Source organism: Asanoa sp. NPDC050611 (assembly GCF_040654855.1).
Classification (GTDB): domain Bacteria; phylum Actinomycetota; class Actinomycetes; order Mycobacteriales; family Micromonosporaceae; genus Asanoa.
Genome location: NZ_JBFAIU010000014.1, coordinates 1 through 52,732, shown reverse-complemented (window position 1 = coordinate 52,732; position 52,732 = coordinate 1). Strand labels below are relative to the sequence as shown.

The window sequence follows — 52,732 nt, the reverse complement described above, 5'->3', positions numbered from 1 at the left end:
ATCTTCGTGCGCGCGGCGGCCAGGTAGTCCGGCGTCGGGCTCGGCGTCGGTGACTGGCTGGGTCGGGCCGCGGTCGGCGACGTGCTGTCGTCGTCGGTCAGGCGCCACACGGCGCACGCCTCGACCGCGCCGGCGCCCGTGAGGGCCAGCACGGACGCGGCCAGCACGTTGCGCCGGGACAGCCCGCGCCGGCTCATGCGGCCGGACCCGGGTCGAGGACGGGTGACTGCCGGTTTCGAGGGGTGATCATCAAGGTCCTAATCGCGTCCGCCACGGTTGGCACGGTTAAGACGGACCCGCGATGGCCTGGCGTTGCACGTAGTGAGAAAGATTCGGTGACCGACCCGCCCCGGGGCGAAGCACCGCCGGTGGGGCAAAACCGCAGGTCAGCAGCCAGATCATGACACGGTACGAGCCCGGCGGAGAATCAGATGTGCGCCGAGCAACCCGACTGGTGGTGCATTCCGTCCCTTGGACATGACGTGGTGCGAAGGCCCGGAGCGGTGAACCGGGATGCGGAGGACGAATACCGCGAGTTCGTGGCAAGCCGACTGAGCCCGTTGCGGCGGATGGCCTACCTGCTGTGCCGGGACTGGCACACGGCCGACGATCTGGTTTCCATCACCATCGGCAAGCTCTACCGGAACTGGGGGCGAGTAGGCGACGCGACGAACGTCGACGCGTACGTCCGGAAGGTGTTGACCCACGCCTGGCTCGACGAGCGCCGCCGACCGTGGCGGCGCGAGCACGCCGTGGACGAGCTGCCCGACCGAGCGGAACGGGGGGTCGGGGAGCCGTCGGTGATCGACCGGAGCGAGCTCCTGCAGCTGCTCGGCCAGCTTCCGCCGCGGCGGAAGGCGGTCGTCGTGCTCCGCTACTACTGCGACCTGTCGGTGGCGGAGACCGCCGAGATCCTGGGCATCACGACCGGCTCGGTCAAGAGCCAGGCGGCGCGTGCGCTGGAGACGCTGCGCCTGATGGCGACGGAACCTGTGGGAGGGAAGAAGCGGTGACGTACCGGCAGCTTTTCGACGAGGCGATCGGCGAGGCGCCGCCGTCGTCGGTCGACGTCGATCGGGTGGTGGCGCGCGAGGTCCGGCGGTTTCGGGCACGCCGGACACGTGCGGCCGGGATCGCGGCCGTGGCGGTCCTCGCCGCCACGTTCGGCATCGGCGCGCTGCGGGACGACGCGCGCCCGATGTCCGGTGCCACGACGACCATCGCGGTGACGGACCAGGAACGGCTCACCAAGGCGATGCTCGCCGCCCTCGACCGGGAGGCCCCCAGGTTGGGCTGGGTGACCGGCGCGACCGGGAAGACCGACACGTGGAACGGCCCGGTCACCACGCGGTCGACCTGGCAGGTCAACGAGGTATCGGGGTCGTCGTACGCCGGTTGGTTCGGCTGGGCGGTGGTCGTCCGCGGCGATGTGCGCGCCCGGGTCTCGATCCAGGTCGTCACCCCGAATGCCCGGGCGACCGACAAGGGGGCCTGCGCCAGATCGACGCCGAACTGCACCGTTTCCCAGGGCCCGAACGGCGAACGCGTCCGTGCTGAGACGTCCGAGGCGTACCGGGGCCAGCCCACCGGCGGCGAGTTCGACGTGATGACGGATGTGAACGTCACCGTCTTCCGGCCCGACGGCACGGAGGTGAAGGCGACGGCCAGAACGGCCAAGGGCGAAACCCTGCTGACCCCGGACCAGCTGACCAGGATCGCCCTGGACCCGGCGGTGGCCATCGACTGAGGGGGCCTTCTACCGGTTGGGTTCGGGCCGGCGGGCGAGCGGGGCGAGGGCCAGCCACAGGCACACCGCACCAACGCCCTCGAGGAGGCGGAGCGCGCCGTCGGCCGGCCGGCCCACGACCATCAACGCGATCCCCAGCAGGACCAGCAACGCCTGCCACGCGTTGGCGGTACGCCGCAGCGCGGCCAGGATCATCAGCGCCAGCAGACCCACGAAGAGCAGGATCGGGCCGACCGTGAAGAAGACCAGCTCCACGCCCGGGGCGGCGAAGACCTTGTCGTAGAGGTCGTCCATGGCGGGCTTGTCCACGGCACACAGGCCGACGACCAGGTCGATGACCATCTGCACGACCAGCGTGGCCGCCCCGATCAGCGCGACGACAAGAGCGACCCGCCCCACGAGCGAACGGCCGACGAGGCGGGACAGGGCGTACGCGGCGGCTCCGAAGAGCGCGAAGCCCACGATCCAGAGCGCGTGTGCGACATCCCAACCGGCGTTGGGGCCGGAAGCGCCGCCGAGGCGCATGATCACCCAGCCGCTCAGCCAGACGAGAGGTGCCGCCACCAGGCCGGCGTCGGGCAGTCCGGCGAGCCGCGACGACCCGAGTTCGATCATTCTCGATGTCATAAGTGGACGGTAGGCGGCGCCGACGGCGGTGCACATCGGTGGTGCCCCGGACCGCGCCCGGACACTTTTGCCCGTAGGGCGACCCATGAAGCCGACGTGAAACCGGGGTACGCGAGTCTTTACCCGTGCAGCTGACCACCATCACGAACGTCTCTCTCGACGGGGTGACGCAGGGGCATCGACGGATCGACGACCCCGAGCAGGGCAGCGGATTCGACCGCTTCGGCTGGGGCCCGCCGCTGCTCGACGACGAGGCGTCGGCGTTCATCGGCAACGCTTTCCAGCGCGCCGACGCGTTCCTCCTGGGGCGGCGGACCTACGAGATCTTCGCGGGGTCCTGGGGAGCGGGCATGGATCCCGGCAACCCGGTCGGGGAGGCGTTGAACACGCGCCCCAAATATGTGGTGTCGACATCGCTCGAAGACCCGCGGTGGGCGAACACGACGGTCCTGTCCGGGGACCTGGCGGCCGCGATCGCCGAGTTGCGCGCCGGGCCGGGCGGTGAGCTGCAGGTGTGGGGCAGCGGCACCCTGATCCGCTGGCTGCTCGAGCATCGGTTGGTCGACGAGATCGTCCTGCTCACCTATCCCGTGATCGTCGGGCAGGGCACCCGGCTCTTCCCATCGGCCGGCCCGGACATCGGACTCGCGTTGGTCGACCTGCGGTCCACCCCCAAGGGCATGGCGATCCAGACCTACCGGACGACGGGTCGCCCACAGTACGAGGCGGCCACTGACTCGGAACGGTGACTCTGTGTGTCGCTACGTACACTCGCCGGATTGTCTTGGAAACTCAGCGGGTGGAGTGGTCGAAGGTAAGCAGGCGCAACGTCATCGTCGGTGCGACGGCGGGGGTGGCCGCCCTCGTCGCGGCTGGAGCGGCGGGCGCCGCGCGGGGCAGGGCGAGCGCCGAGCCCGCGGCCGCGCCGGCCAGGGAGCCCGCCGCCACGCCCGCGACCGGGCATCAGGGGCATGGTGGGCAGGTGCGGCACCGGTCGGGTCCGGCGGTCGAGCCCTTCAGCGTCCGCATGCCTCTTCCGCCCGTGCTGCGGCCGGAGTCCACCAAGGGCGACACCGACCGCTACGTCGTGACCGCCCGGAAGGCGCGCGTCGAGATCCTGCCCGGCACGCGCACCGAGGTGCTCACGTACGCCGGGGCGTTCCCCGGGCCGACGTTGCGGGCCCGCGTCGGGCGAAAGGTGATCGTCCGGCACACCAACGACCTCGACATGGGCACGTCGGTGCACGTGCACGGTGGCCGCATGCCGGCGGCCAGCGACGGGTTCCCGACCGACACGCTCGCGCCGGGCCGGAGCCGCGACTACACCTATCCGAACCAGCAGCGCGCCGCAACGCTGTGGTACCACGACCACGCCCACCACATGGAGGCCGAGCACGTGTTCCGCGGGCTCGCCGGCTGCTACCTGATCGAGGATCCGGCCGAGGCCGGCCTGCGCCTGCCCAGCGGTACCCACGACATCCCGATCATGCTGCGGGACGCCCGCTTCGACGACCGGGCCCGGCTGGTCTTCGAGCCGAACGACTTCCAGGAGCGCACCACGATCCTCGCGAACGGCAAGCCCTGGCCGTACTTTCCGGTCGCCGCGCGGCGGTACCGGTTGCGGTTCGTCAACGCCTCGAACCTGCGGACCTTCGCGCTGCGGCTCGGCAGGAACACCGAGGTCGCCCAGATCGCCAGCGACTGCGGTCTGCTCACGGCGCCGGCGGCCGTCCGGTCGTGGCGGCTGACGCCGGGGGAGCGCGTCGAGGTCGTCGTCGACTTCAGCCGGTTCAAGGTCGGCAGCCAGGTCTTCCTCGAGGACGAGGACGCCGGGCCGGTGATGCGCTTCGACGTCAGCCGGGGCGGCAAGGACACGAGCCGCGTGCCGGACCGGCTCAGCACGATCCCGGCGCTGCCGGCCGCCACGGCCAAGCGGAAGTTCGTTCTCAGCTTCGACCGGGCCACCGGCCGGTTCCTCATCAACGGGCGACAGTTCGACCCGAAGCGCGTCGACACCCGGATCAAGCGCGGCACCACCGAGGTGTGGACCGTGACGAACGACAGGTCCGGCTTCGCCGTGCCGCACAACTTCCACCCGCACCTGGTGCAGTTCCGGGTGCTCGACCGCAACGGGCGGCCCCCGGCGCCGGGCGAGGCCGGCTTGAAGGACACGATCGGCGTCGCACCCGGTGAGACCGTCCGACTGCAGGCGACCTTCGGGCCGTACACCGGGCGGTATGTGTATCACTGCCAGATGATCGACCACTCGTCCACCGGCATGATGGCGCAGATGAAGATCGTCGACTGACTCCTCAGTTCAGAACGTCAGCGGCGGTGGCGGGCCGTTCGGGTCGTCACCGGGCCGGATCTCCGCCGTACCGGCCGCGACCGTCACCCGGTAGCCCTGCACCCGCGCCCAATCCAGCACCTGCTGGTCGGGCGGGGTGAGGACGATGTCCGTCTTGCCGTCGTTCATCGCGATCAGTGCCTTCAGCAACCCGAGGTCGGGTGTCCACGTCAGCATGGCTCGATGATGCCGAGCGGGTCCCGTGGACGGGATCGGCCAGGGAGATCGTCCCGCCGTCCCGGCGGCTGACGCCCTGACCGTCAGCCGCCAGGACGGTCGGCGCCGCCAAACGTCTCCCAGTGACCGGCCACCCGGTCGGGGCGGGTCAGGTCTCCAGGTCGGTGGGCACGCCGATCGGCACCCACGCGATGCGTTCGCGCACCTCGTCGGGCGCGTTCCCGAACTCCCGCTCCATGGCGGTCCGCGACTCCTGGAAGTGTTTCCAGCCCTCGTAGTGCACGGGCACGGCGGTTCGGGGCCGCACGGCGTCGAGCAGCTTGACGGCGGCCCGCGCGGTCATGCTGTAACGCAGCGGCCCGGTCACGGGAAACCGGACGCCGCCCAGGTGCACGAGCGCGAGCCCGATCGGCAGGCGGCCGACGATCTCGCGTACGCCCGGATAGAGAACGGTGTCGCCGGACACCCAGAGACGTCCGTGCCGCTGTCCGTCCCAGCCGAGGGCGAAGCCGACCACGTCGCCGACGATGGGACGGCTCAACGGCGGGCCGTGCCGGCACGGCGTGGCGGTGATCTCGACGGTGGGACGCTCACCGTCCCGCAATGTGGTCGACTCCCACGGCGCCAGCCCGCGGGCGTTGCCGCCGAGCCGGCCGGCGCCCGGCCTGGTGGTGATGACGGCGCCCGCCGACGGCAGCAGCTCGCGGCCCGCGTCGTCGAGGTTGTCGCCGTGGTGGTCGTGGGTCAGCAGGACGGCGTCGATGGGACCCAGCGCGTCGGCGGAGAGCGCGGGCCCGACGAGCTTGCGGGAGGAGGTGCCCCAGCCGAACGCGTACGTGCGTCCGGCCGGGTCGAACGTCGGGTCGGTCAGCAACCGCCAGCCCGCGAACTCGATGAGCGCCGTCGGCCCGCCGATGTGGGTGACGCGGACGGTGGTCATGACCGTGCGTGCTCGAGGGCCCAGTCGAGAACCTCGTCGGCGATCCGCTCCCAGCCCTCCTGGGCCGGCAGGAGGTGCGCGTAGCCCTCGTACTCGCGGATCTCGGTGATCGTGTTCGACTTGTAGTGCTTGCGGTTGGACTGCTGGATCGCCGGCGGCATGATGTGGTCCTCGCTGCCGGAGACGAACAGCAGCGGCGCGCGGTCGTCGTTGTGGTAGTCGACCCAGGTCTCCTGCGGGCCGGGCTGGAAGTTGGCGAGCACGCTGCCCCACAGGATGCCGCCGTTGGCGGGGATGTGGTAGCGCTCGTAGAGGGCGCGGGCCTCGTCCTCGGTGAACGTGTTGGTGAACGCGTACCGCCACTGCTCGAACGTCAGACCCACTGCCTTGTGCCGGTTGGCCGGGCTCTTCAGCACCGGGAAGGTCGACTTCACCTGCGAGAGCGGCACGACCCGCACGCCCTCCGTCGGTGCCGAGTTCAGCGCCACGCCGGCCGCGCCGAAGCCGTGGTCGAGCAGGATCTGGGTGAACGCGCCGCCGGCCGAGTGGCCGATGATGATCGGCGGGCTGTCCAGCTCCTTGATCTCTCCCTCGATCTTGGCGATGATCTCCGGCACGGTCACGTCGACGATGATCTGCGGGTTCTCCCGCAGCGCCTCGACCTCGACCTCGAAGCCCGGGTAGCCCGGCGCCAGCACCCGGTAGCCCTTGGCCTCGTAGTGGCGGACCCAGTTCTCCCAGCTGCGCGGGGTGACCCAGAAGCCGTGAACGAGGACGATGGTGTCCGGTTTGGTCATGAAGTGCCTCCTAGCAAGAGCGGACGAGCGCGAGCAGATCCTCGGAGAGCGTCCGCTCCCTGAGCACGATCCCCCCTGAGCTGCGCGTCCATGAGAGCCTTTGGAGCAGCGTGCACTACCGGGCCAGGCCGTGAGTGCACCGTTGTCGGCTCTCCGTGCACACCAGGCGGCTCACATGGGTTTCGTGTTGGATACCGCGGACATTCCGCGTCAAGATCGCATCGACACCGTCTACTCGGCGATGATGCAGGCGTCCGCGCCGTCGTACGTCGTCCACGAGGACGCGGACGGCGAGGTGCACACCCGCATCGAGTTCTGGGAGCTCGGCGACGCCAGCGTCTTCACCGTCCGGTCGACGGGCATCCGGTTGCTGCGCACGCCGAAGCTGGCCAAGGAGGACGCCGCACCGGTGGTCGCCCTCTCCGTCCAGCGGCTCGCCGCGGGCCGACACGAGCAACTGGGCCACCGCCAGGTCGTGCGGCCGGGAGCGCTGATGATGGTCGACCTGTCCGCGCCGTACGACTTCTCCTGGTCGGGCACGGGTGCGGCGGGTTGCCTGCAGATACCCATCGACGACGTCGGCCTGCCGATCGACGTCATCCGCCGGGCCGCCGTCAACCTCCGGGCGAGTCCGTTGTACGGCGCCGTGACCAGCCACGTCGCGCAGCTGGTGCGGGAACCTCGGCGGTTGAGCACACACAGCGCGGCCGACATGTTCGGTCGGGCCAGCACCGAGCTCGCCCGCGCCCTGCTCGCCTCGGCGGCGCCCGCCGAGCCGCACGCACGCGCCGTGCTCGCCGAGACACTTCTCGCCCGGGTGCGCCTCTATGTCCGCCAACACCTGGCCGACCCCGAGCTGAGCCCGGCCGCGATCGCCGCGGCCCACCACATATCGGTGCGGTACCTCTATCGGATCTGCGCCGACGCCGATCTCCGCCTCGAGCAGTGGATCATCAGCGAACGCCTGCGCCGGGCGAGGGAAGAGCTGCTCCGCCCGGAAAGCCAGCAGCTGACGATCGCGAACATCGCCCGCCGGTGGGGTTTCCGGGATCCCAGCCACTTCGCCCGCCGGTTCCACCGGATGTACGGCGTCACCCCGACCGAGCTTCGTCGGGACCGCGCCACCGCATCGAAGTGAACCGTCAGTCGCCGGCCGTGGCGAGTCCGTTCGCGTAGGCGAAGATCACCAGTTGCACCCGGTCGCGGGCGCCGACCTTCGCCAGCAAGCGGCCGACGTGGCTCTTCACGGTCGCCTCGGTCACCACCAGCTGCTCGCCGATCTCTCCGTTGGTCAGCCCGCGGGCGACGAGGACGAGCACCTCGCGTTCGCGTGGGGTCAGCGCGTCGAGCAGCGGGGACGGGCGTCCGGCGACCGCGGGGCGAGCGGCGAACTCCTGGACGAGCCGGCGGGTGACCGTGGGCGAGAGCAACGCGTCGCCCGCGTGGACCACGCGGATGGCCTCCAGAAGCCGGTGGCGCGGCGCGTCCTTGAGCAGGAAACCCGCCGCGCCCGCGCGCAGCGCCCCGTAGACGTACTCGTCGAGATCGAACGTGGTGAGGATCAGGACCCCCGGCGTGTGGTCGCGCCCAGGTGCGGTCAGGCGCGCCGTCGCCGCGACGCCGTCCAGGACCGGCATCCGGATGTCCATGACGACGACGTCCGGTCGCAGTTCGGCTGCCCGCGCCACCGCCTCCGCGCCGTCCTGCGCCTCCCCGACGACCTCGATTCCCTCCTGGGTCTCGAGAAAGAGCCGGAGACCGATGCGGATCAACTCCTGGTCGTCCGCCAGGAGAACGCGGATGCTCACGGGCACGCCGCGATCGGCACGTGCGCGGCGACGCGGAAGCCGCCGTCGGGGCCCGGTCCCGCCGCGAAGTTCCCGCCGAGGAGCCGGACGCGTTCCCGCATGCCGACGAGCCCGTGTCCGCCGGAAGGGTGCTGACCCGACGGCCCCACTCCACGATCGGACACCTCGAGGTCGAGGTGTCCCTGCCGGGCCTTGAGCCGGACGAGCGCGTGGTCCGTCCCGGCATGCCGCAGCACGTTGGTGAGGGCTTCCTCGACGATCCGATAGACCGACAGGGCGACCCCTTCGTCGAGGACCGGCGGTTCGTCGTCGATGTCGAGGCTGACCGAGAGGCCGACGGCGCGGAAGGTGGCCACCAGTTCCGTCAGTTCGGCCACGCCCGGCAGGGGCCGGTGCGGTGCCGCTGAGGCGGGCATCCCGGAGCGGAGCAGGGTCAGCAGCCGGCGCAGTTCCGCGACGCTCTGCTCACCGCTGGACTCGACGCGGCGCAGCACGTCGGCGGCGACGTCGGGTTTCGTGGCAAGGACATCCCGCGCACCGCGTACGCCGACCAGCATCACCGTGACCGAGTGCGCGACGATGTCGTGGAGCTCCCGCGTGATCGCGGCCCGCTCCTCGTGCGCGGCGATCGCCGCCTGCTGCTCACGTTCGGCGCGCGCGGCGGCGGCCCGCTCGCGCAGGTCGGCGTGGTGCCGGCGGCGACCCCGGAGGGCGGCGCCGATCGCCCACACGGCCACCGGCGGGGGCACCGAGGTCACCGAGAGCGCCACGAGCACGATCGTGGCGCCGATCAGTGCCACCACCGAAACTCGCGCCCGACAGCGTTCGGCGACGGTGAACAGCGCGACACAGACCAACGCGCCACCCGGGTGCTCGCCCAGGGCGAAGAGAAAACCGGTGACGGCGAGCATTTCCGCCAGCAACAGCAGCGGATACCGGCGTCGACCGAGCAGCGCCGCGCCGGCGGCAACCGTCAGGAGCACCGTCGTCGGGCGCACCGGGGAACCGTCGTCATAGAGCAGAGACAGTTCGCCCGCGATGCCCACCACGACCGCGAGGACGTCGACGAGCCTCCGCTCGGCACTGGGGCTCAGCCACCGCCCGCCCCCCAGCCGGGCACGCAGCCGAGGGGCGGAGAGCCAGGTCATGGCCGTTATCCTAGATCGCGGCGGCGTTCGGCGAACACGGCCAAGATCGCCAACCCGGCGGCCCAGGCGGCAAGGGCCAGGGCGGAGGCAGGCACGGAATGCGCCGCGCCGTGCACCCCCCGGGTGAGCACCTGCACGCTGCCGAACGGTGTGTAGTCGACCGCCGAGGTGTTGATCATCCCGATCAGCGACGGCGCGACGAAATAGACGACGATGCCGGCCACCAGCGCGGCGATCTGGTTGCGGACCAGACCACCAAGGGCGGCGCCGACCAGCACCGAGAGGAACCCGGCGAGGACGCAGCCACCGGCCAACGGGATCAGTTGTGCCGCCGTGAGGTCGGGGCCCGGATGGTGCGCGGCGAGGATCGGCACCCCCAGGGCGAACGACGCCCCCGTCGTGACCACGGCCAGGCCCAGTCCGACGACCACCGTCGCGACCAGGCGGGCAGCGACCACGGCGCCCGGGTCCCGGCCGGACATGAGCACCGCGGGCGCCGCGGTGTGGTGCCGGTACTCGGCCGTGACGGCGACCAGGCCGAAGAACAGCAGCAGCAGCGGCATCCCGCCGAGCGCCTCCTCCTTCTCGCTGACCTCGTCGAGCGTTCCGGACGCGAGCGAGACGATGACGACGTTGAGGACCGCGAGCGCGACCGAAGCGAGGCCGAACCACAACGCGGTCCGGATCGTGAGGAGCTTGCGCACCTCGCCGACGACCAGGGTCATGACCGCGCTCCCATCAGCTCGAGGAAGACGTCCTCCAGCGAGGTGGACTGCGGCGTCAGCTCGTGCAGATCCACCTCCGCCCGGCGGGCCACCTCGGCGACCGTGGGCGCGTCCAGGCCGTCGATCAGGTGCCGCCCACTGGTCACGTCCGGCGTGAGCTGGCCGCCCGCGCGTACGACCGCCTCCGTGAGCCGCCCGGGATCGTCGGTCCGGACCCAGACCCCGCCGGCCGGAGTCAGGTCCGCGATCGCGCCGGCGTGAACCATACGGCCCTGCCGCACCACGACGATCTCGTCGACGGTGTGCGCCGCCTCGCTGAGCAGGTGGCTGGACACGAGCACCGCCCGGCCCCGCTTGGCGCGTTCACGCAGCAGCGTGCGAAGCCAGCGGATCCCTTCGGGGTCGAGCCCGTTCGCCGGTTCGTCGAGGACCAGCACCTCGGGATCGCCCAGCAGGGCCGCGGCCAGCCCCAGCCGCTGGCGCATGCCGAGCGAGAAGGTCCCGACCCGTCGGCCGGCGACGTCGGTCAGCCCGGAGAGCTCCAGCACCTCCTCGACCCGGGCCCGGGGCAGCCGCGCGAAACCGGCCAGGATCCGCAGGTGTTGGCGGGCGGAGCGGCCCGGATGAGCGCCGCAGGAGTCGATCGCCACGCCGATCGTGCGGGCCTCGGGCGAGCGTTCCTGAAGGGGCTTGCCGGCGAGCAGCACGCGGCCCGAGGTCGGGCGCACGAGGCCGGCCAACATCGCCAGCATCGTGGTCTTGCCGGCGCCGTTGGGTCCGAGGAACCCGGTCACGACGCCGGGCCGGACGTCGAAGGAGACGTCGTCGACCGCGGTCAGCCGGCGGTACCGCTTGGTGAGCCGCTCCGCGGTGAGCACCGCGTGGGGATGGGTTGGTTCTGCCATGTCCACAACGGTCCCGCTCAGGGCCGGTCCCGGTCATCAGTCCACGGACGAGACTTCGTCTCCGACCCAGGTCGGAGACTCGACGACCGTGATCATCTTCATCTCGCCCGGGGCGGGACAAACGTGCGAGCGGGCTTAGCATGAGCAAGTGGATCATCATGATCCATCCCCGCCGATACCCCTCGGTGAGCCCCTCTCGAACGGAGACGTTCATGCGCAGACCACCAAGTCTGGCACTGCTCGGCGTCGCGATTTCCGGCACGCTGATCGCGGCGGCTACCGCCTCGCCCGCGGCGGCCCAACCGACCGGAACCCCGTCCCCTCAGATCGTCGTCGCTGACGGGATGACCCAGCCGGTCTTCTCGTTCGCCGACGCGATCGAGGAGCGGGTCTACGTGCAGACCCCTGTGGACACCGACCACGACGGCAATCTCGACCGGGTCGCGATCGACATCTCCCGCCCCCGGGAGACCGCCACCGAGGGCTTCAAGGTGCCGGTGATCTTCGAGCACAGCCCGTACCGCAAGGACACCTGGGACGATGTGCCGTACCCCAGCGTCCTGGTTGACGATCTGCCGCAGAACGGCCTGTCGAGCCGATCGCGTCTGGCCGCCGGGCCGACCGCGAACGCCGCGGCCAAGGCCAACCTGCCGGGCTCGCTCGACGACTACTACGTCCCGCGCGGCTACGCCGTGGTGCTCGGCCAGAGCGTCGGCACCGCCGACTCGGACGGCTGCCCGACCAGCGGCGACCAGGCGGAGACGCTCGGCACGAAGGCGGTCATCGACTGGCTGAACGGCCGGGCGAAGGCGTACGACGCCGCGGGTGCGCCGGTCGAGGCCACCTGGACCACCGGTGCGGTGGGCATGACCGGCGTCTCCTACAACGGGACGCTGCCCAACCAGGTCGCCACGACCGGGGTCAAGGGGCTCAAGACGATCGTCCCGGTCTCCGCGATCAGCAGCTGGTACGACTACTACCGGGCCAACGGTCTCGTCGTCGCCCCGGGCACGTTCCAGGGCGAGGACCTCGACATCCTGGCCCAGTACACCGCCGGGCAGACCCGGGCCCAGGGCACGTGCGTCGACGAGCTCGCGCAGATCACCGAGCAGCAGGACCGGATCACCGGTGACTACTCCAAGTTCTGGGCCGACCGCGACTACCGCGACGCGAGTGACGTGCGGGCCAGCGTCTTCGTGGTGCACGGCCTGAACGACTGGAACGTCAAGACCGAGAACTTCGCCGGCTGGTGGGACGAGCTCGCCCGGCACGACGTGCCGCGCAAGATCTGGCTGCACCAGGGCGGCCACGGCGGTCCGGGCAGCAGCGCGTCGGTGACCCTGCCGAGCGGTCAGACGTGGACCTACAAGCAGACCGAGAACCGCTGGTTCGACTACTGGCTGTGGAACGTCCGCAACGGCATCATGGACGAGCCGACGGCCGTCGTGCAGCGCGAGAACCGCAACTACACGACGTACGCCAACTGGCCCGACGACGCGGCCAAGGACGTCGCGCTGCGGCTCGCCGCGACCAGCGCAACCGAGACCGGCACGCTGACGACCGGCAAGGCGCCGAAGGGCAAGATCGAGCAGGGCTTCGTCGACGAGGGCCGCACGATCCGCCCGGCCACGCTGGTGGCGGGCCCGGAGACGGCCAGCCCGAACCGGCTCGCCTACCTCACCCCGGCGCTCGGCCAGGACGTCCGGATCTCCGGCCGGCCGGAGATGCGGCTGCGGATGGCCATCGAGAACCGGCCGGACGCGAACCTGACCACGTACCTGGTGGACTACGGCCCGGCCGGCTCGACCGCCGCGCCGACCGTGGTGACCCGGGGCTGGATGGACCCGCAGAACCGCAAGGACGCGTCGAAGACCGAGAAGCTCAAGCAGGGCAAGATGTACGACTTCCGCTGGACGCTCGAGCCCAAGGACTACATCTTCCAGGCCGGGCACCGGATCGGCGTGGTGGTGTTCTCCAGTGACCAGGACTACACCCTGCTCCCGCTCGGCGGCACCGAGCTGCGGGTGGCGCCGAACGACAGCGAACTGCGCCTGCCGGTGGTCGGCGGGCGGGCCGTGCTCGGCTTCTGACAACGCCCACGGGTGCCCGGGTCGTAGCGACCCGGGCACCCGCTCCCGCCACCGTTCGCGCGAGCGGATCTTGCGTTCTAGGGTGTCCCCATGGCTTCCACCCCTTTGCCGGAGCGGGTCGTCGAGCTGTTGCGGCTGCCGAACCCGGCGGTCATGGCGACGGTCGCCGCGGACGGCCGCCCCGTGACCGTGGCCACCTGGTACCTGCTCGAGGACGACGGCCGTGTGCTGCTCGGCCTGGACGCGGAGCGGGCGCGGCTCAAGCATCTGCACGCCGATCCGCGCGTCTCGTTGACCGTGCTGGCCCGCGACGACTGGTACACCCACGTCAGCCTGCAGGGCCGGGTGCTGTCCATCACCGACGACGTCGGCCTGCGGGAGATCGACCGCCTGGCGCGGCACTACACCGGTGACGCGTACGCGAACCGGGAACGCCCCCGGGTCGCCGCTCGGGTCGAGATCGAGCGGTGGCACGTGTGGGGCAAGCTCCGCGAGGGCGGCGCTTAGCGGTTCAGGTAGGCCAGGACCGCGAGGACGCGGCGGTTGTCGTCGTTCGAGATCGGCAGGTCCAGCTTCGTGAAGATGTTGGCGGTGTGCTTGGTGACGGCGCTCTCGCTGACGTGCAGGCGTTGGCTGATGGCCTGGTTGGATCGGCCCTCGGCCATCAGGGCGAGCACCTCGCGCTCCCGGTCGGTGAGCGCGGTGACCGTGCCGCGGGCCGTGCCGCGCACGAGCAGCCGCGAGATGACGTGGGGATCGAGGACCGTGCCGCCCTCGGCCACCCGGCGGACCGCGTCGACGAACTGGCCGCCGTTGGAGACGCGATCCTTCAGCAGGTAGCCGATGGCGCCGGCCTGGTCGGCCAGGAGCTCGCGGGCGTACAGCTGCTCGACGTACTGCGAGAGCAGCAGGATCGGCAGGCCGGGACGCCGGCGTCGGGCGGCCAGCGCGGCCTGCAGTCCCTCGTCGGTGTGCGACGGCGGGAGCCGGATGTCGACCACCGCCACGTCGGGCTCCGCGGTGAGCAGCGCCTGCTGCAGGGCGGGACCGTTGTCGACGGCCGCGACCACGTCGAAGCCGTGCTCGCGCAGCAGCTTCGTCAGACCGTCCCGGAGGAGGAAGAGGTCTTCGGCGATGACAACGCGCACGGGATCTCCATGAGAACGGTGGTGGGACCGCCGGGCGGGCTGTCCACGGCGATGGTGCCGTCGAAGGCGGCGAGCCGGCGGCCGATCCCACGCAGGCCGGTCCCGTCGGCGGGGTCCGCGCCGCCGTCGCCGTCGTCGACGACCTCGATCGACAGCCGGCCGGCGCCGTACCGCAGATCGACGTTGATCTGGTGGGGTCGCGCGTGCTTGGCCGCGTTGGCCAGCACCTCGTTGACGGCGAAGTAGGCGGCGGCCTCCACGGGTGGTGCCAGCCGGGCCGGGATCGCCGCCCGGACCGTCACGTCGACCACCATCTCCAGCGCGAGGGCGCGCACCGCATCGGGCAGGCCCCGGTCGGCGAGCACCGGCGGGTGGATGCCGCGGACGAGGTCGCGCAGCTCCTGCAGGGCCGCCGTCGAGGACTCCCGGGCCTGCACGAGCAGCGCGCGGACCGCCTCCGGATCGCCGTCGAGCTGCCGTTCGGCGGCGTCCAGGCTCATGCCCATGGCGACCAGCCGGGCCTGCGCGCCGTCGTGCAGGTCGCGCTCGATCCGCCGCAGCTCGGCGGCCGAATGGTCGGTCATCTCGGTCCGGATGTCGGTGAGCTGCTCGACGCGCCGGGCCAGCTCCGCCCGCCGGGTCGTCAGCAGCGACCGCGTGAGCCTCGCGTGCTGGCGCAGCCACCACGGCCCGGACCAGACGCCGAGCACGACGAACAACACACCCAGCGGCACGGCGAGCAGGGCGTTGGTCCAGCTGTCGACGTGGATCACCGCGTAGTAGTTGCCGTCGGCGAAGGCGTGGATGGTGGCCCAGAGGAACGGCTGGACGAGCGCGCCGAACAATCCGTAGACGATGAGCGCGAGCGGCCCGGCTGCGAGCACGCCGCCGGTGAAGGGGTCGAGCGTCGCCCAGGCCACCTCGTCCCAGAAGCCGCGGCTGCCGAGGATCTGCCAGCACAGTCGTGCCCGGCCGGCGAAACCGTCCTGATCCGCGACCCATGGCGGCGACGCGGGCAGCGGCTCTCCCGACCAGCTTGCCGCCCGGGCGCGGGCCCGGTTGGCCAGCATCCGCAGCCGGGCCGCAGCCGGGGGAAAGAGGTTCACCCCGACCCCGAGGGGGATCAGCATTCCGGCGGCGCCCACCGCCAGGACCGTTACGGCCGCGACGACGGAGTCGCCGACCAGGCGCGATCCCCGCACGGCGGCCGCGATCCGGGACGGCGCCCGTCCGGCACGGGTGCCGTCAGTCATCGGTGTTCCTCCCTGTCCGGCCCGACACGATCGTCACGAGTGCGGCGAGCACACAGGCGCCCGCGAAGGTCGTCATCGCGGTGACGTCACCGCTCTCCTCGCGCATCAGCAACAGTAGGCCCAGGTTGACGACGGTATGGAAGGTGCCCGCGATGAGCAACCGGTGATCTCGGGCACCCTCCAGCAGGATCGCCAGGATGATCGACATCGCGATGGCGGAGATCAGGAAAGCCGCGGCGTACGTCGGTCCGGCGGCGAAGACCTGGACGTGCCAGAGGCCCCACAGCAAGCCGACGATCGTGCCGGTCGTCACGACCCCGTACCGCGTCCGGAGGTACGGGGTCAGGAAGCCGCGCCAGCCGAGCTCCTCGCCGCAGGCACCCACGAACTGGGCGACGGCGATCAGGACGAACGAGTGCGTGAGGGTTCCAGGACGGGTGTACGTCACGTCCGCGCCGCGCAGCGCGTACACGGCGAGGACGGCGCCGAAGATGCCGGCGCACAGGGCGGCCACCGCGAGCAACCGGGCCAGCACCTGCCGGGACAGCGCCCAGCCCGTCGCCATCGGCGGACGCCATCGGCCGCGCCACGCCAGCAGCACGGCGACCACGCCCAGGGTCGGGGCGAACTGCACCAGCTCGATGATCACGGGATCCACCCCGAGCAGCGGCTGTGCCAGCCCGATCAGGCCCGCGGTCACCATCGTCACCGCGTAGAAGAGCCCGATCACCGCGGCCATCCGGGGTGCCGCCGTCGCACCGGTCGCTGTCGTTGTCACCTCAGTCGCGTTCACGCCTCGACGATGCCGAGCGGAGATCGTCCTCGCGATGAGGTCAGGTACCGAACCCGGCTGTACCTATCTCCACTACCGTGAGGTGATGGCGGTAGTGAAGATCAACGCGATCGAGGTCCCCGAGGGTGCCGGGCCGGAGCTGGAGCGGCGGTTCGCCGCCCGGTTGCACGCGGTGGAGAACCAGCCCGGCTTCCTCGGGTTCGAGCTGCTGCGTCCGGTGTCGGGCGAGAGCCGTTACTTCGTCTACACCAAGTGGGACAGCGAAGAGTCCTTCCAGGCGTGGTCCAACGGCCCGGCGAAGGAGGCGCACGGGGGTGCCCGGGCGAAGCCGGTCGCGTCCGGCTCGAGCCTGCTGGAGTTCGAAGTCGTCCAGAGCGCCTGACGGAGTCAGCTCAACCGTTCGATCACCGCGCGTCGGACCAGGAACTTGCCCGGCTCGCGGACCTGCTCGAAGGCCGCGTTGTTCAGCAGCACGCAGCTGCCCGACGGGCTGGTGACCCGGACCGTCGTGCTGCGGTTGTTGTCCAGGTTGGTGACCCGCAACGTCGTTCCGACCGGGAACGTCCCGCTGGAGGCGGCGGGCGCGGCGTCCTCGTTGAACAGCGTCACGGTCGAGCCCTTGCAGACGACCTCGCCGTCGCTCGCGGCTGGTGCGTCCTCGGCTGGTGCGTCCTCGGCTGGTGCGCCCGCGGCCGGTGCGTCCTCGGCTGGTGCGCCCTCGGCTGGTGCGTCCTCCGCTGGTGCGCTCTCGGCCGGGGCGGCTCGGGTGGGTTCGGCCGGCGCCGGAGTGACCGGGTCGGCGACGACGTTCGCCGTGCAGCCGGCTGCGGCGCGGCGCTGCTGGATGAGGTCGACGACGGCCTGCCGATTGGCGATCCGCGCCTCGGCGAGGGCGTCCGGGTTGGCCCGCTGGTCCGCGATGAAGGTCAGGTTGTTGCGCAGCGCGGTGTCCAGGCCGGCGCAGCTCTCGCCGGCGTTGCTCAGCCCCGTGCCGGCCACCAGCGCGCCCGCGAGCAGGGCCACCGCCGCGCCACCGAGGATCAGTTTCCGTGCCCGGCCGGTCGTCCCGCGTTGCCTGTCCATGAACCGCTCCTTCGCGCGTCGGCTGCCCAGCTGCAGCACCATGACGTACGGCCGAGGGCCGGCACGCGGATTGGTTCACATTCCTAAATGATCCTTAAATCCGCACCGACACGTTCGGAGGCATTTTTCGGGCGATCGCGTCGGCGCCGGCGGCGATGAATTACGGTCCGCCAATGGGGGATCTTCACGACTACCGCACGGTGGCCGGGCCACTGCCCGATCTCAACAGGCAGTGGCGGCTCACCGGCCCAGGACTGTCCGATCTGGAGCGACCCGTCGGCGTGCCGCTGCCGGTGCCCGGCCACGACGAGTTGCTCGTGCGGCACGACGCCGTCGGCGTGTGCTCGTCCGACGTCAAGATCGCGCGACTCGGCCTCGACCATCCGCGGGTCCGTGGGTTCCCGGTCGTACCAGGCCACGAGGTGAGCCTCACCGTGGCCGCGGTCGGTGCGGGGCTGCGCGACGCCTACGCGCCCGGCGACCGCTTCATCGTGCAGGCCAGCATGACCATCGACGGGTGCGCCCGTGCCTACGGGTACGACCTGCCCGGCGGCCTCGCCCAGTACGCCGTTCTCGGCCCGGAGATGTTGCCCTACCTCGTGTCGGTGCGGCCGAGCACGGGCTATGCCGAGGCGGCGCTCGCCGAGCCGTGGGCCTGCGTCGAGGCCGCCTACGCCATCGCTTACCGCACCGCCTGGCGCGCCGGCGGCACCGTGTGGCTGACCGGTGACGGCGCCGGGGTAGAACTCGGCGAGGCGGCCGGCTGGCGCCCGGGGCGGTTGCATCTCGACGTCCAGGACGCGGCTTTCGCGCAACGGGTACGCGACTGGGCGTACGCCGCCGGTGTGGAGGTTGTCGCCGGTGCGCCGGCGGACGCGGTGGACGACGCCGTCGTTCTCGGCCCGGAGCCCGAGCGGGTCGAGCAGGCGTTGGCCGCCCTCGCCCCGAACGGCACGTGCGCCGTCGTCACCACCGCGCCGATGGCCCGACCTGTGCGGGTGGACGTGGGCCGGTTGCACTACGACGGCCTGGCCCTGTTCGGCACGGCCCAGAAGGACCTCGCCGCGCCGTACGCGCCGATCCGCACCGAACTGATGCCCGGCGGACGCCTCTGGGTGCTGGGTGCCGGCGGTCCGATGGGCCGGATGCACCTGCGTCGCGCGCTCCAGCGGGACGGGCGACCGGCCAGCATCGTGGCGACCGACCGCAGCGGGCGGGCTGCGCGCGGCTTCGGCCGGGTCGCGCCGGGCGTGCTCACGTTCATGTCCGAGCGGGAGTGCGGCGACAGCGAGACGCTGGCGAAGGGGCTGAACGACGCGACCGGCGGGCTCGGGTTCGACGACGTCGTGGTGGTGGCGCCGGCCGCGCCGGCCGTCGAGGCGGCGTTCGAGCAGCTGGCCGACGGCGGGGTGATCAACCTGTTCGCCGGACTCCCACGGGGCACGCGCTGCGCGTGGGACCTCACCGCGATCGCGCACCGCGGTGTGCGCGTCGTCGGGACGAGCGGGTCGTCGATCGCCGATCTGCGCCAGGCCCGCGACCGCATCGAGAGCGGCGTGCTGCAGCCGAACCGCTCGGTCGCGGCGATCGCCGGGCTGGACGCGGCGCCGGAAGCGCTGCGGGCGGTCGCCGAGGGACGCTTCGGCGGCAGGGTGGTGGTCTTCCCGAACCTGCGCGGAGCGCTGCCGCTCACGCCGCTGGCCGACCTGGCGGGTGTGCTCCCCGAGGTCGCGGACCGCCTGGAGCGCGGACACTGGACCCACGCGGCCGAGGAGGAACTGCTGCGCGCGCTGACGTGACCGGTCACGCACCGGCAGCGGCCCGGGAGCCGGCGCGGTGCCGACCCGGGGTGGTGCCGACGACCGCGGTGAAGGCGGCGATGAAGCTGCTCGGGTTCGCCCATCCGCAGGCGTGCGCGACGTGCGTCGTGTCGTGGCCCTCGGCGAGGAGCACGAGCGCGTGACAGACGCGTAGCTGGGTGCGCCACTCGTAGAAGGTCATGCCCAGCTCGTCGTGGAAGAGGCGGCTGAGCGTGCGCGCGCCGGCGCCGACCCGCTGCCCGAGCGCGGCCAGCGAGCTGCCGTCCGCCGGGTCGTCGGCCAGGATGCGCGCGACCGACCGCAGCCGGTCGTCCCGCGGCTCGGGCAGGTGCGTGGGCTGCTCGTGCGCCTCGCGGAGCTCGTCGACCAGGACCCGGTGCAGGCGGGCACGGCTCCCGCGGTCGAACTGCCGCCGGCCGGTGAGCGTCAGCAGGACCTCGCGGGCGAGCCCGGATGCGAGGAAGACGGCGGGGCGAGCGGGCGCGCGCCGGGCCAGTGCCGCCGGCAGGAAGACGATGCGCATGTCGGTGTCGCCGTGCGCGCGGTGGTGGTGCGTGGACGCGGCCGGGATCCAGGCGACCCGGTTGGCCGGGACGATCCAGGTGCCGCCCTCGGTGTGGACGGACAGGACGCCGCTGGCCGCGTACACCAGGTGCCCCCGCGGGTGGGTGTGCGCCCGGCTCGTGTCGCCGGAGAGCCACAGGTGCCTTCCGCCGGACGGCCAGATCGTGGATTGGCGGGCTAGGGGCATAACTTGGCATTCTAACGGTGGCCCGCCGGACGCTCGGTGACGAGAGTTCAGGACATGAAGACGACGATGCGAGCGGCGGTCTGCGTACGGGCGGGCGGTCCCGAGGTCCTGGAGATCCGTGAGCTGCCGGTGCCGGCGGTACGGGAGGGCTGGAGCCTGGTCCGGGTAATGGCGGCCGGCCTCAACCGTTCGGAGCTGCGCACCCGTCAAGGTCATTCGCCCGGCGTCACGTTCCCGCGCGTGCTGGGCATCGAATGCGTGGGCGTCGTGGCGGCGTCGACCGACCCCGCGCTGCCGGAGGGCACGACCGTCGCGGCGGTGATGGGGGAGATGGGCCGGGCGTTCGACGGTGGCTATGCCGAGTACGCGCTGCTGCCGAACGCGCTCCTCATGCCCGTGACCACCACGCTGCCGTGGGAGGTGCTGGCGGCGCTGCCGGAGACGTACCTGACCGCGCAGGGCGCCTTGGACGCCCTCGGCGTCCGGCCGGGCGAGTGAGCCGCCGCACCCGGCCAGAGCGCACCGGCGCCGCTGGGCGGTGGCGGCGGCTCGTACGCCTCGGGCAGGTCCTCGGCCTCCGGCTCGGGCAGCTCGGTGCCCACCGCGGGCGGCGGCGGCAGCGGCGGTAGTTCAGCGGCCAGGCTCCCGGGTGGCGCCGACTCGTCGCGCTCTGGCTTCTCGTCCATCGCTGCCTCCCTGCCCGCCGCCGGGCGCACGTGTGCCCGCCCGGCGCGCCGTGCCAATGTCACATCGTGGCACAACCGCACACCCTTCTTGTCGGGAAGGCGGTCTAGCTGCCCGACGTGCCGGTCGGCGTGGCGGCCGATTCGGTCGACGCGCCACCGTCGCGGGTCGCGTTCGGCTGGGCCGGCGGCGTGGTGGCCTCCTCTTCGTTGGCCGGCGGCGCCGTGGTCTCGTCGTCATCAGCCGGCGGCGTGGTCTCTTCGTCCGGTTCGTCCGGCGTCGGCGCACCGGTCGTCGGCGTGCCGGTCGTCGGCCCGCCGGTGGTAGGTCCGCCGGTGGTCGGCCCGCCCGTGGTGGGTCCGCCGGTCGTCGGTCCGCCCGTCGTCGGCCCGCCCGTGTTCGGCGGCTTCGTGGTCTGGCCGGGCTTCGGCTTCGTCGGCGGCTTGCTGGTCGGCGGCGGCGTGGGCCCGACCGGCACGCCCGGGAAGATCCGGGTCGCCGCGTAGAACCGCGTGTACCAGACCGAGGAGATCTTGACGACGTCGCCGGTGGTCGGGGCGTGCACCATCTTGCCGTTGCCGATGTACATGCCGACGTGGTGGACGGTCTGCCAGCTGGACCCGGAGGCGAAGAAGATCAGGTCGCCGGGAAGCAGCGCGCCCTGGGACACGCTCTGCCCGCGGGTCGCGTAGTACTGGTCGCGCGCCACCCGCGGGAGCGTGTAGCCGACCGACCGGTACGACGCCCACATCAGGCCGGAGCAGTCGAACGAGTTGGGACCCTCGGCCGCCCAGACGTACGGGTCGCCGAGTTGGGCCAGCGCGTACTGGACCGCCTTCAGCGCGTTGGCGTTGGCCCGCAGGCCCGCGGCGCTCTCGTTCCGGACGTACTGGGCACCGGCCCGCTGCTCGACCCGCTCCTGCTCACGCTCGTACGCCTCGACCGCGTCGATGTTGTCGGCCCGCAGCTTGCGCAGCGCGTCTTCCTTGGTCTTGCGGGTCTTCTCGAGGTCGGTCGCCTGCTTGACCAGGCTGTCGTACTTGGCCTGCATGGCGGCGTAGTACGAGGTGGCGTTCTGCTCGGCGACCTTGGCCCGCTCGACCCCGTCGCCGGCGATCTCCGGGTGCGGCCCGGCCGACTGGCCCGTCAGCAGCCGGTTGAGCATGTCGAGGTCCTGCAGGTCCCGGTCGTACGCGCCGGGCGGCAGCGCGGCCGCGGCCTTGAGCGCGTCGCCGGCCGCGTCGTCGGCGGCGTGCTGCGCCGCGGTCAGCTGGTCGCGCATCTGGCGCAGGTTGGCGTCGGCCAGCCGCAGGTCGCCTTCGGCCTGGTCACGCTGCTGCTGGAGCTCGAGCACCTGCTCGCCGAGCAGCTGGACCTCGGTCGCGCTGGAGTTGATCCGGGCGGCCAGCGGGCCGCTGGCGGTCGGCGACGGGATCTGCGGGAGGCTGGTGACCGGTGCCTGGCCGGGCAGCTGGACGGCACCGATCGCCGCAGGCCGCGAGCCGTCGTCGGGGGCGGTCGCGGGAAGCGGCGGGTCGGCGAACGCCGGCGTGCCGAAGCCGGCCGCGGCGGTGGCCGTGGCCAGCAGCAACGCGGCCCAGGCCACGGGTCTGAACACCCGCATGTGCTGCGGATGGTCCTGGCCGTTGGGCTGCCGGCTCGACATGATCCTCCCCGGATGTCGCGTTGTGACGACCCAACACCCGGCGGCACATTACGGACCCGATGGGCCCGACGCGCCGTCTGGTGTATCCCGTCACACTCGTTACTACCGCAAAAGCGTGGCGACTGTCGATGGCAGCAGCGGTAACGAGATGCTGAGAACGAATGAACGGCAGTGGCCGAACGGTGATCATCACGCGGGTGCACGTACGCTCGCCTGCATGGACGAGGCACGCAAGCACGAGCTCGAGGAAAAGGTCTACGCGGGTATCCGACTTTCCCGACAGGACGGTGTGGACCTCTACGAGTGCGATGATCTGGCCTGGCTCGGCCGGCTGGCTCACCACAAGCGCACGGAGCTCAACGGCGACCGGGTGATGTTCAACATCAACCGGCACCTCAACCTGACCAACGTCTGCTCGGCCAGCTGCGCCTACTGCTCGTTCCAGCGCAAGCCGGGCGAGAAGGACGCCTACACGATGCGCATCGACGAGGCGGTCCGCAAGGCCAAGGAGATGGAGAGCGAGCAGCTCACGGAGCTGCACATCGTCAACGGCCTGCACCCGACGCTGCCGTGGCGCTACTACCCCAAGGTCCTGCGCGAGCTGAAGTCCGCGCTGCCGAACGTCAACCTCAAGTGCTTCACCGCGACCGAGGTCCAGTGGTTCGAGAAGATCAGCGGGCTGCCGGCCGACGCGATCCTCGACGAGCTGATGGACGCCGGCCTCGAGTCCCTGACCGGCGGCGGCGCCGAGATCTTCGACTGGGAGGTCCGGCAGCACATCGTCGACCACGACACCCACTGGGAGGACTGGTCGCGGATACACAAGCTGGCCCACAGCAAGGGCATGAAGACCCCGGCCACCATGTTGTACGGCCACATCGAGGAGCCCCGGCACCGGGTCGACCACGTCATGCGGCTGCGCGAGCTGCAGGACGAGACCGGCGGTTTCGCGGTCTTCATCCCCCTGCGCTACCAGCACGACTTCGTCGACTCCCAGGACGGCAAGGTCCGCAACAAGCTGCAGGCGCGCACGACGATGGCGTCGCCGGCCGAGTCGCTCAAGACCTTCGCCGTATCCCGCCTGATGTTCGACAACGTCCCCCACGTCAAGTGCTTCTGGGTGATGCACGGCCTGTCGGTCGCCCAGCTCTCGCTCAACTTCGGCGTCGACGACCTGGACGGCTCGGTGGTCGAATACAAGATCACCCACGACGCCGACTCCTACGGCACGCCGAACACGATGCACCGCGAGGACCTGCTCAACCTGATCTGGGACGCCGGCTTCCGGCCGGTGGAGCGGGACACCCGTTACAACGTCGTCCACGAGTACGACGGCCCGCCGTCGCTCGCCGAACGCCGCGCCGACCCACAGGACGTGATGTCGTGAACCCCGCCGTCAAGTACACGCTGGCCCGGCTGGGCCTGTTCGTGCTCATCTTCGCCGCGCTGCTGCCGGTGCCGATGGACATCTTCCTCAAGCTGATCCTCGCGCTGGCATTCTCGGCCGCGATCTCGTGGTTCTTCCTGCGCACCTGGCGCGACCAGATGGCACAGCAGCTCGCCGACCGGGTCGACAAGCGCCGCGAGGACAAGGCCCGGCTGCGCTCCGCGCTGGCCGGCGAGGACGACCCGCCGGCCACCGCGAAGGGCTGAGCGCTACCAGTTGGTCGAGCCGGGGACCTTCGGCCACGGCTTCCACCACGGCTTGATCAGGTACGCGATGCCGCCGGTGCCGCCCGAGACGCCGCCGGAGGCGTTGATCCGCTTGGTCCGCAGCCAGACCTGCTCGAACTGGCTGCGCTTGTAGACGTTGCGCACCACGTCGTTCGACGAGCTGGCCGGGTCGTTGATGATGACGTCGCCGTCCGCGGTGAAGCCGACGATCACGAACAGGTGCCCGGAGGTGCCGTAGTTGGCCCCGTCCAGCTCGCTGGCCAGGAACGACTGGCTCGTCACGATCGGGATGCCGGCGGCGATGAAGCGCTCCGCCTCGTCCAGCGAGTGCAGCCGGGTGACCTTGCCCTCCAGCCCGGGGTACGAGGCCGCGTACGCCGTGTTGAACGGCCAGTTGCCGGCGCCGTCATAGGTGTAGTCGTAGGTCATCCGCGCGGCGTGGTTGACCGACGGGTCCGGGTAGGTCGGGTCGACCCACGCGGTGTCGGCGTCCGACGGCTTGCGGCCCCAGTACTCGATCACCATCTCGGTCGAGGTCGGCGAGCACCAGGCCTCGCCACCGCCGTCGTACTCGGGGTAGTGCCCCTCGTGGATGTTCTGGGAGTAGCGCGGCACCGCGAGCTCCTTGCCCCAGGCGATGTGCCCGGCGCTCGGTGGCACGTCGAACCGGTCCGGCACGTACGACGACATGGCGCCGAGCGCCCAGACCCGCGGCGAGGCGAGCTGGCCCGGCGCGCGGTAGAGCGTCAGCCGGAGCTGGTAGGACCGCAGCATCACGCCGTTGGCCACGTCGTCGATCGAGAACGTGTCGGTCCAGATCGTCGAGTACGGGTCGCCCTGCCGGTTCACGGAGGTGCGCTTGATGTCCTCGTCGCCGGAGGCCCAGCGCCCCATCACGTACCAAGGCGTCTGGTTCCCGGTGTTGTAGGTGCCCTGCATCTCGACCTGGATCCAGGTGCCGCGCGGCGTCTCGGCGTTCCAGGAGGCGATCAGCTCGCTGGCGTCGAACCCGACGTCGCGCTTCGGCGAGGTCCAGGTCGCGTAGTTCCAGCTGCGGGTGACCCCGGTGTGCGGGTCGGTGTAGTCGGTCGTCCCCTGTGGACGCAGGATGGTCACTCCACCCTGGAGGCCGGGAACGCCCGGAATGCCCGGCAGGGCGATGGTGCCCTGGTGACTGCCGGTGCGCCAGTCGCGATATGTCGACCAGCCCTGGTACGTGATCTGCTCGTCATGGACGGGCGGCGGGGTGACTGCGGCACCGGCCGGCGCCGCGAACCCGGCAATTAAGGCAACCGCCCCGAAGACCGCGACGGCCGCCCGCGCTGATGCGTTCATGGCTGTCACTATCGCTGTTGAAAGGAAGTTTCACCAGAGTTCGTTCTGCTGAAGTTCATTGACAGATCGCGCTGATCGTCGACGCCGTGAGCAGTCGCTGTTCTCCTGATCCGGAGTCGAATACGTATGAAACCGTGCCGAGATCGGTGCCGGCGGGATAGGTCGGCACCGTGCTGGCCAGAAAGGTCCCGCTGACCTCGTGCCCCTTCGGTGGCCGGCCGACCCAGAGCCGCACGGTCGCCACCTTGGGGAACGGCGTCCGGGACCCGGCGGGCACGACCACGGTCCGGAACGCGTCGTCGTCGCCGAGCGGCACAGCGCCATCCGCGATGGACTCCCGCACCGGAAGCTCGACCTGCCACCAGGTGTCCTGAGGCGATTCCGTCGCCCCGTCCTCCGCGGGCCGCACGGCCACGACCTGGACGGCTGCGACCAGATCGCCGTCGCAGAGCGGCGCGCGGAGGTGGTAGCGGTCGCCGACCCTTGTCACGCCGAACGCGACGCCGTCTTCGCTCGGCGCCGGGTCGGCGCAACCCGCGGCCGTAGCCAGCGCGAGCACCGCGAGCATCCCGAAGGGGAGCTTCATCCACGACCTCCGATGTCGAGCATATTTTCGATGGGATGATCAGCTTGGCATGGAATCGCGCAAAGACCCATATTGATATGACCATGCATCGGGTGGTGAGGTTCGACCATCGTTCCTCCACCAACCCCCTGGAGGTCATGCATGGCCATCCGTCCGGTCCGGCGTCGCACGTTGACCGCACTGGTCAGCGTCGCTGTCGTGGGCCTGCTCGTCGCCTCGGCCAACCCGGTCGCGGCGCACAAACCGGCGCCCGGTGGCGGCACCGCGGCGACCTCGGCCGAATACCGCGTGCTCGGCCCGAAGACCCTCGCCGACCGCAACGCCGTCGCCGGCACCGGCGCCGCGATCGACTACGTCGAGCACGGGGTCCTCAACGTCACCGCGACCGGCACCGAGGCCGCCGCCATCCAGCGGCTGGGCTTCACGCTGGAGAAGGTGACGCCGCCGGCCGCCAGCGGCGGGCCGACCACGCTGGCGTTCCCGCCCGCCGACTCCGCCTACCACGACTACGCGGAGCTGACGGCGGTGGTCAACCAGGTCGTCGCGGACCACCCGTCGATCGCGCGGAAACTCTCGATCGGCAGCTCCTACGAAGGCCGCGACCTGATGCTCATCAAGATCTCCGACAACGTCAACCTCGACGAGGCCGAGCCGGAGATCCTGTTCAACTCGCAGCAGCACGCCCGTGAGCACCTGACCGTCGAGATGGCCATCTACCTGCTCAACCTGTTCACCGACAACTACGGCACGGACTCCCGGATCACCAACATCGTCAACAGCCGCGAGATCTGGATCGTGCCGACCGTCAACCCCGACGGCAGCGAGTACGACATCGCCACCGGCTCCTACCGCAGCTGGCGCAAGAACCGGCAGCCCAACTCGGGCTCGTCCAACGTGGGCACCGACCTCAACCGCAACTGGGGCTACAACTGGGGCTGCTGCGGCGGTTCGTCGGGCACGACCAGCTCCGAGACCTACCGCGGCCCGTCGGCGTTCAGCGCGCCCGAGACCGCCCGCCTGCGCGACTTCGTCAACAGCCGGGTCGTGGGCGGCGTGCAGCAGATCAAGGCCAACATCGACTTCCACACGTACTCGCAGCTGGTGCTCTGGCCGTACGGCTACACCACCGCGAACACGGCGACCGGGATGACGACGGACGACTACAACACGTTCGCGACGCTCGGCCAGCAGATGGCGGCGACCAACGGCTACACGCCGGAGCAGTCGTCGGACCTCTACATCACCGACGGTGACAGCCTCGACTGGCTGTGGGCGACCCACAAGATCTGGGCGTACACCTTCGAGATGTATCCGGGCTCGGCCAGCGGTGGCGGCTTCTACCCGCCCGACGAGGTGATCCCGGCGCAGACCAGCCGCAACCGGGAAGCCGTGCTGATCCTGTCCGAGGCCGCGGACTGCCCCTACAAGGTCATCGGCAAGCAGGCACAGTACTGCGGCGGTGGCGGCGGCACGACGGTCTACTCCGACACCTTCGAGACCGCCACGGGCTGGACCACCAACCCGAACAGCACCGACACCGCGACCAGCGGCCAGTGGGTGCGCGGTGACCCGGCGGCGACCACGTCCAGCGGTGCCAAGCAGCTCGGCACCACGGTCAGCGGCACCAACGACCTGGTCACCGGCGCGGCGGCGGGCACCGCCGCGGGCGACTTCGACGTCGACGGCGGCGCGACCAGCGTCCGCTCGCCGGCCATCACGCTGCCCGCGAGCGGCACGCTGACGCTGAGCCTGTCGTGGTACCTCGCGCACGGCTCGAACTCGTCGTCGGCCGACTACTTCCGGGTCAGCGTCGTGCACAACGGCGGCACGACGGCCGTGTTCAGCCAGGCCGGCGCGGCCAGCAACCGCAACGGCGCCTGGGCGGTGGCCAACGCCAACCTGTCCGCGTACGCCGGGCAGTCGGTCCGGATCCTGATCGAGGCGGCCGACACGTCCACCGCCAGCCTGGTCGAGGCGGGCGTGGACGACGTCCGAATCACCCAGAGCTGAACAGTCACGTCACCGGCGTCCCGCGCCCACGAAGCGGGGCGCCGGTGGCGTACCTAACGGGAACTCCCGACCATGGTGACCATTGGGTTACCGTGCTCCCGACCGACCGCAGCGAAGCCGGTGTGAACCCGGCGCTGTCCCGCAACTGTGATGCCCCTTCTGTCCGCGAGGGGACAAGCCAGGTCGCCTGCCGAGGTCGCGAACCAGCGCTCTCGAGGAAGGGCGCCTCGCGGGCGGGCGGAACCCTGTCGGCGAAGCACCAGACCTCGACCGACAGGAGGCATCCATGCGATATCAGGCCAGGCTCGTCCTCGCCGCCGCACTTGGCGCGGCCCTCGCGCTCGCCGGATGTGGCGACGGCGGCGGCACCGAGAACGGCGGGACCCCGCCCAGCCAGGACGTCAGCGCCACCGCCGACTTCCCGGTCACCATCGGCAACCTCACGGTCGCGGAAAAGCCCACGAAGATCGTCGCGCTGTCGCCGACCGCGACCGAGGTGCTCTTCGCGATCGGCGCCGGCCAGCAGGTGAAGGCCGTCGACGACCAGTCCAACTTCCCGGCCGAGGCCCCGAAGAGCGACTTGTCCGCGTTCCAGCCCAACGCCGAGGCCATCGCCGCGCAGGAGCCCGACCTGGTCGTGCTCTCCAACGACATGAACAACGTCGTCGCACAGCTGACCCAGTTGAAGATCCCGGTATACGTCGCGCCGGCCGGCAAGACACTCGACGACACGTACAAGCAGATCACCGACATCGGCGCGATCACCGGCAACCGGCCCGCCGCCGAGGATCTCGCCAAGCGGATGCGCGAGGACGTCGACAAGCTCGTGGCCGACGTGCCGAAGCGCGCCACCAAGCTGACCTATTACTACGAGCTCGGCCCCGAGCTCTACTCGCTGACCTCGAAGACCTTCGTCGGCTCGCTGTTCGCGCAGCTCGGGCTGGAGAACATCGCCGACGCGGCCGACGCCGACGGCAGCAAGGGCGGCTATCCGCAGCTCTCCGCGGAGGCGCTGGTCAAGGCCGACCCCGACCTGATCTTCCTGGCCGACACGGTGTGCTGCAAGCAGAACGCCGACACGGTCAAGGCCCGCCCCGGCTGGTCCGGCATCACGGCCGTGAAGACCGGGCAGATCGTCGGCCTCAACGACGACGTCGCCTCCCGGTGGGGGCCGCGCACGGTCGACCTGCTGCGCCAGATCGTCGACGCGGTGGCGAAGGTGCCGGCTTGAGAGCTCCCGGCGTACGGTGGCCGTGGCTCGTCGGTGGCGTCGTCGCCGTCGTGGTCGCGGCCATCGCCGGCCTGGCGTTCGGCCCGGTCTCGTTGCCGCCCGGCGGGGTCGCCGCCGAGCTGCTCGACCTGATCCCGGGCGTCAATCTCCACAGTGGGTTGTCGGAGCGCGACGCGGCGATCCTCCTGCAGCTGCGGCTGCCCCGGGTGGTGCTGGGCCTGCTCGCCGGCGCGATGCTCGCCCTGGCCGGCGGTTGTTACCAGGGCGCGTTCCGGAACCCGCTCGCCGACCCGTACCTGCTCGGTGCGGCGGCCGGTGCCGGGCTCGCGGTCACCGCGGTGGTGGCCTTTCGGGGGTCCGACATGGACATCGGGTCGCTGCCGGCGGGCGTACCCCTGGCGGCCTTCGCCGGCGCCCTGGTCGCGGTCGCGCTCACCTATCTGCTCGGCGTCGCCGGCCGGGACCGCACCCCGGCGTCGCTGATCCTGGCGGGTGTCGCGGTGTCGGCGTTCCTCGCCGCCGGGCAGACCTATCTCATGCAGCGCAACGCCGACGACATCCGGGCCATCTACTCGTGGCTGCTCGGCCGGCTGGCCACGAACGGCTGGCACGAGGTGAAGCTGCTGCTGCCGTACGCCGTCGTCACCACCGTCGTGGTGCTCGCCCTGCGCCGCGAGCTCGACGTGCTGTCGGTCGGCGACGACGAGGCGAGCGGCCTGGGCCTGCACCCGCAGCGGTCCCGCTACATCCTGATCGCCGCGGCCTCGCTCGGCACGGCCGCCGCGGTCTCGGTCTCGGGCCTGATCGGCTTCGTCGGGATCGTCGTGCCGCACATCGTGCGGATGCTCGCGGGCGGCAGCTACCGCGCGATCCTCCCGCTGTCGATGCTGTTCGGCGCCGCCTTCCTGGCCCTCGCCGACCTGGCCGGCCGGACCTTCGCGGCGCCCGCCGAGATCCCGATCGGCGTGGTCACCGCGTTCGTCGGCGGCCCGTTCTTCGTGCTCGTGCTGCGCACCGCGAAGCGGGTGATCACTTGAGCGAGCGAAGCGAGCGCAGCCGGCTCGGCGCACCGTGTTCCTGCTCCGGCGACCGGAGGGAGGCGGCGGCATGAACGCGGCGATCGAGGTCCGGGACCTGCACGTGACCCTCGGCAGGACGCCGATCCTGCGCGGCATCGACCTGTCGGTCGCGCCGGGTGAGTGGGTCGCGGTGATCGGACCCAACGGCGCCGGCAAGTCGACGCTGCTGCGGGCGATCGGCGGCCTGCTCCCCGCGGGTGGTGCGGTGGCCCTGGTGGGCACGCCCATCGAACGGCTGCGCCGCCGGGCCCGGGCGCGCACGGTCGCGACGGTCGCGCAGTCGCCGGTCGTACCACCGGGGATGTCGGTCTTCGACTATGTGCTGTTGGGCCGGACCCCGTTCGTCTCGCTGCTCGGCCGGGAGTCCGCGGCGGACCTCGCCGCGGTGCGCGCGCTGCTGGACCGGCTCGACCTGACCGGCTTCGGCGACCGCGAGCTGGACACCCTCTCCGGTGGCGAGCGGCAACGGGTCTTCCTGGCCCGGGCGCTGGCGCAGGAGCCGTCGCTCCTGCTGCTCGACGAGCCGACCAGCGCGCTGGACATCGGCCACCAGCAGGAGGTCCTGGAGCTCGTCGACACGTTGCGCCGCGACCAGGGGCTGACCGTGGTCGCGACGATGCACGACCTGTCGATCGCCGGCGGGTACGCGGATCGCCTGGTGCTGCTGACCGACGGCGTCGTGGTGGCCGCCGGCACCGCCCGTGAGGTGCTGACCGAGGAGATCCTCTCCCGCTTCTACCGCGCGCGCGTGCGGGTCGTGGACGGCGTCGACGGTCCGCTCGTGGTCCCGTATCGAGGTAGTCCGTCCGGTCAGTAGAGATTGGCCGAGGTGACTAGTAGTCATTCGTGAGTTTCGACGGGTTTCGTGGTTACGTCGGAGATGTGAGTGTTGCTTACCGCACCGCATGGGTGCCGAACGACCTCACCCCTCGGAATGACGCCGCCGACCTGGCGGCTGCGTGGGTGCTGGACCAGGCTCGGACCCACGCGCTGCAGCCCGTCCTTCGCTTGACGGAGGGAACCCCCGGGCGCGGCCACGCTGTGCTTGCCGTACAGCCCGACTACAACGACGTCTACAAGGCGATCCAGGCGGCGCGCTTCGGTGCGTTCGCCGCCGTGGAGTCTGGCGGGACTCCACTGATCGGCTGGGCGATGGAGACCCGCGCCCTCGACCTGACGACCGGGCAGGTCACCACGGACACCCGAAGTGCTGCGCTCAAGGAGGCCATCGCACGCATCCACTTCTTCGACAACAACGGCTGGACCCGGGGCTTCGGCGCCGAGACCTCCAAGCGGATCCTCGGCGACCTGCGACCGGCCGATCGCGACAAGGACGTGATCCTGGGCAGCCTCTGCGCCCTCGGCTCGCGGGCCAAGGCCCTGCGCCGGCTCGCCGACCTGGCGGAGCGCGCGTGGAAGTAGGTCGATATCCGGAGTAAGTTCACTGCGCATGTGGATGCGAAAAGCGTCAATGGCCGCCGTCTCGATCGGCGTGCTGGCCGTCTCGGCGGGGTTCACCAACACCCCGTCGCCGTCCTGGGAGCTGTCACCCACCGACAGCACCGCCCGCCTCCGCGGCCTGTCGGTGGTCAGCGCCAGCACCGTCTGGGCCAGCGGCAGCCTGGGCACCGTGCTGCGCACCGTCAACGGCGGCCGCACGTGGTCGTCGGTCGGCCCACCCGACACGTCGGCCCTGCAGTTCCGTGACATCGAGGCGTTCGACGCCCGCCGCGCGGTGGCGCTGTCCATCGGCCCGGGCGAGGACTCGCGCGTCTACCGCACGGTGGACGGCGGTCGCAGCTGGACCGAGACCTTCCGCAACACGGACCCGGCCGCGTTCTACGACTGCCTGACGTTCCTCGACGAGCGGCACGGGCTCGCGCTGTCGGACCCGGTGGACGGCAAGTTCCGCATCCTGGCCACCTCGGACGCCGGGCGGTCGTGGTCGGTGCTGCCGACGCGCGGCATGCCGCCCGCGCTGGACGGCGAGTTCGCGTTCGCGGCGAGCGGCACCTGCCTGGTCGCGGCGGGCGGGCGGGCCTACTTCGCCACCGGCGGCGGCGCCACGGCCCGGGTGTTCCGCAGCGACGACCTGGGCCACACCTGGCGGGTGAGCGACACTCCGGTGCCGAGCGGCCCGTCGGCCGGCATCTACTCGCTGGCGTTCCGCGACCGGGACCACGGCGTCGCGGTCGGCGGCGACTCCGTGCTCCCTGCCACGGCACCTGACGCGGCGGCCGTCACCCGCGACGGCGGCCGCACCTGGGCACCAGCGGCGCGCGAGCCGGGCGAGTACCGGTCCGGCTCGGCCTGGATGACCAAGCTGGGCCCGGTGCTCGCGGTGGGCCCGACCGGCAGCGACATCTCGTTCGACGGGGGCCGCCACTGGTCGCTGTTCGACCCGGGCAGCTTCGACGCGGTGGAGTGCGCGGGCCTCGCGGTCTGCTACGCCTCGGGCGAGCAGGGCCGGATCGCTAGGTTGCGCTGGTGAGCGGAGCCGGCAGGGGCTCGGCGTGCAGCACGGCGAGGCGGCTGACGGCCCGGGTGAGCACGACGTAGAGGCGGTGCAGGCCGCGGGGTTCGGCGGCGACGATCGCGGCCGGTTCGACGACCACCACGTGGTCGTACTCGAGGCCCTTGACGACCGACGCGGGCACCACCGTGACCCGCGCGGCGGACTCGACCTCGTCGGCGGTCGCGGAGTCGACGCCGGCCGCGGCGAGCGCCGCCCGGATCCCGGCCACGGCGGTGTCGGCGGCGATCACGCCGACCGACCCGTCGTGGGTCAGGGCCGACCTGACCTCGGCGACCGTCGCGGCGTCGAGGTCGGTGACCGCGTCGATCGTCAGGCCGCCGTCGTGGCGCAGTGAGCGGGCCGCCGGCACGTCGACGGCCAGCGCGGGCAGCAGGCGGTTGGCGAAGGTGACCACGGCCGCCGGCACGCGGAAGCCGATGGTCAGCGGCACCACCGCGGCGTCGGGCTTGCCGAGGTGCCGCAGGGTCTCCTTCCAGTCGACCGCGGCCCACGGCGCCGTGCCCTGGGCCAGGTCGCCGAGCAGGGTGATCGAGCCGTGCTCGCTGCGCCGGGCGATCGCGCGGGCCTGCATCGCCGACAGGTCCTGTGCCTCGTCGACGACCACGTGGCCGAAGCTCGGGCGCCGCTCGATCAGGCCGGCCGCCTCGTCGATCAGCACGAGGTCGGCGGCGGTCCACTTGGCCGACTTCAGCGACCGCGGCGGCGTCGACCACGCGATCAGCGCGCGCTCCTCGTCGGTGAGGATGCCGGCGGGCGGGTCCGTCAGGATCTCGGCGACCAGCCCTTCCGGCGTGACCGCGGGCCAGACCTGGTCGAGGTAGTCCGTGACCGGCTTGGCCTTGCCCATCCGGCGCAACCAGCCGTCGCTGGGTGAGTCGCCGCGGCGCGCCTCGGACTGGCGTTGCAGCAGGCTGACCACCCGGGCCCGGATCCGTTCGCGGGCGGTGCCATAGGGAAGGTCCTCCTGGCGTACGTCCTCGACCAGGCGGCGGAGCACCTCGGCGCCGATCCGCCAGCGGTACGAGCCGTCGGGCACGGTCATCGGCTCGGTGGGTGCACCGATGCGCGCGTCGAGGGCGGCGGCGAGCACGGCGGCCATCCGGGCGTCGTGCTTGACCGCGGCGGCGGCCGGACTCTCCTGGGCCCGCACGGTCACGCCGGCCAGCAGGTCGTCGACCGTGGCCTGCTCGACCTCGACCTCGCCGAGCGCGGGCAGGACGGCCGAGATGTAGGACAGGAACGCGCGGTTCGGCCCGACCACCAGCACGCCGGAGCGGCGCAGCCGCTCGCGGTGCAGATAGAGGAGGTACGCGGCCCGGTGCAGCCCGACCGCGGTCTTACCGGTGCCGGGCGCGCCCTGCACGCAGATCGAGGTGTCGAGGTCGGCCCGGACCAGCTCGTCCTGCTCCGGCTGGATGGTCGCGACGATGTCGCGCATCGGGCCGACGCGGGGGCGCTCGATCTCGGAGGTCAGGATCCGGCTGGCGGTGCCGAGCTCCTCGCCGCGGTCCAGGTGCTCGTCCTCGAAGCTGGTCAGCAGCCCGGCACTGAACCCGAACCGACGGCGGACGGCGAGGCCCTGCGGGTCGCGGGCGCTGGCGCGATAGAACGACCGGGACACCGGCGCCCGCCAGTCGAGCACCATGGGCTCGCCGTCCTCGTCGGTGACGTGCCGGCGCCCGACGTGGTAGCGGTGCCCGGCGTGGTCCTCGGCCGCCGGGCCGGTGCCGAAGTCGAGCCGCCCGAAGAACAGCGGGGTGTCCGGGTCGTCGGCCAGCTCGGCGACGCGGCGGGCGAGCGTACGCCCGAGGGTCTCGGCGGTGTAGGAGTCACCGGCGACGTTGCCGCCGGTGGAGAACAGGGCTTCGGCGCGCTCCCGCATCCGGCGCAGGGCGGCCCGCGACTCGGTGAGATGCGCACGCTCGGCGTCGAGGTCGGTCTCGAGGTCGCTGGCGGGCTGGATGTCGGAGTTCACAAAATGATCAGCGGGCAGGGTCATCCGAGGGAACCTTCCGGCGGGTCGTCAGTGTGGCTCGGGAAGACCTGGGCCGCCCGGAACTCCGCGCGGAACGCCTCGAACGCGCCCCAGCCGGTGCCGGCAGTGCCCGGTAACCGCACCATCAGCACGGCGGCGCTCCACGCTACGCCGGCCCCGAGGTGGTGGCCAGGCATTTACCGGGGCGGTGGGACGATGTGGGTATGACGGAGGTCGGGCAGGAGCGGCGCCGGATTTCGGATCCCACGATGATGCGGGCGCTGGCGCATCCGGCGCGGATGGCGATCATCGAGGATCTGAACACCACCGGTGAAGGGCGGACCGCGACCGAGCTGGCCGAGATCGTCGGGTTGTCGCCCAGTGCGACCAGTTACCACCTGCGCGAGCTGGCCAAGGTCGGCCTGATCGAGCAGGCGCCCAGCCGGGGTGACGGGCGGGAGCGGGTCTGGCAGAGCCCCGTGCACGCCTGGGGCATCGACCTCGAGCCCGACGCCGACGCCGAGACGCAGGCCGCCGAGGACGAGTTGGTCGGCGTCTACGTCGACCGCGACTACGCCCGACTGCGGGCCTTCCTGGCCCGTTCGCGGCAGGAGCCGCCCGAGTGGCACGCCGCCGCCGGGCTCAACACCTCGACGATCCTGGTCACCGCGGACGAGTTGAAGGACCTGTTCGAGCAGGTGCAGCGGCTGATCGGGCCGCTGCGGACCCGGGACCGCAAGGGGACCGAACCCGAGGGGGCGCGCACGGTGCGTGTCCACTTTGCCGTTTTCCCCGACGACTGATCCAAGCCGGGACTTGCGTACCGGAGATGTGAAGGAATATTTTCGAAGCATGTCCTTCACATCTTCGGATCAGTCGCGCTGGGGTGACGTCTATATCACCGCCGGGTCGCGGGCCCTGTCCATGGCCGGCGACGCGCTCGCCGCCACCACGCTCGCCCTCGCCCTGCAGGACCGCGGCGCCGGCGGGCTCGCCGTCTCCGGGCTCTGGCTCGCGGCCACCCTGCCGCTGGTCGCGCTCGTGCCGCTGACCGGGCGCCTCGCCGACCGGTTCGACAGCCGGACCCTTCTCGTCGCCACCGGCCTCGCGCAGGCCCTGGTCTGCGCCGCACTGGCGTTCGTCACGAGCCCGATCGCCTCGATCGCCCTGGTCGCGGTGCTCGCCGCCGGGCTCGCGATCACCAACCCGACGTTCGCGGCGCTGGTGCCGTCCATGGTCAGCCGCGACGACCTGCCCAAGGCGAGTGCGCTCGGGCAGACCGCGTCGATGATCGGCACGCTGCTCGGCCCGGCGGCCGCGGGCTTCCTGGTCGGCGCGTTCGGCACCCGGCCGCCGCTGCTGATCGACGCCGTCACCTACCTGGCCGTCGCGGTCGCGGGCCTGCTGCTGCGGACGCGTCGGGGTGGAGTGCGCACCGCGGCGGCCGGCGACGTGCAGGCGCCGGTCACCCCGTGGCGGTTGCGCGCCGACGGGCTGCTGCTCGCCACCTTCCTCGCCTTCGGTGCCGTGGTCGCGGGTGTCGGCGGCGTCAACGTCATCGAGGTCTTCTTCATCCGCGACACCCTCGGCGCCTCGGCCTCCGCCTTCGGCCTGGTCACGGCCTCGTGGACGGCGGGGATGGCGGCCGGCGCCTGGATCTTCGCCAAAGTCATCCGGCGGTACGAGGACGACCGCGCACTCGCCCGCGGCGTGCTGATCCTGCTCGGCAGCACCTGCGTCCCGGTCCTGGTCAGCGCCGCCGCGCCGGGGGTCTGGCTCGTCGTCGTGCTGTGGCTGACCGGCGGTCTCCTCAACGGCGGTCTCGGGGTGTTCAGTACGGTCCTGGTCGCCCGCCGGGTGCCGGAGCAGGCCCGCGGTCGGGCGTTCGCCGGCCTCAACGCGGCTGCCAACGGCGGCGCGATGTTCGGCTACGTGCTCGCCGGCGCCCTGCTCGGCCCGTTCTCGCCCCGCGCGCTCGTCTTCGCGTTCGGCCTGGCCGGCGTCCTGGCCGTGCTCGCCGCGGCCCTGCCCGTCGCCCGCGCCATCCGGCAGTCGCCGGTCACATCCCCGGCGGTCGCCTGAGCGGTGTCCCACTGCTCGGGATACCGTGGGTTCACCATGACCGAGATACGCAGACCCCGTGTCGGGCACATCCAGTTCCTGAACTGTCTTCCGATCTACTGGGGCCTGATGCGCTCGGGTGCCCTGCTCGACGTCGACCTGCACAAGGACTCACCGGAGCGGCTCAACTCCGCGCTGGTGGCGGGCGACCTCGACATCGGACCGATCTCCCTGGTCGAGTACCTCCGCAACGCGCAGGACCTGGTCCTGCTGCCGGACCTCGCGGTCGGCAGCGACGGGCCGGTGCTGTCGGTCAACATGGTCACCACCCGGCCGCTCGACGAGCTGGACGGCGCCCGGGTGGCGCTCGGCTCGACCTCGCGGACGGGCGTGCTGCTCGCCCAGATGCTGCTCGAGCAGCGGTACGGCGTGACGCCGGAGTACTTCCGCTGCCCGCCCGACGTGACCCAGATGCTGCTGGAGGCCGACGCCGCCGTGGTGATCGGGGACGTGGCGCTGCGCGCCATGTACGAGGCACCCCGCCGCGGGCTCACGGTCACGGACCTCGGCCAGGCCTGGCGCGAGTGGACCGGGCTGCCGATGGTGTTCGCGGTCTGGGCGGCCCGCCGGGACTTCGCGGAGCGCCACCCCGGCCAGGTCAAAGAGGTGCACGAGGCGTTCCTGCGGTCGCGGGAGCTGTGCCTCGCGGAGCTCGACGACGTGGCCACCGCCGCGGCGCGCTGGGAGCCGTTCGACGCCGCCACGCTCGCGTCGTACTTCCGCGTGCTCGACTTCTCGCTCGGCGAGCGGCAGATCGCCGGCCTGCGGGAGTTCGCCCGCCGCGCCACGATCGCCGGCGAGGCCCCCGAGCTGCACGGCCCCGTCTTCTACACCGACTAGCGGCCCGCGGCCTCGCGGAGCTTCGCGCCGACGCGTTCGCAGATGGCGGCGCCGTACTCGACGCCCTTGTCGATCTCGTACCTGGTCATCACGCCGACCACCCAGCCGGCGCCGATGGCCATGCAGCTGACGTGGTACTCGAGCTCCTCCTCGCGCTCGACCCAGCCGTTCTTCGTGGCGATCGTGTGCTGCTGGTCCGGCGGGAAGGCCTTGCGGATACCGAAGTCGCCCTCGTCGCGGACCGCGCGCAGCTCGTCGAGGAGGTACGTCGTCCACACCGGCCCGGCCGCCCGCCCGTCGGCGATGCAGGCGCCGAGCCGGGTGATGTCGGCGGGCGAGAGCAGGGTCCGGCTCCATCCGCCGTCCGCCGCGACCCGGCTGTCCTGGAGCCCGCAGTGCGAGATCAGCCGGCTGATCGACCGCGGTCCGCCGTTCGCCTCGTGTAGCGCGTCCGCCGCGTCGTTGTCGCTGTCCCGGATCATCGACTCGACCTGCTCCAGGTCTTCCTCGCTCGGCGTCTGACCCTGCTCGGCCGCGCGGCGCAGGAAGTCCGCGCCGATCCACGACTTGATCAGTGACGCGGTGGTGCTCACCGCGGTGCGATCGGACGGGCCGAACATCTCTCCGGTACGCGTGTCCAGCAGCGCCCAGGAGAACCAGCCGCTGTGCGGGATCCTGATCTCGGTCGCCTTGACCGGCAGCGGGGACGGCGTCGGCGCTGCCCGGCCGGCCGGGCCGGCAACGGCGGGTTCGGCGACCCGGCCGGCGGCGCCGATCTGCGGCCGCGCCCGGGCGGGAGATCGGAAGACGAGTGGGGACGCGGCCCAGAGGAGCGTTCCGGCGAGACCGACGGTCGCGAGAACGACCGCGACGGCCGTGACGGTGTTCGCGCGCCGAGTCCGGCGACGCCTATGGCTAGCGCTCAAAGTCAGCCCCGGGTGTCGCCGGACGGAAGATGGCGGACCGGCGAGGTCCTGACGTCAGGTTATCGAGCCGACACGGTCCGCACTCGAAAACTCGGACGCTAGCCTTCCGCCGCCGCTGCCCGGAGTTGCACGCCGACCTGCTTACAGATGTTCGCGCCGTACGTGTAGCCCTTGCTGATGTCGTACTTGGTCATCACGCCGATGACCCAGCCGTCGCCGATCGCCATGCAGCTGACGTGGTACTCCTGCTCCCGCGTCCGGTCGACCCAGCCGTTCTTGATGGCGATCTTCTTCTGCTCCGCCGCCGGGAACGCCTTGCGCGGGCCGAAGTCGCCGGTGCCGCGCACGGCGCGCATCTCGTCGAGCAGATACTTGGTCCACTTCGGGCCGGCCGCGGTGCCGTTGGCGATGCAGGCGCCCAGCCGGGTGATGTCCGCGGGGGAGAGCATCGTGCGGCTCCACCCGCCGTCGGCGGAGACCTTGCTGTCCTTCAGCTTGCACATGGAGATCAGCCGCTTGATCGACGGGGAGCCGCCGTTCGCCTCGTAGAGCGACTGAGCCGCGTTGTTGTCGCTGTCCCGGATCATCGTCTCGACCTGGGCCATCCGCGACGCGCTCGGCTCGGTGCCCTGTTCGGCCGACCGGCGCAGGAAGTCGGCGCCGATCCACGACTTGATCAACGAGGCGGTGGTGCTCAGCTCGGTGCGGTCGGCCGGGCCGGACATCTGCCCGGTACGGGTGTCCAGCAGCGCCCAGGAATACCAGCCGCTGTGGTCGATGTCGACGTCGGTCGCCTTCACCGGCAGCGGCGCGAGGGTGGCGTCGGGCTTCGGCTCGGGCTTGGCCGGCGACCTGCTCGGTGTCGGGTCCGGGTCGCCCGCGGCACCGGTGGCGCTCCCGGCGTCCTCCCAGCGCGCGGCGGCCCGGGCCGCCAGCGGTGACCCGGGCCAGAGCCGCATCCCCGCGACCCCGAGGGCGGCGAGGACGACGAGTATCGCGACAACTGTCGTCGTGCGCCGGGACCGGCGCTTTCTGGGGGGAGTGTTCAACTGCTCAGCCTTGGCTGCCGGCGGACGAGGGGATGCGCAGCGCCGCGCCGACCTTGGGCGTCACGAGCTGGGTGGCGGTGTCCTGGCACACCTTGGCACCGTACGACAAAGGCTTTGAACTGGGGTAACGAGTCTGCACGGCGAGTACCCAATCCTTGCTGATCGCCATGCAGCTGATGTGCCAGTCGCCGTCGTAGACGAGCGGGGTCCAGCCGTTCTTGAAGCTGATCGGGCCTTCCTTGGCGACGATCTCCTTGGGCAGGCCGTCGATGATGCCCCAGCGACCACCGCCGGAGGACTTCCCCTGCTGTGTGACGCTGCCGCGCACCTTGCTCATCTCGCTCAGCACCAGCGGCGTGTACTTCTTACCGGCCGCCTTGCCGGACGTGATGCACTGGCCGAGCCGGGTGACGTCCTGCGCGGACATCTCGGTGAAGCTCCACCAGCCCTCGTAGCCCTTCACGGTGCCGAGGTGGGTGTTCTTCAGCCCGCAGGTGCTGATCATGCGCTTGGTCTGCGTCGTCCCGCCCGCGGCAGAATTGATCTTGCCCGCGTCGTTGTCGTTGCTGTCGCGGATCGCCCGTTCGATGGACGCCTTCTGGCCACTGGAGAGCGTCTTGCCGCCCTTGTCGAGCTGGTGCAGGTAGTCGGCGACGATCCACGTCTTGATCATCGACTCGGTGGAGCTGGTCTCTTTCGCGCTGTTCTTCGAGCCGGAGATCTTGCCGGTCTTGAGGTCCATCAGCGCCCAGGCGTAGAAGCCGTCGACCTTGACCGAGACGGGGCCGGGGGCGAGCGTCGGCTGGGGTGGTTCGACCACCTTTGGGGGGATCGTCGGCGCGGGTCCGGCTGCGGCGGCCGTCGCGGTGGCGCCGCCGCTGTCGTTCAGCTTGGCGTAGGCGGCGGGCACGAGCAGTACACCGCCGAGCAGCAGTGCGGCGATGGCGAGCACCATAACCACGCGAGGACGCATGAGGGGTGATCTCCGGTTGTTTTCAGGCCGGGGGGGTGGCTCTCGGTAACCGATCGCGGGGGAAGGCGATCTACCGCGTCGAAGTCTACGGCGCTGCCCGCCGCGACGGCATGGGCGAAAATGCCGTCAGCCCGCCGAAAACCCCCTCATTCGGGCAGGTTCGGCGATGCAAGTTAAGGAAATCTTATGCGTTTCAGGTGACGCACCTCATGGTCCACAGTGGAACGGTGAGGACGCGGACCGAAAGCAGTTACTCACTCAGGGTGACGGTCGTCGCGGGTTTGTTACAGGTGCTGGCTTGTGTGTCAGGAAGCTGTAACACTGTAGGCATGTACGGGAATGACTTCGCCGGCCCGGATGCCGGGTCCGACGGTGGTCTCCTCGGGCAGGTCGAGGCCGCCGAGGCGGCGCTGCGCGCCGCCGCGCACCGTGGTCGGGTCGAGGGTGACCCGGCGGCTCTCCAGGACTACTTCGACGCGGTGATCGCCGCCGACCAGAAGATCGAGCCGCGCGACTGGATGCCCGAGGCGTACCGGCGCGGTCTGGTCCGCCAGATCGCCCAGCACGCGCACTCCGAGATCATCGGGATGCAGCCCGAGGGCAGCTGGATCACCCGTGCACCCTCGCTCAAGCGCAAGGCGATCCTGCTCGCCAAGGTCCAGGACGAGGCGGGGCACGGCCTTTATCTCTACGCGGCCGCGGAGACCCTCGGGGTCAGCCGCGCGGAGCTGGTCGACATGCTCCTCGACGGCCGCCAGAAATACAGCTCGATCTTCAACTACCCGACGCTGACCTGGGCCGACATCGGCGCGATCGGCTGGCTGGTCGACGGCGCGGCGATCGTCAACCAGGTCCCGCTGTGCCGCTGCTCCTACGGGCCCTACGCGCGCGCCATGATCAGGATCTGCAAGGAGGAGTCCTTCCACCAGCGGCAGGGCTACGAGATCCTGCACACCTTGTCGCGCGGCACCCAGGCGCAGCACGAGATGGCGCAGGACGCGGTCGACCGCTGGTGGTACCCGTCGCTGGCGATGTTCGGCCCGCCGGACACCGACTCCACCCACTCCGCGCAGTCGATGGCCTGGAAGATCAAGCGGTTCTCCAACGACGACCTGCGCCAGCGCTTCGTCGACATGTGCGTGCAGCAGGCCGGTGTCCTCGGCCTCCGGATCCCCGACCCGGACCTGCGCTGGAACGACGAGCGCCAGGCACACGACTTCACCGCGCCCGACTACGACGAGCTGATGCGGGTGATCAAGGGCGACGGCCCCTGCAACACCGAGCGGATGGCCCACCGCAACCGGGCACACACCGAGGGCGCCTGGGTGCGCGAGGCGGCCGCGGCGTACGCCGCCAAGCAGAAGGAAGCGGTGGCCGTATGAGCGGCGAACCATTGTTCGAGGTGTTCGTGCGGCCGCGGCGCGGCCTGTCGCACACCCATGTCGGCAGCCTGCACGCGCCCGACGCCGCCATGGCCCTGCGCAACGCCCGCGACGTCTACACCCGGCGCGAGGAGGGCGTGTCCATCTGGGTCGTGCCCGCGACCGAGATCACCGCGTCGAGCCCCGACGAGAAGGACGCGTTCTTCGACCCGGCCGCCGACAAGGTCTACCGGCACCCCACCTTCTACGACGTCCCCGACGGAGCGCAGCACCTGTGACGACGGTCGACTACGTCCTCCGCCTGGGCGATGACGCGCTGGTCACCGCCCAGCGCCTCGGCGCCTGGTACGCCGCCGGCCCCGAGATGGAGGAAGACGTCGCGCTGGCCAACATCGCGCTCGACCAGCTCGGCGCCGCGCGGCTCCTGCTGACCTACGCCGGCGAGCTGGAGAGTGCGGGGCGCGACGAGGACGCGCTGGCCTACCAGCGGTCGGCGGGCGAGTTCCGCAACTGCCGGCTCGTCGAGCAGCCCGAGCCCGACTTCGCTTTCGTGATCGGCAAGATGCTGCTGCTCTCGGCGTTCCAGCTTCCGCTGTACGAGGGGCTGGCGAGCGCCGGCGACGAGCGGCTCGCGGCGATCGGTGGCAAGGCGTTGAAGGAGTCCGCCTACCACCTCGACCACAGCACACTGTGGACGCTGCGGCTCGGTGACGGCACCGACGAGTCACACCGGCGCATGCAGGGCGCGCTCGACGCGCTCTGGCCGTACACCGGTGGCCTGTTCGTCGATTCCGCCGAAGGCCCGGTCGCCTTCGCGAGCCTCCGGGACACCTGGCGGTCCAGCGTGGAAGACGTGCTGCGGCGCGCGACGCTCGACGTGCCGCCGCCCGCCGCGGAGCCGACCGGCGACCGCCCGCACCTGGTCGCACTGCTCGCCGAGATGCAGGAGCTGCACCGCGCCCATCCGGGGGCCCGCTGGTGACCGCCCGGGAGGCGGTGGCCGCGGTCGTCGACCCGGAGCTGCGCGTGGTCACCATCGACGAGCTCGGCATCCTCCGCGACGTCGAGACCGACGCCGCCGGCCACGTCACCGTCACCATCACGCCGACCTACACCGGCTGCCCGGCGATGGACGTGATCCGCGCCGACATCGGTGCCGCCCTGCGCGCCGCCGGGCACGCCGACCACGAGGTCCGCACCGTCTTCGCGCCCGCCTGGACCACCGACTGGATCTCGCCCGGCGGCCGGGCCAAGCTCGCCGCCGCGGGCGTGGCGCCGCCCGGCCCCACGCGCCCCGTCACCCTCTCGATCGCGGTCCGTTGCACGCATTGCGGCTCACCCGACACGGAGCAGCTCAGCCGCTTCGGCTCGACCGCGTGCAAGGCCCTGTGGCGGTGCCGCGCGTGCGGCGAGCCGTTCGACGCGATGAAGGCGCACTGACGATGAGCGTGACGATCAGCCGGCCGACCCGCCGGCGCCCGGTCTTCCACCCGCTGCCCGTCGCGGCCGTCGACCGGCTCACCGACGACGCGGTCGCGATCACCTTCGCCGTGCCCCCGGAGCTGCGCGAGCAGTTCGCGTTCCGGGCCGGGCAGCACCTCACCGTGCGCAAGGTCGACGACGGTGACGCGCGGCGCTCGTACTCCATCTGCTCGACGCCGCTGGAACTGTCGACTGCCGGCGTGCTCCGGATCGGCGTCAAGGAGATCCCCGGCGGGGTGTTCTCCAGCTACGCGGCCGGCGCCCTGCGGCGCGGCGACGCGATCGACGTGATGCCGCCGCTGGGCAAGTTCACGTCCGCGTTCGAGGCCGGCCGGCAGCGGCACTACGGCGCGATCGCCGCCGGCTCGGGCATCACGCCGGTGCTGTCGCTGGTCGCCACCGCGCTCGCGGTCGAGCAGGACAGCCGGTTCACCCTGCTCTACGGCAACCGGTACGCGCGCAGCGTGATGTTCGCCGACGAGCTGGGCGACCTCAAGGACCGCTACGCCGCCCGGCTGCACCTGGTGCACGTGCTCTCCCAGGAGCCCGGCGAGTCCGAGCTGCTCTCCGGCCGCATCGACGCCGACCGGCTGGCCCGGCTGCTCGACGTGCTCGTGCCCGCGGGCAGCGTCGACGAGTGGTTCCTGTGCGGGCCGTACGGGCTGGTCACCGACGCCCGCAACGTGCTCGCCAACCGCGGCGTCCCCGGCGGCGCCGTGCACACCGAGCTGTTCCACGTCGACGACGTGCCCGAACCGCCGCGCCGCGCGAGCACCGCCGACGACGCCGCGCCGGTCGAGGTCTCCGTGCTGCTCGACGGCCGGGTCTCCACGCTGCGGATGCGCCGCGACGAGCGGGTCCTGGACGCGGCGCTGCGGGTGCGCTCCGAGCTGCCGTTCGCCTGCAAGGGCGGGGTCTGCTCGACCTGCCGGGCGCGGATCGTCGAGGGCGAGGTCACGATGGCCCGCAACTACGCGCTCGAGCCCGACGAGGTCGCCCGCGGCTACGTGCTCACCTGCCAGTCCAGCCCGGTCAGCGACAAGCTGGTCGTCGACTACGACGGCTGATCGTCACCGAGCCCGCGGTAGAGCGGGCGCAGCAGGTCGACCAGCGGGATGTGCCGCACCCTCACCTTCGGCGGGTCGAGCACACGCAGCAGCAGTTCCGGCGGCGCGGACGCGCCACCGGGCAGCTCCTTGAGCTTGGCCAGCGACGTGGCGGGCTCGTAGAAGTTGTCGACGGTCAGCGGCCGGTCCGGCACGTCGAGCGGGTCGGCCGGTGGCTCGTCGGTGACCGGTCCACGCAAGGCGGCGAGCAGGTCGTCGCGCTGCCGGCCGCGCCACGCGAGCACCCGGAACGGGTCGTCGTCGAACGCCTCCGCGAGCAGGTAGAGCACCGCGGAGAGGTGCTTGCACGGAAAGCCCCAGTCGGGGCAGGTGCAGCTCATGTCGAGGTCGGTGGGGAACAGCGGCAGGCCGAGGTCGTCGAAGACCGCGAGGATCTGGATGGGCATCTCGCCAGCGAGCAACTTGGCCCGGAACACCGCCTGGTCGGCCAGCGCCTCCTCCACGCGGGTCCAGGCTTCCGGCTCGTACACCGGGATCTTGATCTCGACCTGGTACGGCTCGGTGCGCGAACCCTGCACCCGGGAGCGCACCCGCCCGGGCTCGAGGTCGAGGTCGAGCACCTGGCCGGCGCGGGCGTAACGGCGGCCACGCTCCAGGCGGCCCTTGTCGCAGATGCCCTCGAGGATGTCGATGAACCGGCGGGACCACCACTCCTCGCCGATCCGGCCGCGGCGCGAGCGGGCCTTGATGCCGCCCTCGACCTTGATCGCCTTGCCGCCCTCGAACCAGCCGTCGGGACCGACCGGCATCAGCCCACCGCCTTCGGGTCGAGCGCGAACAGGTCGCGCAGCTCCTCGGTGGACAGCTCGGTCAGCCACTCCTCGCCGGTGCCGACGACGCGCTGCGCCAGGGCCTTCTTCCGCTCGATCATCTCGTCGACCCGCTCCTCGATGGTGCCGGTGCAGACGAACTTGCGGACCTGGACGTTGCGGGCCTGGCCGATCCGGTACGCCCGGTCGGTGGCCTGGTCCTCGACCGCCGGGTTCCACCACCGGTCGACGTGGATGACATGGTTGGCCGCGGTCAGGTTGAGCCCGGTGCCGGCGGCCTTGAGCGACAGCAGGAAGATCATCGGCTCGGGGTCGCTCTGGAACCGGGTGACCAGCTCGTCCCTTTTCTGCTTCGACAGTCCGCCGTGCAGCCAGAGCACCGGCCGATCCAGATGGGCGGCGAGATAGGGCTGGAGCAGCGAGCCGAACTCGGCGTACTGCGTGAAGACCAGCGCCTTGTCGCCCTCCTCGACGATCTCCTCGGCCAGCTCCTGCAGCCGGGCGAGCTTGCCGGACCGCCCGGCCAGCTTGGACCCGTCGCGCAGCAGGTGAGCGGGGTGGTTGCAGACCTGCTTGAGCCGGGTCATCGCGGCCAGCACGTTCCCGCGCCGCTCGATGCCCGCGCTGGACCCGATCTTGTTGAGCATGTCGTCGACGACGGCCTGGTAGAGCGCGGCCTGCTCCGGCGTCAGCGGGCACCAGACCTTCATCTCCAACTTGTCGGGCAGATCGGAGATGATGGTCTTGTCGGTCTTCAACCGCCGCAACACGAAGGGCCCGGTGGCCCGCTTCAACGCGGCCGCGGCGTCCTCGTCCTGCCGCACCTCGATGGGCTCCTGATACCGCCGCCGGAAGATCTTCGCGGGCCCGAGCAGCCCAGGGTTCGCGAAGTCCATGATGGACCAGAGCTCGGCAAGATGGTTCTCGACCGGCGTACCGGTCAACGCGAGCCGGGTTCGGGCGGGAATGGCCCGCACGGCCTGCGACTGCCGGGTGCCGGAGTTCTTGATGGCCTGCGCCTCGTCACAGACGACCCGCCCCCACTCGACGGCCTGCAGTGCCGCGAGATCCCGCAGGGCGGTGCCGTAGGTGGTGATCACGAGATCGGCGTCCGCGAGCCGCGCGACCTCGCGCGTAGCACCGTGATGCACGTAAACGTCGAGGGAGGGCGCGAACTTCTCGGCCTCCTTGCGCCAGTTACTGACGAGCGACATAGGACAAACAAGCAACGTGGCACCGACGGCCCCACGCTCCCGCTCACTGACCAGCAACGACAACGTCTGCGCGGTCTTGCCCAAGCCCATGTCGTCCGCGAGGATGCCGCCGATGCCCAGGCGCGTCAGGAAGTCCAGCCAGGACAGGCCGCGTTCCTGGTACGGGCGCAGCCGGCCCTGGAAGGCTTCCGGTGTCGGGGTCGGGCGTAGGCGTTGGTCCGCGTCGCCCGCGAGGAGGTCGCCCAGCCAGCCGTCCGCGTCCACCGCGACCAGTGGCAGCTCCTCGTCGCCGCCCGCGGCCACCTGGCTGAGCACCTCGGCGATCGTCATCTCGCCCGTGCGGTGCTGCTCGACCGCCCGGATCGCCGCCGAGAGCTGCTTGTCGTCGAACTCGACCCAGCGGCCCTTGACCCGCAGCAGCGGCACCTTGAGGCGGGCCAGGTCGTGCAGGTCCGCGGCGCTGATCTCCTCGTCGCCGGCCATCAGGTCGACCGTGAAGTCGACCAGCTGGTCCTTGCCGACGCCCTGCGCGGCCAGCGCCTTGCCGCCCGGTGCCGACTTCGCGCGCGTGGTCAGCTTCAGGCCCAGGCTCTTGCGGCCCGCCCACGCCGGGAGCTGCACCCCGAAGCCGGCCGCCTGCAGCAACGGCGCCGCCTGGCGTAAGAACGTGTGCGCCGCCGCCGTGTCCAGGCGCGTCTCCGTCGGCTGTGCCTCGCGCAGGGCCTCGTCCAGCGGTGGGAACAGGCGCACCGCGCGACCGAGCCCCGCGAGCAGCGTCTCGTCCGGGCGGGCGGGCAGGCCCGGCACGCGCTGGCCCGCCCAGACGACCTCCGCGGGCACGTACAGCGACGGGTCGTCGACCGACTGCAGCGCGAACTCGAGGTCCCACCGGTCCGTGGTCGGCAGGGGCTCGACCAGCCGGAAGCAGACCCGGACGGGCTCGTTGGCCTGGTGCGCCGCGCGGTGCCAGCCGTCGAGGGCCGTCCGCAGCGCGGCCAGCTCCGGGCGCTGCGCCGTCGTCACCGTCACCGTCGGGTCGGCGGCGGTCAGGGCCAGCATCCACCGGTCCGCGACCGGCGCCTTCGGCCCGGGGCGGTGGCCGAGCAGCAGGCGGTCGGGGAAGGCGCGGCGCGCGGCCGCGTCGGTGAACGCCGCCAGCAGGCCGCGCAGCACCTCGCCGGGCGGCGCACCGTCGGCGGCCCGGACCGCGTCCGGCAGCGCGGCGGCCAGCTCGCGGAACGCGGCGGCGTCCCGGCCGGTGAGCACGGGGCGCCAGCGGGCGGTGTGCGCGCCGGCCGCGGTGACCAGCGCCGGGAGCAGGCGACCACGGCGGAGCAGGCCGCGGGCGTACGCCGCGACGACCGCGAGGTAACGCAGGTCGCCGCCGGGTGTCCAGTCGGGATCGTCCGACAGTCCGTCCAGCAGGTCGAGCGCCTCGGCGGGCGACAGCAGCCGCGCCTCGACGGGCACCGGGGCCAGCGTGTCGTCGACCGGCAGGGTGAGCGTCAGCGTGACCGGTTCGCCGGGAACGTCGGGTGGCGCGATCTCGCCCCAGAGCCCCAACCGCCCGTCGGCCCAGAAGCCGTGAACCACCTGCACCCTGACGAACCCCTTCTACGCGACGCTCGACACTACCCGCGCGGTCCGCGTGGCTGCCTCTTCGGCGCGGGTTAGGCTCGGGTGCGTGGAGAACCGGCGGGAGATCAACGACGTACTGCAGCGGGGCGCTGACGGCGGGCGGATCACCGCCGAGGAGGCGCTGCTGCTCTACACCGAGGCGCCGTTCCATGCGCTGGGTGAGGCGGCCGACGCGGTGCGCCGCCGCCGCTATCCGGACGGCATCGTCACCTACCTGATCGACCGCAACATCAACTACACCAACGTCTGCGTGACGGCCTGCAAGTTCTGCGCCTTCTACCGCGCGCCGAAGCACGCCGAGGGGTGGACGCACCCGACCGAGGAGATCCTTCGCCGTTGCGGCGAGGCCGTCGAGCTCGGCGCGACGCAGGTGATGCTGCAGGGCGGGCACCACCCCGACTACGGCGTCGAGTACTACGAGGAGCTGTTCAGCTCCGTGAAGGCCGCGTACCCGCAGCTGGTCATCCACTCGATCGGCCCGTCCGAGATCCTGCACATGGCCAAGGTCTCGGGCGTGAGCCTCGACGAGGCGATCTCCCGCATCAAGGCGGCCGGTCTCGACTCGATCGCCGGCGCCGGTGCGGAGATGCTGCCCGACCGGCCGCGGCGGGCGATCGCGCCGCTGAAGGAGTCCGGCGCGCGCTGGCTCGAGGTGATGGAGATCGCGCACACGCTCGGCCTCGAGAGCACCGCGACGATGATGATGGGCACCGGCGAGACCAACGCCGAGCGGATCGAGCACCTGCGGATGATCCGCGACGTGCAGGACCGCACCCGCGGCTTCCGCGCCTTCATCCCCTGGACCTACCAACCCGAGAACAACCACCTCAAGGGGCGTACGCAGGCGACCACGCTGGAGTATCTCCGGCTGATCGCGGTCGCCCGGCTGTTCTTCGAGACGGTCCCGCACCTGCAGGCGTCGTGGCTGACCACCGGCAAGGACGTCGGCCAGCTCGCGCTGCACATGGGCGTCGACGATCTCGGTTCGATCATGTTGGAGGAGAACGTCATCTCTTCCGCCGGTGCGCGGCATCGGTCCAACTTGCACGAGCTGATCTGGATGATCCGGTCCGCGGGCCGGATCCCCGCGCAGCGGGACACGCTCTACCACCACCTGCGGGTGCACCACACGCCGGCCGACGACCCGACCGACAAGCGCGTCGTCTCGCACTTCTCGTCGATCGCGATGCCGGGTGGTGGGGTCGGCACGCCGCTGCCGCTGGTCGAGCTCCACTGAGAAGCGGAGCGCGCTGAAAACGTTTCAGCACGGCCTTCGGCAACATTTCGGCAACGGTCAGCACACGAATCGTGCCGCTTGCTAGCGAGCGGTTTTGCGCGGTCGATAGCGTCCCTGACGTCGCCACCCGAGCGACCCGAAGCGCGCTCATGAGACGCCGACCGCCAGAGCGGTCGTACATATAAAGCCGAGGCGGGATGGGAAACCATCCCGCCTCGGCGTTTTGTGCCCATCCCGGTCTAGCGCCGCGCGGGGTTGTCCGGTTACCGTGCGCTGTTCCCATTCCCGTGCGTCACACAGGCAACATTTGCCTCTCAGCCCCCACGAGGAACAGATGAACTCCCGTTTGCGCGCCGCCCTCGTCCGCGCCGGTGCGGCCACCGTGTTGTCGGTCGGCCTCCTCGCCGTCGCCGGGCCGGCATACGCGGCTGACGGCCCGGACGTCGCCGTCACCCCCATCAGCACCGTCATCGCCAAGGGCGTCAAGGAAGCCAAGGCGAAGCCGTTCCAGGTGGAACTGCGCAACTTCGGCGACGTCGACGCGAGCGACGTCTCGGTCAAGGTCGACCTGTCCAACCTGAAGGGAAAGGTTGGCTTCGTCCAGCCGGAGGGCTGCACGAAGGCCGGCCCGGCCGCCTACGCCTGCCCGATCGGTGACATCGCCGCAGGCCAGGACGTCGTCATCGGCATTCCGCTGTTCAACGCCAACGGCCGGAAGGGCGAGGGCGGCTACTTCTCCGTCGACGCCATCGTGCCGGGCGACACCGACGAGGCGAACAACCACGCCGACGTCGACGTCACGGTCGCACCGAAGGGCTACGACCTGACCGTGTGGGCGCAGGACGTCTACGCCGGCGTCGTGGCCGACGGTGACGAGGTCGGCGAGGAGACCCGGGCGCCGGTCCCGCCGGGCGGCACCGCGCCGTTCGACTCGGCGATCTTCAACGACGGCAGCGCGCGCGTGGTCGGCATCGCCTACGCGGTGAAGCTGCCTGACCACGTGTCCGTCGCGTCCATGCCGAACGGCTGCGAAGTGCGCGAGGACGGCATCAACGGCATCGTCTGCGAGGACGACGAGGTCGTGCTCAAGCCGGGCGAGGTGCTGCTTCCCGAGATCACCGTCAAGGTCGCCGACGACGCCCCGGTCGGCGTGCTCACCGGCGGCGTCATCAACGCGATCGGGCTCGACCCGGGCGCCACCGACGCGGAACCCGCGGGTGACGAGGCGCGGATGGCCACCCAGGGCCAGCGCAAGCAGTTCACCGAGACCGACGAGGCCGACAACCAGGCCCGGTTCGAGGTGTTCGTCGGCACCGCGCCGACCGGGACCCCGACACCGACGCCGACGCCGACGCCGAGCGTGCCGGGCAACCCCGACGTGCCGGGCGGTGGCAACGCCGGTGGCGACGGGGGCCTGCCGGTCACCGGCCCGCAGACGGCGCTGATCGCCGGCGCCGGTGCGGCCATCCTCCTCGCGGGCGTCGTGCTCCTGCTGGCCAGCCGCCGGCGCCGCACGTTCTCGGCCGAGTAAGCGACCAACGACGATGTGAGGGCGGGGCGCGAGCCCCGCCCTCACATCGTTTCCGGTCACTGTGGTGTCACTGTGAGCTTCCTGTGAGTCGACCGTTCGGTCAATGTCCCGAAGCCTTTGGGCTTTCTTAGGTTCGCAGGTCACATCGGGGCGGCGAGGGATATCGCGGCTCGCTACTGTCCCCGCTCATATTCCCTTCCTTCACCCCACGGGGGACTTTGATGAAGCTTCGCAACCGCGTCCTGCTGCGTGCGGGCGTGGCCGCGGCAGCGGCTGTCGCGGCGTCCGTCGCGTTCACCGCGCCCGCGTTCGCTGACGACACCGCCGACCTGGGCGTCAAGCTCGAGGGCACCACGATCGCCGCCAACGCCGAGGGCAAGTTCCCGACCGTTTCGCTTTCCAACGCAGGCCCGAGCGACGCGCAGGGCGTTGTGGTCACGTTCGACGTGAGCGAGGTCCTGAACGATCTCATCCAGTTCGGCGAAGAGGACCTGTGTGGCGGGCCGGAGAACGGCAAGATCGTTTGCTCGCTGGCGGACCCCATCCCCGCCGGAGCCGAATACGACCTCGAGCTGCCGATGACGAAGAAGACCGACGCCACCGGCTCGGCCGGCAGCGTGACCGTCACCATCGAGCACGCGGGCACCGACAAGAACGAGGCCAACAACTCGGCAACCGCCGAGATCGTCCTCAGCGAGGAGAGCGGCGCGGACCTGCGGGTGTGGGCGCACGACGTCTACGGCTACAACGCCGACGAGGACGCTTTCACCGGTGAGCCGGTGGTGCCGGGCACCGAGTCGTTCGTGCTGGTCCAGATCCTCAACTACGGCGACAAGACCGCCAAGGGCGTCAAGGTCACCGTGTCGCTCCCGCAGCACGTGACCTTCACCGAGCCCGAGCCCGAGTGCGAGTTCAGCGCCGACAAGCGCACGGCGACCTGCGCATACGCGGCCCTCGAGCTGGTGCCGTGGGGCATGCACTCCGGCGACGGCGTGCCGAACTTCTTCTGGGCCGTCAAGGTTGACGAGAGCGCGCCGGCCCCGGCCACCCTGCACGGCACGGTGACCGCCGCGGCGATCGACGAGGCCGAGGTCGAGGTCCCGGCGGCGGCGGCGCGCAACGCCGGCCCCAAGGCGGAGGTCGCGCTGCCCGAGAACTTCAAGGACATCGACGCGACCGACAACACCGACGAGTTCGGCGTGTTCGTCGCCGCGGCCGGCGGCGAGGGTGGCGGCGGCGGCCTGCCGGTCACCGGCCCGGCGGCCGGCATCATCGGCGGCGTCGGTGGCGCGGTGGTCATCGCCGGCGCGGTGCTGTTCTTCCTCGCGCGGCGGCGTCGCATCGTCACGGTGACCCCGGACGCGTAAAGACAAAAGCAGTATTGACGGCCCGCTCCCACCTCGGGAGCGGGCCGTTTGATAAAGATGCCAGGTTACGCCATCCAACCAGGACAAGCAGCCGCACAATGTCGCCGAGATTTTAGTCGGGGGGGCCGATCGCTACGACC

54 protein-coding genes and 1 riboswitch are annotated in these 52,732 nt (G+C 71.3%); of the genes, 29 read left to right on the top strand and 25 right to left on the bottom strand.

Translation table 11 applies throughout. The features are described from left to right. The coding region (locus tag AB0H87_RS04315; protein WP_360139387.1) for a hypothetical protein at positions 1-197 on the bottom strand (197 nt) is incomplete at its 3' end. 285 nt (positions 198-482) lie between these two features. Here AB0H87_RS04315 and AB0H87_RS04310 point away from each other — a divergent pair. Beyond that, complete coding sequence (locus AB0H87_RS04310) at positions 483-1,013, top strand: SigE family RNA polymerase sigma factor (protein WP_360139384.1); 531 nt, start codon at positions 483-485, stop codon at positions 1,011-1,013. Next, on the top strand, positions 1,010-1,747 hold the full coding sequence (locus tag AB0H87_RS04305) for a hypothetical protein (RefSeq protein WP_360139381.1): 738 nt from the start codon (positions 1,010-1,012) through the stop codon (positions 1,745-1,747). The genes AB0H87_RS04310 and AB0H87_RS04305 overlap by 4 nt, the downstream gene beginning before the upstream one ends. A gap of 9 nt (positions 1,748-1,756) precedes the next feature. On the opposite strand, the gene AB0H87_RS04300 is transcribed toward AB0H87_RS04305, so the two are convergent. Beyond that, complete coding sequence (locus tag AB0H87_RS04300; RefSeq protein ID WP_360139378.1) at positions 1,757-2,362, bottom strand: hypothetical protein; 606 nt, start codon at positions 2,360-2,362, stop codon at positions 1,757-1,759. A 137-nt stretch (positions 2,363-2,499) separates the two neighbouring features. Here AB0H87_RS04300 and AB0H87_RS04295 point away from each other — a divergent pair, with 137 nt between their 5' ends. Further along, positions 2,500-3,123 carry a dihydrofolate reductase family protein gene (locus AB0H87_RS04295; protein WP_360139375.1) on the top strand — a complete coding sequence of 208 codons (624 nt, stop codon included), beginning with the start codon at positions 2,500-2,502 and terminating at the stop codon, positions 3,121-3,123. A 43-nt stretch (positions 3,124-3,166) separates the two neighbouring features. On the opposite strand, the gene AB0H87_RS04290 is transcribed toward AB0H87_RS04295, so the two are convergent. After that, on the bottom strand, positions 3,167-3,322 hold the full coding sequence (locus AB0H87_RS04290) for a hypothetical protein (RefSeq protein WP_360139372.1): 156 nt from the start codon (positions 3,320-3,322) through the stop codon (positions 3,167-3,169). A gap of 79 nt (positions 3,323-3,401) precedes the next feature. Between AB0H87_RS04290 and AB0H87_RS04285 the strand changes: the two genes are divergently transcribed. Further along, positions 3,402-4,682, top strand: coding sequence for a multicopper oxidase domain-containing protein (locus tag AB0H87_RS04285; protein WP_360139369.1), 1,281 nt, complete (start codon positions 3,402-3,404; stop codon positions 4,680-4,682). A gap of 9 nt (positions 4,683-4,691) precedes the next feature. On the opposite strand, the gene AB0H87_RS04280 is transcribed toward AB0H87_RS04285, so the two are convergent. The 3 genes from AB0H87_RS04280 to AB0H87_RS04270 form a co-directional block, all read right to left on the bottom strand. Then, the gene (locus tag AB0H87_RS04280) at positions 4,692-4,898 is read right to left on the bottom strand and encodes a hypothetical protein (protein ID WP_360139366.1); all 207 of its coding nucleotides are present in this window, start codon (positions 4,896-4,898) and stop codon (positions 4,692-4,694) included. Positions 4,899-5,046: 148 nt separating this feature from the next. Beyond that, positions 5,047-5,838, bottom strand: coding sequence for an MBL fold metallo-hydrolase (locus AB0H87_RS04275; RefSeq protein ID WP_360139363.1), 792 nt, complete (start codon positions 5,836-5,838; stop codon positions 5,047-5,049). Beyond that, entirely contained in the window at positions 5,835-6,635 is an 801-nt protein-coding gene (locus tag AB0H87_RS04270; protein WP_360139360.1) for an alpha/beta hydrolase, read from the bottom strand. Before AB0H87_RS04270 ends, AB0H87_RS04275 begins: the two co-directional genes overlap by 4 nt. Before the next feature lie 184 nt (positions 6,636-6,819). Between AB0H87_RS04270 and AB0H87_RS04265 the strand changes: the two genes are divergently transcribed. Next, the gene (locus tag AB0H87_RS04265; protein ID WP_360139357.1) at positions 6,820-7,773 is read left to right on the top strand and encodes a helix-turn-helix domain-containing protein; all 954 of its coding nucleotides are present in this window, start codon (positions 6,820-6,822) and stop codon (positions 7,771-7,773) included. Positions 7,774-7,777: 4 nt separating this feature from the next. Here AB0H87_RS04265 and AB0H87_RS04260 read toward each other — a convergent pair whose 3' ends face one another. The 4 genes from AB0H87_RS04260 to AB0H87_RS04245 are packed head-to-tail and all read right to left on the bottom strand — an operon-like array spanning position 7,778 to position 11,221. Then, entirely contained in the window at positions 7,778-8,449 is a 672-nt protein-coding gene (locus AB0H87_RS04260; protein WP_360139354.1) for a response regulator transcription factor, read from the bottom strand. Then, complete coding sequence (locus AB0H87_RS04255) at positions 8,440-9,591, bottom strand: histidine kinase (protein ID WP_360139351.1); 1,152 nt, start codon at positions 9,589-9,591, stop codon at positions 8,440-8,442. Before AB0H87_RS04255 ends, AB0H87_RS04260 begins: the two co-directional genes overlap by 10 nt. Positions 9,592-9,596: 5 nt before the next feature. Further along, positions 9,597-10,316, bottom strand: coding sequence for a hypothetical protein (locus AB0H87_RS04250; RefSeq protein ID WP_360139348.1), 720 nt, complete (start codon positions 10,314-10,316; stop codon positions 9,597-9,599). Then, complete coding sequence (locus AB0H87_RS04245) at positions 10,313-11,221, bottom strand: ABC transporter ATP-binding protein (protein WP_360139345.1); 909 nt, start codon at positions 11,219-11,221, stop codon at positions 10,313-10,315. The genes AB0H87_RS04250 and AB0H87_RS04245 overlap by 4 nt, the downstream gene beginning before the upstream one ends. A 212-nt stretch (positions 11,222-11,433) precedes the next feature. On the opposite strand from AB0H87_RS04245, the gene AB0H87_RS04240 reads away from it, so the two are divergent. Together AB0H87_RS04240 and AB0H87_RS04235 are read left to right on the top strand one after the other, a co-directional pair. Next, positions 11,434-13,311, top strand: a complete 1,878-nt coding sequence (locus AB0H87_RS04240) for a Xaa-Pro dipeptidyl-peptidase (protein ID WP_360139342.1) — start codon at positions 11,434-11,436, stop codon at positions 13,309-13,311. Positions 13,312-13,401: 90 nt separating this feature from the next. Beyond that, positions 13,402-13,818: a TIGR03618 family F420-dependent PPOX class oxidoreductase gene (locus tag AB0H87_RS04235; RefSeq protein WP_360139339.1), complete on the top strand. Its 417-nt coding sequence runs from the start codon at positions 13,402-13,404 to the stop codon at positions 13,816-13,818. On the opposite strand, the gene AB0H87_RS04230 is transcribed toward AB0H87_RS04235, so the two are convergent. The 3 genes from AB0H87_RS04230 to AB0H87_RS04220 are packed head-to-tail and all read right to left on the bottom strand — an operon-like array spanning position 13,815 to position 16,505. Further along, on the bottom strand, positions 13,815-14,459 hold the full coding sequence (locus tag AB0H87_RS04230) for a response regulator transcription factor (RefSeq protein ID WP_360139336.1): 645 nt from the start codon (positions 14,457-14,459) through the stop codon (positions 13,815-13,817). The genes AB0H87_RS04235 and AB0H87_RS04230 overlap by 4 nt on opposite strands. Next, entirely contained in the window at positions 14,411-15,712 is a 1,302-nt protein-coding gene (locus AB0H87_RS04225) for a sensor domain-containing protein (protein ID WP_360139333.1), read from the bottom strand. Before AB0H87_RS04225 ends, AB0H87_RS04230 begins: the two co-directional genes overlap by 49 nt. After that, a complete protein-coding gene (locus tag AB0H87_RS04220) occupies positions 15,705-16,505 on the bottom strand; it encodes a CPBP family intramembrane glutamic endopeptidase (protein WP_360139330.1) in 801 nt (266 codons plus the stop codon). Before AB0H87_RS04220 ends, AB0H87_RS04225 begins: the two co-directional genes overlap by 8 nt. Before the next feature lie 85 nt (positions 16,506-16,590). Here AB0H87_RS04220 and AB0H87_RS04215 point away from each other — a divergent pair, with 85 nt between their 5' ends. Further along, on the top strand, positions 16,591-16,887 hold the full coding sequence (locus tag AB0H87_RS04215; protein WP_360139327.1) for an antibiotic biosynthesis monooxygenase: 297 nt from the start codon (positions 16,591-16,593) through the stop codon (positions 16,885-16,887). Positions 16,888-16,892: 5 nt separating this feature from the next. On the opposite strand, the gene AB0H87_RS04210 is transcribed toward AB0H87_RS04215, so the two are convergent. Further along, positions 16,893-17,588 carry a hypothetical protein gene (locus AB0H87_RS04210; protein ID WP_360139324.1) on the bottom strand — a complete coding sequence of 232 codons (696 nt, stop codon included), beginning with the start codon at positions 17,586-17,588 and terminating at the stop codon, positions 16,893-16,895. Positions 17,589-17,761: 173 nt separating this feature from the next. Between AB0H87_RS04210 and AB0H87_RS04205 the strand changes: the two genes are divergently transcribed. Then, complete coding sequence (locus AB0H87_RS04205) at positions 17,762-19,387, top strand: alcohol dehydrogenase catalytic domain-containing protein (protein WP_360139321.1); 1,626 nt, start codon at positions 17,762-17,764, stop codon at positions 19,385-19,387. A gap of 4 nt (positions 19,388-19,391) precedes the next feature. Here AB0H87_RS04205 and AB0H87_RS04200 read toward each other — a convergent pair whose 3' ends face one another. After that, entirely contained in the window at positions 19,392-20,159 is a 768-nt protein-coding gene (locus tag AB0H87_RS04200) for an AraC family transcriptional regulator (protein WP_360139318.1), read from the bottom strand. A 54-nt stretch (positions 20,160-20,213) separates the two neighbouring features. On the opposite strand from AB0H87_RS04200, the gene AB0H87_RS04195 reads away from it, so the two are divergent. After that, positions 20,214-20,657 carry an alcohol dehydrogenase catalytic domain-containing protein gene (locus tag AB0H87_RS04195; protein WP_360139315.1) on the top strand — a complete coding sequence of 148 codons (444 nt, stop codon included), beginning with the start codon at positions 20,214-20,216 and terminating at the stop codon, positions 20,655-20,657. A 292-nt stretch (positions 20,658-20,949) separates the two neighbouring features. Here the strand turns inward: AB0H87_RS04195 and AB0H87_RS04190 are convergent, their stop codons facing one another. Next, a complete protein-coding gene (locus AB0H87_RS04190) occupies positions 20,950-22,509 on the bottom strand; it encodes a C40 family peptidase (RefSeq protein WP_360139312.1) in 1,560 nt (519 codons plus the stop codon). 217 nt (positions 22,510-22,726) lie between these two features. On the opposite strand from AB0H87_RS04190, the gene mqnE reads away from it, so the two are divergent. Further along, positions 22,727-23,896 carry an aminofutalosine synthase MqnE gene (gene mqnE / locus AB0H87_RS04185; protein WP_360139309.1) on the top strand — a complete coding sequence of 390 codons (1,170 nt, stop codon included), beginning with the start codon at positions 22,727-22,729 and terminating at the stop codon, positions 23,894-23,896. Further along, positions 23,893-24,162 (top strand): DUF4229 domain-containing protein, encoded by a 270-nt coding sequence (locus AB0H87_RS04180; RefSeq protein WP_360139306.1) that lies wholly within the window; start codon positions 23,893-23,895, stop codon positions 24,160-24,162. Before mqnE ends, AB0H87_RS04180 begins: the two co-directional genes overlap by 4 nt. A 3-nt stretch (positions 24,163-24,165) precedes the next feature. Here AB0H87_RS04180 and AB0H87_RS04175 read toward each other — a convergent pair whose 3' ends face one another. Continuing rightward, complete coding sequence (locus tag AB0H87_RS04175) at positions 24,166-25,518, bottom strand: C39 family peptidase (RefSeq protein WP_360139303.1); 1,353 nt, start codon at positions 25,516-25,518, stop codon at positions 24,166-24,168. A gap of 55 nt (positions 25,519-25,573) precedes the next feature. Further along, entirely contained in the window at positions 25,574-26,104 is a 531-nt protein-coding gene (locus AB0H87_RS04170) for a hypothetical protein (protein ID WP_360139300.1), read from the bottom strand. A gap of 141 nt (positions 26,105-26,245) precedes the next feature. Here AB0H87_RS04170 and AB0H87_RS04165 point away from each other — a divergent pair, with 141 nt between their 5' ends. The 6 genes from AB0H87_RS04165 (at position 26,246) to AB0H87_RS04140 (ending at position 32,915) form a co-directional block, all read left to right on the top strand. Next, a complete protein-coding gene (locus tag AB0H87_RS04165; RefSeq protein WP_360139297.1) occupies positions 26,246-28,114 on the top strand; it encodes a M14 family zinc carboxypeptidase in 1,869 nt (622 codons plus the stop codon). A 67-nt stretch (positions 28,115-28,181) separates the two neighbouring features. Beyond that, positions 28,182-28,324, top strand: a riboswitch (cobalamin riboswitch). Positions 28,325-28,400: 76 nt separating this feature from the next. Further along, positions 28,401-29,345 carry an ABC transporter substrate-binding protein gene (locus AB0H87_RS04160; RefSeq protein WP_360139294.1) on the top strand — a complete coding sequence of 315 codons (945 nt, stop codon included), beginning with the start codon at positions 28,401-28,403 and terminating at the stop codon, positions 29,343-29,345. Continuing rightward, on the top strand, positions 29,342-30,382 hold the full coding sequence (locus tag AB0H87_RS04155) for an iron ABC transporter permease (protein WP_360139291.1): 1,041 nt from the start codon (positions 29,342-29,344) through the stop codon (positions 30,380-30,382). The genes AB0H87_RS04160 and AB0H87_RS04155 overlap by 4 nt, the downstream gene beginning before the upstream one ends. A gap of 70 nt (positions 30,383-30,452) precedes the next feature. Beyond that, complete coding sequence (locus tag AB0H87_RS04150) at positions 30,453-31,241, top strand: ABC transporter ATP-binding protein (protein ID WP_360139288.1); 789 nt, start codon at positions 30,453-30,455, stop codon at positions 31,239-31,241. A gap of 224 nt (positions 31,242-31,465) precedes the next feature. Further along, a complete protein-coding gene (locus AB0H87_RS04145) occupies positions 31,466-31,846 on the top strand; it encodes a hypothetical protein (protein WP_360139285.1) in 381 nt (126 codons plus the stop codon). A gap of 34 nt (positions 31,847-31,880) precedes the next feature. Continuing rightward, on the top strand, positions 31,881-32,915 hold the full coding sequence (locus AB0H87_RS04140) for an oxidoreductase (protein WP_360139282.1): 1,035 nt from the start codon (positions 31,881-31,883) through the stop codon (positions 32,913-32,915). Here AB0H87_RS04140 and AB0H87_RS04135 read toward each other — a convergent pair. Further along, positions 32,899-34,959: an AAA family ATPase gene (locus AB0H87_RS04135; RefSeq protein WP_360139279.1), complete on the bottom strand. Its 2,061-nt coding sequence runs from the start codon at positions 34,957-34,959 to the stop codon at positions 32,899-32,901. The two genes, AB0H87_RS04140 and AB0H87_RS04135, sit on opposite strands and share 17 nt — an antisense overlap. Then, positions 34,956-35,081: a hypothetical protein gene (locus tag AB0H87_RS04130; protein WP_360139276.1), complete on the bottom strand. Its 126-nt coding sequence runs from the start codon at positions 35,079-35,081 to the stop codon at positions 34,956-34,958. Before AB0H87_RS04130 ends, AB0H87_RS04135 begins: the two co-directional genes overlap by 4 nt. A gap of 78 nt (positions 35,082-35,159) precedes the next feature. On the opposite strand from AB0H87_RS04130, the gene AB0H87_RS04125 reads away from it, so the two are divergent. From AB0H87_RS04125 to AB0H87_RS04115, 3 genes are read left to right on the top strand one after another with little or no spacing between them, the layout of a single operon-like run. Continuing rightward, entirely contained in the window at positions 35,160-35,738 is a 579-nt protein-coding gene (locus AB0H87_RS04125) for a winged helix-turn-helix domain-containing protein (protein WP_360139273.1), read from the top strand. 49 nt (positions 35,739-35,787) lie between these two features. Then, complete coding sequence (locus AB0H87_RS04120; RefSeq protein ID WP_360139270.1) at positions 35,788-37,017, top strand: MFS transporter; 1,230 nt, start codon at positions 35,788-35,790, stop codon at positions 37,015-37,017. A gap of 36 nt (positions 37,018-37,053) precedes the next feature. Further along, the gene (locus AB0H87_RS04115) at positions 37,054-37,896 is read left to right on the top strand and encodes a menaquinone biosynthesis protein (protein ID WP_360139267.1); all 843 of its coding nucleotides are present in this window, start codon (positions 37,054-37,056) and stop codon (positions 37,894-37,896) included. On the opposite strand, the gene AB0H87_RS04110 is transcribed toward AB0H87_RS04115, so the two are convergent. The 3 genes from AB0H87_RS04110 to AB0H87_RS04100 all read right to left on the bottom strand — a co-directional run bounded on the left by AB0H87_RS04110 (position 37,893) and on the right by AB0H87_RS04100 (position 40,844). Then, the gene (locus AB0H87_RS04110; RefSeq protein WP_360139264.1) at positions 37,893-38,822 is read right to left on the bottom strand and encodes a serine hydrolase; all 930 of its coding nucleotides are present in this window, start codon (positions 38,820-38,822) and stop codon (positions 37,893-37,895) included. The genes AB0H87_RS04115 and AB0H87_RS04110 overlap by 4 nt on opposite strands. Positions 38,823-38,920: 98 nt before the next feature. Further along, on the bottom strand, positions 38,921-39,871 hold the full coding sequence (locus AB0H87_RS04105) for a serine hydrolase (protein WP_360139261.1): 951 nt from the start codon (positions 39,869-39,871) through the stop codon (positions 38,921-38,923). Positions 39,872-39,875: 4 nt separating this feature from the next. Next, positions 39,876-40,844, bottom strand: a complete 969-nt coding sequence (locus AB0H87_RS04100; RefSeq protein ID WP_360139258.1) for a hypothetical protein — start codon at positions 40,842-40,844, stop codon at positions 39,876-39,878. A 329-nt stretch (positions 40,845-41,173) separates the two neighbouring features. On the opposite strand from AB0H87_RS04100, the gene paaA reads away from it, so the two are divergent. From paaA to paaE, 5 genes are read left to right on the top strand one after another with little or no spacing between them, the layout of a single operon-like run. Further along, positions 41,174-42,226, top strand: coding sequence for a 1,2-phenylacetyl-CoA epoxidase subunit PaaA (paaA, locus tag AB0H87_RS04095; protein ID WP_360139254.1), 1,053 nt, complete (start codon positions 41,174-41,176; stop codon positions 42,224-42,226). After that, on the top strand, positions 42,223-42,504 hold the full coding sequence (paaB, locus tag AB0H87_RS04090) for a 1,2-phenylacetyl-CoA epoxidase subunit PaaB (protein WP_360139251.1): 282 nt from the start codon (positions 42,223-42,225) through the stop codon (positions 42,502-42,504). The genes paaA and paaB overlap by 4 nt, the downstream gene beginning before the upstream one ends. Next, complete coding sequence (gene paaC, locus AB0H87_RS04085; RefSeq protein ID WP_360139248.1) at positions 42,501-43,208, top strand: 1,2-phenylacetyl-CoA epoxidase subunit PaaC; 708 nt, start codon at positions 42,501-42,503, stop codon at positions 43,206-43,208. The genes paaB and paaC overlap by 4 nt, the downstream gene beginning before the upstream one ends. Then, entirely contained in the window at positions 43,202-43,666 is a 465-nt protein-coding gene (gene paaD, locus AB0H87_RS04080) for a 1,2-phenylacetyl-CoA epoxidase subunit PaaD (protein WP_360139390.1), read from the top strand. The genes paaC and paaD overlap by 7 nt, the downstream gene beginning before the upstream one ends. 2 nt (positions 43,667-43,668) lie before the next feature. Continuing rightward, positions 43,669-44,775, top strand: coding sequence for a 1,2-phenylacetyl-CoA epoxidase subunit PaaE (gene paaE, locus AB0H87_RS04075; protein WP_360139245.1), 1,107 nt, complete (start codon positions 43,669-43,671; stop codon positions 44,773-44,775). On the opposite strand, the gene AB0H87_RS04070 is transcribed toward paaE, so the two are convergent. Both AB0H87_RS04070 and AB0H87_RS04065 read right to left on the bottom strand, forming a co-directional pair. After that, on the bottom strand, positions 44,763-45,584 hold the full coding sequence (locus AB0H87_RS04070; RefSeq protein ID WP_360139242.1) for an SWIM zinc finger family protein: 822 nt from the start codon (positions 45,582-45,584) through the stop codon (positions 44,763-44,765). The two genes, paaE and AB0H87_RS04070, sit on opposite strands and share 13 nt — an antisense overlap. Next, positions 45,584-48,418, bottom strand: a complete 2,835-nt coding sequence (locus AB0H87_RS04065; RefSeq protein ID WP_360139239.1) for a DEAD/DEAH box helicase — start codon at positions 48,416-48,418, stop codon at positions 45,584-45,586. Before AB0H87_RS04065 ends, AB0H87_RS04070 begins: the two co-directional genes overlap by 1 nt. 85 nt (positions 48,419-48,503) lie before the next feature. Here AB0H87_RS04065 and mqnC point away from each other — a divergent pair, with 85 nt between their 5' ends. The 3 genes from mqnC to AB0H87_RS04050 all read left to right on the top strand — a co-directional run bounded on the left by mqnC (position 48,504) and on the right by AB0H87_RS04050 (position 52,592). Further along, positions 48,504-49,694 carry a cyclic dehypoxanthinyl futalosine synthase gene (mqnC, locus tag AB0H87_RS04060; RefSeq protein WP_360139236.1) on the top strand — a complete coding sequence of 397 codons (1,191 nt, stop codon included), beginning with the start codon at positions 48,504-48,506 and terminating at the stop codon, positions 49,692-49,694. A gap of 334 nt (positions 49,695-50,028) precedes the next feature. After that, positions 50,029-51,225, top strand: a complete 1,197-nt coding sequence (locus AB0H87_RS04055) for a cell wall anchor protein (protein WP_360139233.1) — start codon at positions 50,029-50,031, stop codon at positions 51,223-51,225. Positions 51,226-51,446: 221 nt separating this feature from the next. Then, positions 51,447-52,592: an LPXTG cell wall anchor domain-containing protein gene (locus AB0H87_RS04050; RefSeq protein WP_360139230.1), complete on the top strand. Its 1,146-nt coding sequence runs from the start codon at positions 51,447-51,449 to the stop codon at positions 52,590-52,592. The last annotated feature ends 140 nt before the right edge of the window (positions 52,593-52,732 follow it).

Coding starts and splice junctions, on each gene's coding strand:
- AB0H87_RS04300 (WP_360139378.1), bottom strand. CDS start 2,362: ATGATCGAACTCGGGTCGTCGCGGCTCGCCGGACTGCCCGACGCCGGC.
- AB0H87_RS04285 (WP_360139369.1), top strand. CDS start 3,402: ATGCCTCTTCCGCCCGTGCTGCGGCCGGAGTCCACCAAGGGCGACACC.
- AB0H87_RS04280 (WP_360139366.1), bottom strand. CDS start 4,898: ATGCTGACGTGGACACCCGACCTCGGGTTGCTGAAGGCACTGATCGCG.
- AB0H87_RS04275 (WP_360139363.1), bottom strand. CDS start 5,838: ATGACCACCGTCCGCGTCACCCACATCGGCGGGCCGACGGCGCTCATC.
- AB0H87_RS04270 (WP_360139360.1), bottom strand. CDS start 6,635: ATGACCAAACCGGACACCATCGTCCTCGTTCACGGCTTCTGGGTCACC.
- AB0H87_RS04255 (WP_360139351.1), bottom strand. CDS start 9,591: ATGACCTGGCTCTCCGCCCCTCGGCTGCGTGCCCGGCTGGGGGGCGGG.
- AB0H87_RS04250 (WP_360139348.1), bottom strand. CDS start 10,316: ATGACCCTGGTCGTCGGCGAGGTGCGCAAGCTCCTCACGATCCGGACC.
- AB0H87_RS04245 (WP_360139345.1), bottom strand. CDS start 11,221: ATGGCAGAACCAACCCATCCCCACGCGGTGCTCACCGCGGAGCGGCTC.
- AB0H87_RS04240 (WP_360139342.1), top strand. CDS start 11,434: ATGCGCAGACCACCAAGTCTGGCACTGCTCGGCGTCGCGATTTCCGGC.
- AB0H87_RS04235 (WP_360139339.1), top strand. CDS start 13,402: ATGGCTTCCACCCCTTTGCCGGAGCGGGTCGTCGAGCTGTTGCGGCTG.
- AB0H87_RS04225 (WP_360139333.1), bottom strand. CDS start 15,712: ATGACTGACGGCACCCGTGCCGGACGGGCGCCGTCCCGGATCGCGGCC.
- AB0H87_RS04215 (WP_360139327.1), top strand. CDS start 16,591: ATGGCGGTAGTGAAGATCAACGCGATCGAGGTCCCCGAGGGTGCCGGG.
- AB0H87_RS04210 (WP_360139324.1), bottom strand. CDS start 17,588: ATGGACAGGCAACGCGGGACGACCGGCCGGGCACGGAAACTGATCCTC.
- AB0H87_RS04205 (WP_360139321.1), top strand. CDS start 17,762: ATGGGGGATCTTCACGACTACCGCACGGTGGCCGGGCCACTGCCCGAT.
- AB0H87_RS04200 (WP_360139318.1), bottom strand. CDS start 20,159: ATGCCCCTAGCCCGCCAATCCACGATCTGGCCGTCCGGCGGAAGGCAC.
- AB0H87_RS04195 (WP_360139315.1), top strand. CDS start 20,214: ATGAAGACGACGATGCGAGCGGCGGTCTGCGTACGGGCGGGCGGTCCC.
- AB0H87_RS04190 (WP_360139312.1), bottom strand. CDS start 22,509: ATGTCGAGCCGGCAGCCCAACGGCCAGGACCATCCGCAGCACATGCGG.
- mqnE (WP_360139309.1), top strand. CDS start 22,727: ATGGACGAGGCACGCAAGCACGAGCTCGAGGAAAAGGTCTACGCGGGT.
- AB0H87_RS04175 (WP_360139303.1), bottom strand. CDS start 25,518: ATGAACGCATCAGCGCGGGCGGCCGTCGCGGTCTTCGGGGCGGTTGCC.
- AB0H87_RS04170 (WP_360139300.1), bottom strand. CDS start 26,104: ATGAAGCTCCCCTTCGGGATGCTCGCGGTGCTCGCGCTGGCTACGGCC.
- AB0H87_RS04165 (WP_360139297.1), top strand. CDS start 26,246: ATGGCCATCCGTCCGGTCCGGCGTCGCACGTTGACCGCACTGGTCAGC.
- AB0H87_RS04160 (WP_360139294.1), top strand. CDS start 28,401: ATGCGATATCAGGCCAGGCTCGTCCTCGCCGCCGCACTTGGCGCGGCC.
- AB0H87_RS04150 (WP_360139288.1), top strand. CDS start 30,453: ATGAACGCGGCGATCGAGGTCCGGGACCTGCACGTGACCCTCGGCAGG.
- AB0H87_RS04140 (WP_360139282.1), top strand. CDS start 31,881: ATGCGAAAAGCGTCAATGGCCGCCGTCTCGATCGGCGTGCTGGCCGTC.
- AB0H87_RS04135 (WP_360139279.1), bottom strand. CDS start 34,959: ATGACCCTGCCCGCTGATCATTTTGTGAACTCCGACATCCAGCCCGCC.
- AB0H87_RS04130 (WP_360139276.1), bottom strand. CDS start 35,081: ATGGTGCGGTTACCGGGCACTGCCGGCACCGGCTGGGGCGCGTTCGAG.
- AB0H87_RS04125 (WP_360139273.1), top strand. CDS start 35,160: ATGACGGAGGTCGGGCAGGAGCGGCGCCGGATTTCGGATCCCACGATG.
- AB0H87_RS04120 (WP_360139270.1), top strand. CDS start 35,788: ATGTCCTTCACATCTTCGGATCAGTCGCGCTGGGGTGACGTCTATATC.
- AB0H87_RS04115 (WP_360139267.1), top strand. CDS start 37,054: ATGACCGAGATACGCAGACCCCGTGTCGGGCACATCCAGTTCCTGAAC.
- AB0H87_RS04100 (WP_360139258.1), bottom strand. CDS start 40,844: ATGCGTCCTCGCGTGGTTATGGTGCTCGCCATCGCCGCACTGCTGCTC.
- paaA (WP_360139254.1), top strand. CDS start 41,174: ATGTACGGGAATGACTTCGCCGGCCCGGATGCCGGGTCCGACGGTGGT.
- paaB (WP_360139251.1), top strand. CDS start 42,223: ATGAGCGGCGAACCATTGTTCGAGGTGTTCGTGCGGCCGCGGCGCGGC.
- paaE (WP_360139245.1), top strand. CDS start 43,669: ATGAGCGTGACGATCAGCCGGCCGACCCGCCGGCGCCCGGTCTTCCAC.
- AB0H87_RS04070 (WP_360139242.1), bottom strand. CDS start 45,584: ATGCCGGTCGGTCCCGACGGCTGGTTCGAGGGCGGCAAGGCGATCAAG.
- AB0H87_RS04055 (WP_360139233.1), top strand. CDS start 50,029: ATGAACTCCCGTTTGCGCGCCGCCCTCGTCCGCGCCGGTGCGGCCACC.
- AB0H87_RS04050 (WP_360139230.1), top strand. CDS start 51,447: ATGAAGCTTCGCAACCGCGTCCTGCTGCGTGCGGGCGTGGCCGCGGCA.